36 protein-coding genes (1 of these 36 running past the window's edge) are annotated in these 57,671 nt (G+C 57.4%); 15 read left to right on the top strand and 21 right to left on the bottom strand.

Annotation, left to right across the window (positions count from 1 at the left end; translation table 11 throughout):
• Positions 1-799, bottom strand: partial view of a hypothetical protein gene (locus tag RBB63_RS19965; RefSeq protein ID WP_309386922.1) — the 5' portion only. It extends 62 nt beyond the left edge of the window; only the first 799 of its 861 coding nucleotides appear in the window; it begins with the start codon at positions 797-799; its stop codon lies beyond the left edge, outside the window.
• Between the two features lie 286 nt (positions 800-1,085).
• Between RBB63_RS19965 and RBB63_RS19960 the strand changes: the two genes are divergently transcribed.
• From RBB63_RS19960 to RBB63_RS19950, 3 genes are read left to right on the top strand one after another with little or no spacing between them, the layout of a single operon-like run.
• Positions 1,086-13,829, top strand: a complete 12,744-nt coding sequence (locus RBB63_RS19960) for an SdrD B-like domain-containing protein (protein WP_309386921.1) — start codon at positions 1,086-1,088, stop codon at positions 13,827-13,829.
• Positions 13,830-13,854: 25 nt separating this feature from the next.
• The gene (locus RBB63_RS19955; protein ID WP_309386920.1) at positions 13,855-15,648 is read left to right on the top strand and encodes an autotransporter outer membrane beta-barrel domain-containing protein; all 1,794 of its coding nucleotides are present in this window, start codon (positions 13,855-13,857) and stop codon (positions 15,646-15,648) included.
• 56 nt (positions 15,649-15,704) lie between these two features.
• Positions 15,705-16,352 carry a 3-keto-disaccharide hydrolase gene (locus RBB63_RS19950; protein ID WP_309386919.1) on the top strand — a complete coding sequence of 216 codons (648 nt, stop codon included), beginning with the start codon at positions 15,705-15,707 and terminating at the stop codon, positions 16,350-16,352.
• Positions 16,353-16,375: 23 nt separating this feature from the next.
• On the opposite strand, the gene RBB63_RS19945 is transcribed toward RBB63_RS19950, so the two are convergent.
• Positions 16,376-17,776 carry a hypothetical protein gene (locus RBB63_RS19945; RefSeq protein WP_309386917.1) on the bottom strand — a complete coding sequence of 467 codons (1,401 nt, stop codon included), beginning with the start codon at positions 17,774-17,776 and terminating at the stop codon, positions 16,376-16,378.
• Between the two features lie 93 nt (positions 17,777-17,869).
• On the opposite strand from RBB63_RS19945, the gene RBB63_RS19940 reads away from it, so the two are divergent.
• Positions 17,870-18,814, top strand: coding sequence for a LacI family DNA-binding transcriptional regulator (locus tag RBB63_RS19940; protein WP_309386916.1), 945 nt, complete (start codon positions 17,870-17,872; stop codon positions 18,812-18,814).
• Here RBB63_RS19940 and RBB63_RS19935 read toward each other — a convergent pair.
• Entirely contained in the window at positions 18,811-19,659 is an 849-nt protein-coding gene (locus RBB63_RS19935) for an NAD-dependent epimerase/dehydratase family protein (RefSeq protein ID WP_309386914.1), read from the bottom strand. The genes RBB63_RS19940 and RBB63_RS19935 overlap by 4 nt on opposite strands.
• A gap of 77 nt (positions 19,660-19,736) precedes the next feature.
• Here RBB63_RS19935 and RBB63_RS19930 point away from each other — a divergent pair, with 77 nt between their 5' ends.
• A complete protein-coding gene (locus tag RBB63_RS19930; RefSeq protein ID WP_309386911.1) occupies positions 19,737-20,432 on the top strand; it encodes a DUF4339 domain-containing protein in 696 nt (231 codons plus the stop codon).
• A 12-nt stretch (positions 20,433-20,444) separates the two neighbouring features.
• Here RBB63_RS19930 and RBB63_RS19925 read toward each other — a convergent pair whose 3' ends face one another.
• The 3 genes from RBB63_RS19925 to RBB63_RS19915 form a co-directional block, all read right to left on the bottom strand.
• Entirely contained in the window at positions 20,445-21,413 is a 969-nt protein-coding gene (locus tag RBB63_RS19925) for a sensor histidine kinase (RefSeq protein ID WP_309386910.1), read from the bottom strand.
• 188 nt (positions 21,414-21,601) lie between these two features.
• Complete coding sequence (locus RBB63_RS19920) at positions 21,602-24,133, bottom strand: VWA domain-containing protein (protein WP_309386909.1); 2,532 nt, start codon at positions 24,131-24,133, stop codon at positions 21,602-21,604.
• A 496-nt stretch (positions 24,134-24,629) separates the two neighbouring features.
• Positions 24,630-25,100, bottom strand: coding sequence for a superoxide dismutase [Ni] (locus tag RBB63_RS19915; protein ID WP_309386907.1), 471 nt, complete (start codon positions 25,098-25,100; stop codon positions 24,630-24,632).
• A 131-nt stretch (positions 25,101-25,231) separates the two neighbouring features.
• Here RBB63_RS19915 and RBB63_RS19910 point away from each other — a divergent pair, with 131 nt between their 5' ends.
• Complete coding sequence (locus RBB63_RS19910) at positions 25,232-25,456, top strand: hypothetical protein (protein WP_309386906.1); 225 nt, start codon at positions 25,232-25,234, stop codon at positions 25,454-25,456.
• A gap of 228 nt (positions 25,457-25,684) precedes the next feature.
• Here the strand turns inward: RBB63_RS19910 and RBB63_RS19905 are convergent, their stop codons facing one another.
• The 3 genes from RBB63_RS19905 to RBB63_RS19895 form a co-directional block, all read right to left on the bottom strand.
• A complete protein-coding gene (locus RBB63_RS19905) occupies positions 25,685-28,672 on the bottom strand; it encodes a tetratricopeptide repeat protein (RefSeq protein WP_309386904.1) in 2,988 nt (995 codons plus the stop codon).
• Positions 28,673-28,830: 158 nt separating this feature from the next.
• A complete protein-coding gene (gene eno, locus RBB63_RS19900; protein WP_309386903.1) occupies positions 28,831-30,141 on the bottom strand; it encodes a phosphopyruvate hydratase in 1,311 nt (436 codons plus the stop codon).
• Positions 30,142-30,267: 126 nt separating this feature from the next.
• On the bottom strand, positions 30,268-31,716 hold the full coding sequence (locus RBB63_RS19895) for a glycoside hydrolase family 125 protein (RefSeq protein ID WP_309386901.1): 1,449 nt from the start codon (positions 31,714-31,716) through the stop codon (positions 30,268-30,270).
• Between the two features lie 80 nt (positions 31,717-31,796).
• On the opposite strand from RBB63_RS19895, the gene RBB63_RS19890 reads away from it, so the two are divergent.
• The 3 genes from RBB63_RS19890 to RBB63_RS19880 are packed head-to-tail and all read left to right on the top strand — an operon-like array spanning position 31,797 to position 36,457.
• Positions 31,797-33,728: an LpxL/LpxP family acyltransferase gene (locus RBB63_RS19890; RefSeq protein WP_309386900.1), complete on the top strand. Its 1,932-nt coding sequence runs from the start codon at positions 31,797-31,799 to the stop codon at positions 33,726-33,728.
• Complete coding sequence (locus tag RBB63_RS19885) at positions 33,721-34,698, top strand: CPBP family intramembrane glutamic endopeptidase (RefSeq protein WP_309386898.1); 978 nt, start codon at positions 33,721-33,723, stop codon at positions 34,696-34,698. Before RBB63_RS19890 ends, RBB63_RS19885 begins: the two co-directional genes overlap by 8 nt.
• A 10-nt stretch (positions 34,699-34,708) precedes the next feature.
• On the top strand, positions 34,709-36,457 hold the full coding sequence (locus RBB63_RS19880) for an ABC transporter ATP-binding protein (RefSeq protein ID WP_309386897.1): 1,749 nt from the start codon (positions 34,709-34,711) through the stop codon (positions 36,455-36,457).
• A gap of 2 nt (positions 36,458-36,459) precedes the next feature.
• On the opposite strand, the gene RBB63_RS19875 is transcribed toward RBB63_RS19880, so the two are convergent.
• The 7 genes from RBB63_RS19875 to RBB63_RS19845 all read right to left on the bottom strand — a co-directional run bounded on the left by RBB63_RS19875 (position 36,460) and on the right by RBB63_RS19845 (position 44,783).
• Entirely contained in the window at positions 36,460-37,794 is a 1,335-nt protein-coding gene (locus RBB63_RS19875) for a c-type cytochrome domain-containing protein (protein WP_309386896.1), read from the bottom strand.
• A gap of 67 nt (positions 37,795-37,861) precedes the next feature.
• Complete coding sequence (locus RBB63_RS19870) at positions 37,862-39,157, bottom strand: DUF1501 domain-containing protein (RefSeq protein ID WP_309386894.1); 1,296 nt, start codon at positions 39,155-39,157, stop codon at positions 37,862-37,864.
• A 12-nt stretch (positions 39,158-39,169) separates the two neighbouring features.
• Entirely contained in the window at positions 39,170-41,230 is a 2,061-nt protein-coding gene (locus RBB63_RS19865) for a DUF1549 domain-containing protein (RefSeq protein ID WP_309386893.1), read from the bottom strand.
• A gap of 131 nt (positions 41,231-41,361) precedes the next feature.
• Positions 41,362-42,018 carry an ankyrin repeat domain-containing protein gene (locus tag RBB63_RS19860; RefSeq protein WP_309386891.1) on the bottom strand — a complete coding sequence of 219 codons (657 nt, stop codon included), beginning with the start codon at positions 42,016-42,018 and terminating at the stop codon, positions 41,362-41,364.
• A gap of 64 nt (positions 42,019-42,082) precedes the next feature.
• The gene (locus RBB63_RS19855; RefSeq protein ID WP_309386890.1) at positions 42,083-42,958 is read right to left on the bottom strand and encodes a rhomboid family intramembrane serine protease; all 876 of its coding nucleotides are present in this window, start codon (positions 42,956-42,958) and stop codon (positions 42,083-42,085) included.
• A gap of 62 nt (positions 42,959-43,020) precedes the next feature.
• The gene (locus tag RBB63_RS19850; protein ID WP_309386889.1) at positions 43,021-44,070 is read right to left on the bottom strand and encodes an A/G-specific adenine glycosylase; all 1,050 of its coding nucleotides are present in this window, start codon (positions 44,068-44,070) and stop codon (positions 43,021-43,023) included.
• Between the two features lie 17 nt (positions 44,071-44,087).
• Positions 44,088-44,783 carry an SDR family oxidoreductase gene (locus RBB63_RS19845; RefSeq protein WP_309386887.1) on the bottom strand — a complete coding sequence of 232 codons (696 nt, stop codon included), beginning with the start codon at positions 44,781-44,783 and terminating at the stop codon, positions 44,088-44,090.
• A gap of 92 nt (positions 44,784-44,875) precedes the next feature.
• Between RBB63_RS19845 and RBB63_RS19840 the strand changes: the two genes are divergently transcribed.
• Positions 44,876-45,655, top strand: a complete 780-nt coding sequence (locus RBB63_RS19840) for an MBL fold metallo-hydrolase (protein ID WP_309386885.1) — start codon at positions 44,876-44,878, stop codon at positions 45,653-45,655.
• Positions 45,656-45,853: 198 nt separating this feature from the next.
• Positions 45,854-48,424 carry a DEAD/DEAH box helicase gene (locus RBB63_RS19835; protein ID WP_309386884.1) on the top strand — a complete coding sequence of 857 codons (2,571 nt, stop codon included), beginning with the start codon at positions 45,854-45,856 and terminating at the stop codon, positions 48,422-48,424.
• Positions 48,425-48,565: 141 nt separating this feature from the next.
• Here RBB63_RS19835 and RBB63_RS19830 read toward each other — a convergent pair whose 3' ends face one another.
• Complete coding sequence (locus RBB63_RS19830; RefSeq protein ID WP_309386883.1) at positions 48,566-48,925, bottom strand: hypothetical protein; 360 nt, start codon at positions 48,923-48,925, stop codon at positions 48,566-48,568.
• 335 nt (positions 48,926-49,260) lie between these two features.
• Entirely contained in the window at positions 49,261-49,971 is a 711-nt protein-coding gene (locus RBB63_RS19825; RefSeq protein ID WP_309386882.1) for a TVP38/TMEM64 family protein, read from the bottom strand.
• Between the two features lie 145 nt (positions 49,972-50,116).
• Between RBB63_RS19825 and RBB63_RS19820 the strand changes: the two genes are divergently transcribed.
• Together RBB63_RS19820 and sthA are read left to right on the top strand one after the other, a co-directional pair.
• On the top strand, positions 50,117-50,311 hold the full coding sequence (locus RBB63_RS19820; protein ID WP_309386880.1) for a hypothetical protein: 195 nt from the start codon (positions 50,117-50,119) through the stop codon (positions 50,309-50,311).
• Between the two features lie 152 nt (positions 50,312-50,463).
• Entirely contained in the window at positions 50,464-51,879 is a 1,416-nt protein-coding gene (sthA, locus tag RBB63_RS19815; RefSeq protein ID WP_309386878.1) for a Si-specific NAD(P)(+) transhydrogenase, read from the top strand.
• Positions 51,880-51,887: 8 nt separating this feature from the next.
• On the opposite strand, the gene RBB63_RS19810 is transcribed toward sthA, so the two are convergent.
• The 3 genes from RBB63_RS19810 to RBB63_RS19800 form a co-directional block, all read right to left on the bottom strand.
• Positions 51,888-52,454, bottom strand: a complete 567-nt coding sequence (locus RBB63_RS19810; protein ID WP_309386876.1) for a rhodanese-like domain-containing protein — start codon at positions 52,452-52,454, stop codon at positions 51,888-51,890.
• Positions 52,455-52,552: 98 nt separating this feature from the next.
• Positions 52,553-53,209, bottom strand: a complete 657-nt coding sequence (locus RBB63_RS19805; protein WP_309386875.1) for a DNA-binding transcriptional response regulator — start codon at positions 53,207-53,209, stop codon at positions 52,553-52,555.
• Positions 53,210-53,372: 163 nt separating this feature from the next.
• Positions 53,373-54,665 carry a serine hydrolase domain-containing protein gene (locus tag RBB63_RS19800; protein ID WP_309386873.1) on the bottom strand — a complete coding sequence of 431 codons (1,293 nt, stop codon included), beginning with the start codon at positions 54,663-54,665 and terminating at the stop codon, positions 53,373-53,375.
• 237 nt (positions 54,666-54,902) lie between these two features.
• Between RBB63_RS19800 and RBB63_RS19795 the strand changes: the two genes are divergently transcribed.
• Both RBB63_RS19795 and RBB63_RS19790 read left to right on the top strand, forming a co-directional pair.
• Positions 54,903-56,090 (top strand): hypothetical protein, encoded by a 1,188-nt coding sequence (locus tag RBB63_RS19795; RefSeq protein WP_309386872.1) that lies wholly within the window; start codon positions 54,903-54,905, stop codon positions 56,088-56,090.
• A 73-nt stretch (positions 56,091-56,163) separates the two neighbouring features.
• Entirely contained in the window at positions 56,164-57,549 is a 1,386-nt protein-coding gene (locus RBB63_RS19790; protein WP_309386871.1) for a sigma-54 interaction domain-containing protein, read from the top strand.
• Positions 57,550-57,671: the final 122 nt, after the last annotated feature.

The raw sequence follows: 57,671 nt of genomic DNA, 5'->3' as shown, positions 1-57,671 counted from the left end.
GGTCACGGATTAGCAGTGAACCATCTGGCAGCGTCTCAATAACCGCCGCCGTGACATTTTCCGCAAAAGAGAGATCGGGGGATACCCAGCCGAGGATTTCAACATCGGCGTCCAGTGAAGGTTGAATCACGACGCCGAGGTATTTGCCCTGTTCAGCGGGGGGGAGGCCAGCTTCGCTTGGCGAATTGTGCGCCTGGGGGGCAAAAAGCGCGCCAGTCGTCGTTTTGACGGGGTCCTTGTCGAGGGCGTATTCGATGACATTGTCGACGCCGTTGCCGTTTGCGTCGCTGCTGCTGAGACCGGCGTTATCGCCATCAGCAAAAAACTTTTTTGCCCATAACTCGTAGCTGATGACCGGAATTGGCGTGGTGTCACCGACGGGGGACGTAATCATTTGGTAGTTTTCGCCGTTAATGTAGCCGACGATGGCGGTGGTCGCTGAACCGACGAGCCAGTTCACCTTACGCTCACGGTCGCCGTCGGTCGGCCATGTCCAATCAGCGTCCGTGATGAGGATCCACTCCATGTTTTCGCGACTGCGCCGGACACCCCAGATGTATCCCTGTTCACCTGTTGGGTCTGTGTTGGAAACCTTGTGGCGGGCATTGAAGACGCTGTACTGCGGGTTGTAGTTGACGGCATCAATGGTAGTCCAGTGCTCGGCCCACTCCGAAATATTTTCCGAACTAGGGGTGAAGTCCTCAAACGTTCCCAGGTAAAAAACGTAGCTGCCATCCAGTGGAGTCGTGAGATCACTCTCCAAGTTATTGGCGTAGACTGAGCCGCCCCAGTCTAACATGCGGGCCGGGGCTTTTGCAGAAAAGGTAAGGGATAATAGCCCTATTGATGTCAGAGCGATTACTTTTCTTTTTAGAAAAATATTTAGGAATAACAGCCTATTTTCTGCCTCTTTAATCAAAATATTCATTTACTATTAATGTTTGCTTATTTAAGACCGTTTATTTTGTCAATCCTTTCGACCCCTGTTGGTCGATTGAGCACTTCAAAGTAAATAGTCGGAATTACGTAACAAATATTTAGATAAAAGTCCTCAATAGTTATTCCCTTTGAAATCTACTACCAAAGTGATAGGAACTAAGATGCGCTGGCTTATCGGCGCTATCCTGCTCGGCTTTACCACAATCGTGTGTGCTGGGCCTGAGCCAGTTCAATATTTCTACCTGCCGCTGCCGGAAGCTTCGGTGCAGCGTACGCTGGTTGAGCTGCAACCCAACCGGACGGTGGGGCAGACGATCCGTAGCGTCACGTCACTGACCACGACGCGTGATAATACGATCATCTACTATGACCAGTGGGAGAACGGATACGACATCGACATCGCAAACCCGGTCAACATTTACAGCGCCTCCAATCCCGGGGGCACGCAAATCTGGGGGGACGGCGATCCCAGTAACGGCATTCCGCCAGGATTTGCCTCGGATATCATCGACGCAGATGCGGTTATTGCGCTGACCAACGACGTCACCACGCCGCGTAACACGTCTACGATCTTATTTGATGCGCGGGACAAATTGGCGTCCACCAAAGCCGTCGCCATGACGCGCGCGGAGTGGGCAACGAATCCCGGCACCGTTCTGGCGGGCGCGGTTGAAGTTTATTCAACGGCTTTTCTGGGGACCAGTTATGAATTTCCGATCGGGGAAGACTTGGCGGCCATTTCGGAGCAGATGTTCGAGTACGTGTCGGTCTTTGTCATGTCGACCGCCAGCGGCAACACCGTCCAGATCGACTTGGACGGCGACGGAATTACCGATGTCACCCGGACGCTGAACGAGGGCGAAAATTATTTTGTTAGCGGCGTGGAAACCGGTGGCAGCATTACCGCGACAGAAAATGTGCAGGTGCACTTGATTACGGGCAACCTGAGCAACAATGGCGGTAACCTGGAGGCGCGCTGGTATACGCTTCTGCCGCTGAACACCTGGAGTTCGGAGTATTACAACCCGGTTGGCAGCTCGGGCAGCAGCCAGCCCACGCAAGTGTATCTTTACAATCCCAATGACATCGCGATCGACATTGACTACGAAACCTTTGTCAGCTCGGGCACGATCAATGTCGCTTCGGGCGCGGTCGCCGAGTATACGATGCCCAGCAGCTCGGGCGCGGTCTTTACCTCCCGGGAAGGTGACCCGTTCTTTGGCGTCGCGAACGTCGCCGCGGGCGGTAATAATGGTGGTTCGTCAGGGTCGGACAACGACACTTGGGACTGGGGCTTCAGCCTCGTGCCCGAGGAAATTCTGACGCCACAAGTGGTCGTTGGTTGGGGACCAGGCGCGGATGACCGCGATGGCAATGGATCGCCAGACGCTCAAGGCAGCCCCGTTTGGGTGGCCGTTACGCAGAGCACGGTTGTCTATGTTGACTACGATGGCGACGCCTCGACGGGTCCGAATGTTGACCCCAACGGCAATCAGTACGACGTTGCGTTCAACCTCAACCGCCTGCAGCAGACCAAGGTTTACGACAACACTGACAACGACCAGACCGGCATGAAGCTGTACACGGTCGATGGCACCTTGATCACCGCCGCCTGGGGGCAGGATCCCAGCACGGCTGGCACAGGCAACCCCTACCTTGACTTGGGCACAACGGTGCCGCCGTTTCCGTTTCCGCAGTTAGTCAAAACGGCGCAGGAAGTTTCCGATGGCGATGGCATCTATGAGCCAGGCGACGTCGTCGAATACACCATCAGCGTGACGAACCTCGGCGCGGTGCCGCTGGCGGACCTGGAGCTTTCCGACGAATTGCCCAGTAATGTATCCTACGTCCCTGGCACCTTGGCCGTAGGCGGCGTTGCGCAAGCTGACGACGCCTCGGGCACCGCTTTTCCGCTGGATGGCGACGGGATCATTTTGCCGACGATAGGCGTGCGCGAGGAGTTGTTGGTCACGTTTGACGTCACGCTCGATCCTGCTGCCGCTGGCAGCCTAGTAAATACCGCTATTTTGGACATCGGTCCGGAAGTGTTGATTGCCGATACGCTGTCCTCTTCCAGTCAGATCAACGTCGTCAACAACCGTGTCGCGCCGGACATCGAGTTTACCGACAGCGGCTACAGCCCGGTTGCGATCTACAATGAAGGCGAAGATATTTACGTTCAACTGGTCGACTCCGACTTGAATGTCAGCGTGTTCAACGCCGACACCTTCACCGTCCTGGTGCGCAATGACGATAACGGCGATTTCGAGTTGCTTGACCTCGTTGAGACGGGCCCGAACACATCGATTTTCCGTGGCGGTCCGCTGACGACGACTTCTGGCGGCTCGGCGACGCCTCAGAGTGGCGTCTTAAAAATCAACGTGGGCGACACGCTCAGTGTTTCCGCGACGGACCCGGGTGATCCTGTGGGGCTGCCCAATACGGACACCGACACGGCGTTTGTGCCGGTGCCGACCAACGAAAAAATCCTCTACCTGAGCACGGACGGCGCGGACAACGATACGACTGGCTACTCGGATCGCATTAATCCATCTGACCCGGATAATCTGGATACGACGACGTCTTACACCGCAGCGCCCAGCAGCGTAAGCGAATTGATGGCCGTCAATACCTCTTCGGCAGTGACGACTGCCAATGCCAACACCTTAACTTTCTCGCACACGGTGGGCTCTGGTCCAGACCGGCTGCTCGTGGTTGGAGTCGCAGTCGGCGGCAACCAAACGACGGATAGCGTCGCCGTAACGCCCGTGCAGTCCGTGACTTTCAATGGCCAGTCGCTGCAGCTTTTGTCTGCGATTTCTGAACCTGGCGCCACCTCGGTGGCGCGGGCGGAATTGTGGTATCTGGTCAACCCGCCTGCTGTGACTGGCAACGTGGTGGTGACGCTCCAGAACAGCAACACACGTTCTTTTGTCGCCGGGGCCACAACTTTCTGGGGCGCCGATCAACTGACGCCATTTGGGACACCGGTCACGGATGCATCCGACGATGATAACAATCAGACGTCGTTTGACCTTGGTCTGACCGGAGTCGGGGCAGATGACATCGGCTACAGCGTCATTGGCTGGGATGAGCAGGATTCCTCCGAAGGCGAGTTCATTTCGGTCGGTGGAAGCCAGACGTTGCTTTGGACTGATGACGCCGATAATCCGAACGATGTCATTGCGGGCGCCGCCTCCATTATCGAGGGGGGGGGCACGTTAGATTTTGACTATTCAACGAGCGGTGTTTCGGGGGAATGGGCTGGCGTCGCCGTGGCTATTCGGCAAGCGAGAGTACTCAATTGGGATGCGACTTCGACTGGATTCGCAAACGATAACTTCTCCTCGATTACGGTTTCCCACACCACAGCGAATGAAGCGAACCGCTTGATCGTGGTTACGCTCTCCTGGCAAGATGATGATACGCCGAATCGCAATGTGGATGAGAATTCTGTCAGCATCAGTTACAACGGAGACACGGGCTTTACCCGCGCCGGAATTCAGTCTGGTGGTCCAAACAACGATGAAGACTGGGCGGCGATTTACTACATGGTGGCGCCCGATATCGGGACGCATGACTTGGTGGTGAGCGCCACCGGCGGCGAATCGGGAGACAGTATGGCGGTTGGCGTTACGACTTTCTATGGCGTTGACCAATTGCAGCCGCTTAGAACATCGCCCGCTACTTTTACCGGCGCAGATGGCCCAGATGGTTCAACGACTTCGACGCTGAATGTGACTTCCGCCGAAGAGGAAATTGTGCTGGACGTAATCACCATCGACGACGGCGACCAGCTTAATGACTCGGACAGCAGCCAAACGCAGCTCTACCTGAACAACAACCCTGCCAACGTAAGTAGCGGCGCGAGCATCAAGGCGGGTGCTTCTTCAGTCGCGATGACTTGGGGCTTCGAAGGTGATGAATATTGCCATGGCGCCATCTCCATACGTCCGGCCAGCACTTCCAGTGAGGCATTGGTTTTTACCCAGAATCCTGGTTTTGTGATGGATTTCGACATGCCGCAAGGCGGGGTGATCAGCGCGACGGCTTATCTGGATTCGCTAACGGGCACGATGCCAGTTACGGCGGACGTAATCGCAGAATTTAGTTATGGGTCGGAGCCACCCTTTGCTACGGTTGACAGTGCAACCTACAACAGTGTCGATGGCACGCTTACCTGGACTGCGGCTTTAGGCAGTGACGTGACGATTCCGACTGGCGAATCGATCATCATGACGATCACCAACGCTGAGGTGGGCACTTCGTTCCGCGTTGCTTACGACAGCAACACCTATCCGTCGTTCATCTCACTGCCGGCCGAGACGGTCATCGATGTGCAGAACGTGGAAGTTTACGATGCGCCTTATCCGAATGGAAACTTGGTGACCGAAGGCTACGTTGGGCAGAAGTTTTATATCCGCACCACGATCAGCGATCCATTTGGCACAGCGGACATCACCGATCCGAGCATCCAAATAACGGACCCCAACGCGTCCAATTTGCTTACGCCTGATCCCAGTTTGTTGGAGTCCGTCGGGACGCTGGTTGCCAGTGACGCGTCTTCGCTCACCTACGAATACGAGTGGCAGTCAACTGCGACCGACGGCGTTTATACGATCACCGTTTCTGCGGACGAAGGCACTGAAGGCACTGTTTCGGATACCTTGCAAACGACGTTGACCTTGGCAGGCGTTGATGGCGGCACGCCTTCCACGATTTACTTCACGACGGGCGACAACGGCCCGGAAACCACTTCCTATACTGGCAATGAACCCATTGGCGTGCGTCTCGTGGACTACGATGAAAATGAGGACCCGGGCGCTATCGACACCGTCCAAGTCACTATCACCACGAGCTCAGGTGATACGGACGTAGTCACGTTGGTCGAAACCGGCGTCAATACCGGCATTTTCACGGCGGTCTTCCCATCTGCAACGGACACAACGAACGGCGACGATGGCGACATCAATGCTGGCGAAGGCGCCGGTCTAACCGTTACCTACTTTGACGACGACGATCCGACCGATGGCTCTCAAGCCCAAGCCGCAGTTCCTTTCACCACGGCCAACACTGCGGGTGTCGTTATCGACAAGGTGCTTTTGGATCCGTCTGATGGAACCGCGATTGTCGGCGACCAAGTTATTTACAATATTACGGTGCTGAACGTTGGCAATGTTCCGCTGACTTCCATCGAGTTGTTGGATGCGTATGCGGACAGTGAACTGTCGTTCGTAACCGCATCCATCTTGCCCGACAGTTCCTCGCTTGGAGGCGGCACGCGCACGCTGACGTGGGATGACCTTGGCGGGTTGGCCGTTGGGGAAAGCATCACCATTTCGGTGACTTACACCACGACCGCTTCGGGAACGATTTCCAGCACCGCCACGGCGAATGCAGAGTCTGCTTTCAACGACCCAAGTGACTCGGACACCGAGGCGCTGACCGTGACCAACCCGGCGCTGACGATAACCAAGACGCTTATCGGCGGCGCGCAAACCGCGTATTATGGCAACCTCGTTGAATACTCGATCACGATTCAGAACACTGGCGACACCGCCATCGAATCCCTGCCTTTCACCGACAACTACAGCTCCTGCTTGCAGTTGCTGGCTTCAACACCAGTGGCGGACTCCAGCGGTGGCGGCGTGGCGCAGTGGAATGACCTCGTAGCTGGCGCAGCGACGTTTGGCGCGGGCGCATCGACCGAGATCACCATGACTTTCCTCGTTGTTGGCGAATGTGACCCGGCGCTTAATGTCGGCGAGTCCCGATTTGCCATCGACGTAAATGGCGACCCTGTGCCGCCAGCCGAAGACGAAAATGAAGACCTAACGACCGACGCCGCCAGCATCAGCGGGACCGTTTGGCAGGATGATGACGGCAGTGGCGTGCAAGATGGCGCGGAAGGCGGCTTGTCCGGCATCCGGGTTTACATCGATTTGGATGGAGACGGCGTTCGCGACAGCAATGAACCCTTTGACATCACGGACGCCAGCGGCGCCTACCGCATTGGTAATTTGGCTGCCGACACTTACCTGGTGCGCATCGACGAGAACTTCCTCGATGACGCTTTGTCCATCACCACACCGGGGCTGACTTACCACTCCCTGACCTTGGCGCCAGGCGAAGACGTCGATGCGGACTTCGGCGTTGAACTGACCACCGTGACGGGCATTATCTTTAACGATTTCGATGGCGACGGCAGCACCACTCCAGGCATCGGCGAAGACGGCATTGGCGGCGTCGATGTCATCATCACGGACTCTCTTGGAAACGTGCAGACGGTGCGCACGCTGGCGGATGGAACCTATACGGCGGAAGTCGCGCCCGGTCTTGTTTGGGTGAATGTGGATGAGTCTTCGCTGCCAGCAGGCTACACGCTAACCACCGACGGAGGCGTCGACAACGAGCCACAATCGCTGACGGCGGTTGCTGGCGTGAATACCTTTACCGGCATTGGCTATCAGCAGCCACAAGGCGTCGCGGGGCATCTCTTTATCGATCTTGATGGAGACGGAACGCAGGACGCGGGCGAGCCAGATTTATCCGGCGTAACCGTCTTCCACGACGCCAATAGCAACGGCGTGCTGGATGGCGGTGAGGCCAGCGGCGTCACCGCCAGCGTAGGCGATTATGTCATCGTGATTGGAGCGACTGGTTCGGTTTCGATCAAGGTGGATACGACGACGCTGCCGGCTGGCATGAACACGACGGCGACCACGGGCAATGATCCGCAAAGCGTCACAGTCAACGCCAGCGCCACCACGCCTGCTGCTGACGTTGGTTTTGAATATAGCGGTCTGGGCATCTTGAAGACGTCTAATGCGACGGGCGATGTTGAGCCCGGCGACACGATCACTTATAAGATTCTCGTCAGCAACAACACGGGCTCGACGCACACCGGCATCGACATCACCGACACGCTGCCAGCTGATGTCACCTACGTGGCCAACAGCCTGAGCGTTCTTTCGCCGCTGACCTACACGCAGTCTGTGTCCTTGAACATTACTGACGACTTCGAATCTCAGGATGAAACCGGTGGGTCTCCGCTGGCGACCAGCAACTCGCCTGGCTGGGTTGGCAACTGGTTTGAAATCGATGAAAGCAACGGCTTCGCACTCGCCAATGTCGCGATCACCAACGACGTTGGCGCCAACACGCCTTCGTGGTCACTGGTTGTGGAAAATCAAGACAACGGCGCTGGCCGCTTTCTCGATCTTTCTTTGGCCACATCCGCGACGATTGACTACACTTACCGGCGTGAATCGCTGAACGCGGGCGACGACGATGTCGACGTGCAAATCTCCAATGACGGTGGGTCCAACTGGACCACACTCGGCACGTATGGTAATGGAGGCAACGACGCCAACTACATTGATCAGGGATCACCGATTAACATTTCCAGTGGATTCTTCACTGATACCACCGTGCTGCGTTTCTATTCCGAAAGCGGAATTTTAGAGGCGGAAGATTACATTCACTTTGATGACATTGTCATCGCCGTGAACTACACTGAGTCGGTTGCGCAACCTGGCGCCCAAGGCAACTTCCCGATCGACGATGAAATCGGCAACGGCTTTACGCTCAATGACGGCCAGAGCATTACCATCACCTACAAGGTGAAGGTGGTGGCTGACCCGGTTGGCGCGGCGATCACGAACACCGCGAGCGTCAGCAGCAGCGAACAGCCCGTTGCGGTTGAGTCCTCGGTGACGAGCAACATTGATGACCCGGCGGAGGGCATCCTCAGCGGCTATGTTTTGGAAGACACCAATGGCGACGGCAACGGCAATATCGGCATTGAAAACGTGACCATCGAGCTGCTGGATTCCTCCGGTAACTCTATCGACAGCGATCCGGCATTGCCGGGCGTCCAGATCACGGTGACCACAACCGACAGCGACGGCGCTTATAGCTTTGAGAACGTGCCGCCCGGCAGTTATCAGGTGCGTCAGACTCAGCCGAGCGGCTACCTCAGCCTCGCCAGCGCGGATGATGGCGGAGATGTCAATATCCTCGGCGACGTTACCTTGATCGTGGTGACGGACGGCGTGACGACGGCGGGCAATACGTTTATCGAGCAAAAGCCTGCAACCATTTCCGGCTTCGTGCTGGAGGACTTCAATGCGGACGGCGTTGGCGATATCGGCATCGCGAACGTGGTGCTGGAGTTGCTGGACGCGAGCGGCGCAAGCATCGACAGCAATCCGTCGTCGCCGGGCGTCCAAGCGACCACTACGACGACTAATGGATCTGGCCAGTTCTTCTTCACGAATCTCACACCGGGCTCCACTTATCAAGTGCGCCAAGTGCAGCCTGCTGGTTACCAAAGCGTGGGCGACTCGGATGGCGGGCTGCCCAACCGCATTGGCGACATTACGCCGATCACGGTTACAATTGGCCTGAACCTGGGTTACTATTTCACTGAAGAATTGTTGCCGGGCAGCATCTCCGGCACGGTTTACGATGACACGGATGGCGACGGCATAGGCGATGTCGGCATCGAAGGTCTACGCGTCTTCATCGACCGCAACAGCAATGGCGTGTTCGATGGCGTGGACGTGGAAGCCACGACTGCTGTCGACGGCTCGTTCAGCTTTATCAACCTCCGCGCCGGTTACTACCTGATTGTTGCTGAAGATGCGTCTGGCTATGTGTCGGTCAGCGACTCAGATGGCGGCAACCCAAGCATTACGGCGATTTCGCTGGGCGCTGGAGTCAATGAAACCGACATCGACTTCATCGACGGCATTCCTGCCACCATCAGTGGCCAGGTGCGTGATGACGCCGATGGCGATGGAGACACCAGCGATGCAGATTCTGGTTTGGTCGGCGTCACGATCGAACTTTATGAGGACCTGAATCAGAACGGATTGGTTGACTTCAACGAGGACCTCATCGCTACGCAGGTTACCGATGGTTCCGGCAACTATTCCTTCGATGTGGCGGCAGGGGATTACGTGCTCTTGGAAGTGGATCCCGCCAATTACCTGAGCACCGCAGACACCGATGGCGCGAACGACAATCAGATCGGCTTGGCCGTGGCGCCGAACACGACTTACGCCAACAATGTCTTCCTCGACACGAATCAGGGACCGAATATTTCCGTGAGCAAAACGCTCAATTCGGTTCTGCCATTGACCTTGCCGTTGAGCTATGGGGATCTGGCGACCTACACCATTAGCATTACGAACAATGGGAATACCGATGTGGTCAGCATACCATTGGTGGATACGTATGACGCGAGCCTACTCGAGTATGTGTCTGCTTCCGTTGCTCCATCTTTCTTCATTCCCGGAACGATTACCTGGAGTGATCTGGGAGCGCTGGATACGGGCGATTCGACCAGTTTGACGGTTACCTTCCGTGTTATTGGCGAGTCCAATTCGATCACCAACACCGCAACGGTTGATGATGCAGAAGATGAGTTTGCCAACTTGCTGGATGCGACCGATGACGACACCCAGTTGAGCACGCAAACGTCCAGTATCACTGGCCGGGTCTGGGAAGACAGCGATGGCAATCAGTCTCAGAATGGCGGCGAAAGCGGCTTGGAGAATATCAGTGTTTACCTCGATTTGAACGAGAACGGCGTGCTCGATTTAAATGAGCCAACGACGGATACGGATGCCAGTGGAGACTACATTTTCACGAATTTGGATGCCGGTTCATATGATGTGCGCATCGACGAAAGTTCTTTGCAAGGGCCGCCGGCCTACAATGCGACCACCACTGTTCCGGTCGAAGTTACCTTGGGCGATAACACCGATCAAACGGGCGTCAACTTTGGTTACCAACAGCAGAGCGCAGCCATCTCAGTGGTGAAGACTTCGAACGCCAGCGGTACGGTTAATCCGGGCGATATCATAGACTATACGATTACCATCACGAACAACACAGGCTCAGTTCAGGAAAACGTAGCGGTGACAGATTTACTGCCCGGTGGAACTACGTTTGTGCCGGCGAGCTCGTCTTACACTTGGTCGGGTAACTCAGGATCACGTCAGTATCTGGACAATTTTACCGTCCAGTCTTACAGCAACAGCTTTGGTTCGACGAATTGGACCACATCCTGGATCGAAGGGGGCAGTGAAAGCGGCAACAGTCCGTCTACGGGTCAGATCCGCATCTATACTGCGGCCCTTGATATCTTGTATTGGACAGGGATCGGTAATTCAAACTACCACATCCGCCGCGCGGTGAACTTGGCGTCGATGACGTCAGCCACCATCAATATCAACCTGGAGCAGTACGGTTCAATTGACTCGGGGGACACCTTTACGATTCAGGTATCGGGTAACGGCGGTTCCAACTACACGCAGGTTCATCAGCAGGTAGGCGCATTGTCGACGAATCCGCAGCAGCTTGCGATTCCGATTCCGAGTAACCTGATCAACGCCAACACCGTGGTGCGCTTAATTGGCAATTCCTTTGGCAACAATGAATATATGGTGGTCAATGAAATCGAAATTACCGCGACTTCCGCCTTTTCGATTACCAATTCCGCTGGCGACCCAACCGCAGCAGGTCAGTTGATTACCGCAGCAAACAATATCGACATGAACCCGGGCGATACGTTGACGGTAACGTACTCAGTTCTGGTCAACGATTACCCGAATGTGTCCACGGTTAAGAATACGGCTTCTTATACCAGCGTTCAGCAGACCACTCCATTGACTTCGACGGTGTTCGATCCGATCAATGTCGGCTCGATAAGCGGCCATGTGTTAGCAGACACCGATGGCAACGGTATTGGCGACGGCGGTCTTTCTGGAATCGTGATTACACTACGCAACGCCGATGGCTCGACGATCGACACAAACCCGAACATTGGCGGCGTCCAGGAACCTGTGGCGACGACCAATGCTGCTGGCGAATTCACCTTCGAAAGCGTTCCGCTTGGCGATTACCGGGTAGTCCAACTCACACAGCCAACTGGCTATATCAGCATTGCCGATACCGATGGCGCGAATAACACCGTGAACAATATCATTGGTGATGAAAGTGCGCTGACGATTGCCAGCAATGGTGATTCCTTGACGGAGATACTCTTCGTCGAAGCGCAGTACGGTTCGATCTCTGGCGTAGTTTACGAAGACCTGAATCTGGATGGCGGATTCAATGGTGGTGAGCCGGGCTTGGCCAACGCGACCATCGACCTGATCCTGGATGCGAATGCAAACGGGGTCGTGGACGGTGCGGACATTCTTTATAGCTACCCAACGACCACTGACGGCAATGGCGATTACAGCTTTGCGACGGTTCCAGTGGGTAGATACATCATCCGTGAAACGGACCCTAGCGGCTACTATAGCACGGGGGATGATGATGGCGCCAATGACAACAAAATCATCAGCGGCATTGTGGTGACCAGTGGCGGCGCCATTTCCAGCGGCACTTCGTTCTACGACGCGAGCGCTACGGCGAACGACGATAATGACTGCGAATATGACTTCCTCGAACTCGCGCTCAATGGCGATACCAGCAATGGGGTCTTCAACAGCGGATTGCTAAGCCTGCAATTGATCGACGCCAGCACCGGTCGCTTCGATGTGGTCTTCACGCGCCCAGATAATTTACTCAACGTTAGCTACCAATTGCAGGGCTCGAACAACCTGATTGGCTCCTGGTTCACCATTGCCACGATACCGGCGAACTCCTCGGTTTCGGCGCCGTTTACCAGCAAGGACAATGGGGCCACGGAAACCGTTACCTACGGCAACATCCAGACGGCGCCCGGATTCAACTCGGCTGATTTCGGCTTGGTGCGTCTCGCGGTGACGACCGGCAGCACGACGCTTTATACGCAAGTTTATGGTTGGCAGGGAACTCAGATGGAGCTCGCTGAAGCCAATTCCTGGAGTAATCCTTTCACATTGGATGAAGTGTTCTGCGGCTCGGTGGATGTCGTGGCAGGCTCCATTCTCGACTTAAGCAGCGCTGCGAACGGAGCAGATTTGGGCGCCTTGGTCAACGGTGGCGGCTACTATGTGGAAGTCGCCAGTGGGCCGTTGGAAGGTCATCGTTTTGACATCGCTAGCGGTGATGTGGACGAAGTCACTCTTACGACTGATACAGACATTTATTCTCCTGCGGATGGCGACAGCTTCAATACGGCCAATGGCATGCCTGCGCTAACCGGAGCCGATATCAAGATCCGCCGTTACCGCACCTTTGGCGAACTCTTCGATAAGGACGTGACCTTTGAAGGTCAGGACAGCGGCGACCCGAATCTGGCGACGCACATCTACATCTTTAACAACCGCCTGAGCATCCCGCTCTACGAAGCCTTCATGCTCGCCTACTATGGGCCGCAGTGGGCGCCTCTGGGCGTCACCGAGGGATCATATTGGGTGCGTGAAGATCAGCTCTTCCCCTTCGAGGACCAAGGCGATTTATTGATCGACCCGGCGACCGGATTCTTGATCGTTTCGCGTCAGACTGCGTCCAAGATCTATTCATACGGCAAGGTGCGTAATCACGACGCCGCCGTCGTGCTCAATGATAATGGCGACGATCCAAGCATCCCTGGCTACAACCTGGTTGGCGCGATGTATCCGGTGACTCAGGTGCCGGTGGATAGCGCTGACTCTGGTCAAAACGGCCGTGGCATGACATCCAGTGTATTCCAGGCTGGCAACGATCCGGACAATGCGGCGGAGATCCTGCTGTGGGAAACCGATCCCGAAGTGGATGACCGCAACACGGTCTTCTTCCTCTTCGCTGGTGAAGACGCCTGGGTGAATTACGCGGAAATCGGTGGACCTCCCTTTACGAACCTGAACGACTCACCCAACGCGCTGCAATTCCGCAGCGACCGTGCAAGCTTAATCAAACTGCCGGAAGGCGACGAGACGGTGCTCATCGTACCTGTGCCTTCACCTTGATGACTGAACTGTTTTTCCTGCTGTTGTGAGAATTAAACATCTCAAATACTTTTTGCTAATTTTGCTGCCAGGCGTTCTGGCCGCCCAGATTACTATTAACTGGGGCACGGGCGTTGCGTTTGATCGTATTGTGCAGCAGGACGGCACTTCGGTTCCATCGCCAGCGAGTGGCTACACCTACGAGATTGGCACCTTCGGCAGCTTTGTGCCGACGGCGGATAATTATGATGAATGGGCTGCCAACTGGCATGTCTTTGACGGTGATCCATTCTTCTACACTGCGGGCGCGTCCAACGTCGGTTTATACATCGATAGTGCAGGCCTGGATTCCAGCCAGGAAACGACGTCCACCTACACCGGCGCAGATACCGGCTACACCTTTGCTGCCGGTCAGCAGGCTTATGTGTGGATTTACAACGAGAACGATCCAAACGCAATCGACACCAATACGCAGTGGGCGCTCTACACGCAGTTGATCGACGGTTCGAGCACGATTGACGCCGCTTGGCAAATGCCGGACGCCAGCAGCTCGACGACTACGCGCTCCTGGTATGTCTCTTCAGCGGATACCGCTGTTTGGGGTTCCGTGGATAGCGGGGCTGACACGGGCGGCGGCAACATCATCGAATCTCCAGGCTCATACCACGTGCAAACGGCGGGCTTCACCGCCGGCGTTTATTGGGACATCAATGGCTCCACCGCAGGCGCGACCAACTCGACCACCGCCACCGGCACTTGGAACAGCTCAAACACCAACTGGAGCAATGATCCAACGGGCAACATTACCACCGGCGCTTTCACCGATTACAAAGTCGCGACGTTTTCAGCCAACGATGGTGGGACAGGCGAAGCCAGCGGTAGTTTCACGATTACCAAAGCGGGCAGCGCGAATGTTTTCGGTTTGGACTTCGTGGATGGCACGGTGACGATTGGCCATGGTTCCGGCGGCGAAATCGTTTTTGACACCAATGGCAAGAGCATCGCCTTCGACGATGGCGCTGGTAACAACGGCCTGATCGACACGGCTTTCATCAATGTCCACAGCGGTCATACGGCCACCATTGAAACCGCAATTTCCAGTTCGCAGGATGTGAACTTGACCGGCGGCGGCACATTAGTGCTTTCTGGTTCGCAGACTGGTGAAATCGACGGCACACTCGCTCTGCAAAATGGAACGCTGCAAATGGAAGGCACAGGCACGAATCCACGACTTGGATTTAATAGCGGCGGCACAACCAACATCAGCCTTGAAGGCGGTTCGCTGATCGTATCCGAAGCATCGCCCGACACGAATGTTCAGTTTGGCAGCACGACCACTGTTAGCTTCACCAGTGGCAGCATCGTCCTCAACAACGTGAATGAAAATCTGGGGACGTTGAGCCTGACGCTGAGCACGGATTCCGAAATCAGCTTCACCGGCAACACCACGAGTTCGATTATCTCCTTCGCCGATAGTTCTGGTTTAGACTGGTCGTCGTCGGAGACATTGCTGGTCACCGATTGGGCGGGTAATCCATTGAACCTGGGGACAGGCGGAGGCGCTGGAACCGGCGGTGGCGGCACCGACCAGTTTTACATCGGCTCGGACGGCAGCGGCATTACTTCGGAACAATTGAGTAAGATCAAGTTCGTGAATCCCTACGGGCTGCCGGCTGGAGTTTACGATGCCTACATCCTCAGCACGGGCGAAATCGTGCCAGGCGTGATTCCCGAGCCATCCACCTATGCCTTTGGGGGAGCGCTTCTGTTATTGGGTTTGGGAGATTACTTACGGCGTCGAAAAAAGAAGCAGTCGCTTCACCCGGAAGCCGACGGCTAATCGGGTGCGTGCGATTTAACTTTAAAGCAGTGGCCGTGCCCGGCATATTCGTGAGCATGCGATTGAATGCTACTCGTTACTTTGCCTTTCTTTTGCTGGCCGGAGCCAGCGCGCTTCACGCCGATTCTCAAACGCTGCCAGCTACAGCGGTTGAGCAATTGGCATTTTTTGACGGCGAAAAAAAACTAAACAGCGCTGAGGCGTGGAGCATGGAAGGCGAAGAGCTCGTTTGCAGCGGCGCGCCGCGTGGCTACTTGGTCATCGCGGAAAATGTGAGCGACTTCACATTGTCGCTTGAGTGGAAGTGGGAGGGAGTTGAAGGCGGCAACAGTGGCATTCTGGTGCATGCGCTACCCGGTTCCAGCGGGTTCCGCACTTGGCCCAGCAGCATCGAGATCCAGCTTCAGCACGGAATGGCGGGAGACATCTATGCGATTGGTCAGTTGCCTGGCTTCAGTGGATCGGGCTCAGTTTTTGTCGCGCCGGGCGTTCCCGTCACCCGGCTCGATCGCAAAACAACCGTCGATAAGGAGGTCGGCGATTGGAACTCCATCAAGATTACTTCGCAGAGTGGTGAATTAACGGTGGTGGTTAATGGCGAGACGGTGAACCACATCACGCACGTTCACCCAAGCCAGGGCGCGATTGCGCTTCAGAGCGAAGATACGCCGATTCGCTTCCGCAACATTGTGTTGGACCAATAATTGCGCTGGCAGAACTGCATTGATCAGGTGTAGTGCAGTTGTGCAGTGGCAGTGCAGGCGCTTTTGGCTACGGTGCGGACCCAGTGGGCGCTGAACCCGTCGGGGAAAACCTGAGGTAGGTAACCGTTGGCCGGAACTTCGAGCGTTAAGTAAGTTTTCCACTGCCCGTTGCCTTGGAAATCCACTTGCACATCGAAGTTGACTGCTGTGTCGCAGTCGTGGCTCAGGTGGAGCACCTTCTTATCAAAGCCAGTCATGAGATATGGGTCCGATGGCTCGTCGGCCTCGACCTTGTTTTCCCACCAGGGGCCGCCCCAGCCCTTGGGTTTACCGAGGTTCCAGAGATCGTCGGTCTTGCCCATCCAGATGCCAGACTGCGGCTCGGCGCATTGCAGGTTGCCGCCGCCTTCATGGCTGGTGTTGTCAGCGCCGATGACGAGCATGCCTTTCCACGAGCAAAAATCGCCGTGCACCCACAGATGGGTCGATATTGGACGGATGCCCCAAATGCGGTTGCCGTAAGCCCAGGGAGACAGTTCATACCACATGCCGTGATGGTCCATGAGCAGGCGTTCGTGTTCGGTGGAGCGAATGCGCGGCCACTCAGTTTGCCATTTGTGGTCGAAGCAATGCGAAGCTTTGGGAAGGCGGTAGGTGGTCCATTGGCCGTCCTCTTTGGTGAAGACCTTGAGGATGGCGGAAGCGCGGTCCCAACCATTGGCAAAGATCGTGCCGCCGAAGTCGTTCAGACCGTTAACGCAAATGAACGGTTTGCGCTCAATGACTTTCCAGGCCGCGCCATCGTACTCGGCGAGATTCCCCTCGTTGCGCTTACCTTCAAAGTCGTCTCCATTGTAGTCATTGTTCGTGATGACCAACCGGCCGTGCGCGGTGTAGCAGTCCTTGAAATGGCAGGAGCCTTCACCGGGCGTGCCAAGCGCCTTGGTGAGATCGAAGATCTGTTTCGTCTCCAGCGTGTGCACGTTGAGCTCGAACAGCTCGCCTTCCATGCCGAGCATGTAAACGAGGTTGTCGGCATCCGTCAGGTGAGTGGCCGTGCCGCAAAGGCGCACATTGATCAGCGACTCGACCGTACGCACTTTGTGTACGGTGTCGATCACGTGGGGTCCGATGATCATCTGGCTGCTGGGCGAGTGCACGTAGCGGTTTGAGTATGTGCCGTCGACGGCCGCCGGGTGAATGCTCATTGAGAAGTCTCCCTCGACGACGCGGAGTCCCGTGCCCGTGCCGGTCTCGCGACGGTGGGAGACGTAGTTCAAAATATACAACTTGCCGAGCCAGGGCATCAGGCAGCCAATGCCTACTTCGCTCCGAGGCGGTCCAAAGTCAGCGATTTGCGCCAGTGAGGGAACGACGCCGGATACATTTGCGGGGATGGTCTGAGAGGGGGTGGTGTTTTCCATGTAAGCCAGTTTGCAGTGCAAAAGCAGATTGTAAATCGCGCCAAATTGTTCACAGTGTCAATTGTGTGCGCTGAACCCATTAAACGCCCGACCTTGAAAGACGTCGCGCTTGCTGCGGGCGTGAGTCACATCACTGCATCGCGGGTGGTTCGTGGCGTGAAGAACGTGAGTCGGGAGACCGCGGACCGTGTCAATGACGCCATTGAACGCTTGGGGTATCGTCCTGATCCCGCGCTATCCGCGTTGGCCAGCTACCGGACTCACGGTCAATCAAAAGGAGATGGCAGCGTGCTCGTCTTCCTGGACTGCGATGGCACGGCGTTTAGTCAGGATGTGTTAAGCGGCGTGCGCGAAGAAGCGCGACGGCATGGCTACCTGGTCGAGCGCGTCGAGTTGCCGACACCCGCCGCCAAGCAACGACAGTTGGACAGGCAGCTCATTCATCGAGGGGTTCGTGGGTTGCTGCTCGGTCCTTCGGATGCGGAGCGCAACTTTTCCGCTTGGCGCTGGCAGGAGTATGCTGCGGTGTCTTTGGGGGCGCTTTGCCATCAGCCGCTCATGCATGCCGTGGCCTCTGATTACTTTCACGCGACTTACTCTGCAACGCAAAGCTTGTTGCGATTGGGCGCCCACCGGATTGGCTTTGCGGTGAATGCTGGGTTGGAAGCGCGCACGGGCCATCGTTGGCTGGGAGGCTACACGGCGGCTTTAGCTGGACGGAATGCTTTTGTCTTTTCCGGCGTCTGCTCTGAGGCGCAAAAGTTTCGATCCTGGGTGAGGCGGCATCGGCTGGATGCGCTGGTGACAAACCATCAAGAATACTTTGCGCAGTGGCGTGGTGACCCAACGCAGTTCTATATGCTCAATGCGCTTGCCTCGATGGATGACGGGCAGCCGCATTTGGTTTCACGGCCCAAGACCATTGGTCGTGAGGGGGTGCGCCTGTTGCATCACTTGCTATTACGGCGGGAATACGGCGTGCCGCAAACACCGCAGATGGTTTCCCTGCGTGGTGAGTGGCGAACGGCAGGTGATTAAACTTCGTTCCGCCAACTGTATTGCGGAATGAAGCCAAGCACGTTGCGCGCCTTGGAAATGTCGTAGAGCGAATCGTTTGGCCCGGGAGTCGGGGTGTAAGGCACATCGGGATAGGCCGCCGCCATCAGCTCATCATTGGGCGCGTGCATGACGGTGTCCGCTGCTGCGATGGTGAAGAAATCCGCGCCCTGAAATTCGCAGGTCAGTGCGCATTCGACGGCTCGCCCTACGTCGCGTGCATCGATGTAACCCCACATGTTGACGGCGCGTATCTTCGGGTCATGCTGCCAGGACTGGAAGTTCACATAATTTTTCTGCTCCATGACATTGGACAGCCGCAGGCCAATAATCGGGATGCCAGACCAGCGATTGAACTGTCGCGCCATTTCTTCGCCGAGGATTTTGCTCAGCGCATAGGCGGACTCCGGGGAGGGCGGTTGCCCTTCGTCCAGCGGCGCTTTGTAAGGCTTTACGTTATCGAAGGGCAGGCCAAAGCAGGTTTCGCTGGATGCCCAGACGATGCGCTTAACTCCGTGTAAGCGCGCTGCCTGAAATATGTTGTAGGTCGAGGCGGTGTTGTTGTGAAAAATCTCGCTCGGTGGCGCAGAGAGCGGCGCGGGAATTGCGGCAAAATGAACCACTGAATCAACCTCCTCCAGCATGTCGACGACTTGGCCATAGTTGGTTAGGTCGGTTGGGACAAAGCGAGCTGGCAATGGGGAAGGTGGCGGGTTGCGGTCGAGGTTCAAGATGCGGTAACCGGCGTCATACAAATGTTGGACGACGGCGCGACCAGCTCGACCACTGCCGCCGGTGACGGCGATGAGTTTGCTTTTAGAGGGCATGCCAAGGATATTGAAGGGAGTGCAAAATCCGTTACTATGTAATTGCTTGTACTGTGATGGGAGCCTAACGGTTCTACATGCAATGGTTTTATTCAAACGACGGTAGCCAGTATGGCCCTATAAGTGAAGCTGAATTCAAGCAATTAGTGAGCGATGGCGTGGTGCGCCCTGATACCTTGGTTTGGAAAGAAGGGCTGAGTCATTGGCAACTGTGGTCTCAGTTGATGCCGAGGGCGTCTGCGCCCGTAGGCGCTCCAGTAATGCAGCCTCTGCCGATGAGCGGGGGCATTTGGCGTGATCGCAAATACGCCGTGGTGCGTATTGATGCGCCATATTTGCCGAATCGCTGCGTCTTGACGAATCAACCTGTCGAGGAGGAGGCGAAGCTCCGGCGCAAGCTCAGCTACACGCCGCCCTGGATATACATCACCATCTTGATCAGTCTTCTCGTGGTCATTATCCTTGCGGCTATTCTGGGCAAATCCATCAAGACGCAAATCGGTTTGACGCCCGAGCAAATCGAGCGACGTAAAAAACGGACTCTCAATTTCACCATCATGCTGTTTGTTAGCATCCCTTTGATGGCGGCGGGTTTTATCAATCAAGACCTCTTCATTCTGTTTCTGCCCGGCATCGTCATGTTGCTGTTGAGCCTGTGGAAGCTGGCCCGTGTGCGCTCCATTCTCTACATCAGTAAGATGGACAAGCAATTTGTCTGGTTGGGGGGATGCTGTCCTGCATTTCTGGAAAGCCTGCCCGAGTTTCGCCGTTAAGGGAGCTGGCGCTCAGTGAGCTTTAGGCAAAATCAAATTAAACGCTGCGCCTTCGCCGGGGGAGGAATCGACGTCGATTTTGATGTGTAAACGTTCCGCCAACTCAGCGGTCAACGCCAAGCCCAGGCCATAGTTGGAGTGGATCGTGGACTTGCGGCTGCGAACTTCGTCGTCCTGATAAAATGCGTCAAAGATGTGGGGTAGGACTTCAGGGCGAATGCCGGGCCCTTCGTCTATGACGGAGATCGTTGCGCCGCGCTCCTGGCTTTCTGGCACGAAGCGAATGATCACCGACTTGCCGCGCGGCGTGTAGCGAATGGCGTTGCCGATCAGGTTGTTGACCATGATGAGGAGCAGATCCACGTCGGTTTCGATGGCCAGGTTTTCCTTGCAGACCAGTAGCAGGTCCACGCCATCGTCCTGCGCCAGCGGAGTGTGCAGGTCGATGGACGTCGCTAGCAGATCACGCGGGTTGATGCCTTTTAGGTTGGGCTCCCAGGCGTCGGAACCGGCTTTTGCGAGATCCAGCATGCGACGGATTAGCTGGTTCATGCTGCGCGAGTTGCGCTCGCATAACCGTAGGGCTTGTTTGTATTTATCGCTGGTGCGCTCGCAGCGCAGCATGGACTGAGCAGTGGTCAGGATCGCGGCGATGGGCGTTTTGAGTTCATGGCTCAAATTGGCGGACAAACGGCTGTAGGCGCGGGCTTGATGAACGGCGCGATCTTTGGCGGTATGGGCTTCATCCAGATTCTTCCAGGCATTGGCCACAGCGCGGACAATGGCGGTGGCTGAGCGCCCAATGACGTCCTGTGTTTCTGGATTGTTTTGCTCCCAGACGCGCTCGCAAATAACTGCATCGTAGCCTTCGGTGGCCGATTCAGGCTCCGCGCGCCAATCGACCTGACAGCCCAGCTCCTCCAGGCCTTGGACTAAGGTCTTGGCAAAAAGTTGGTCTTCTTCGATCAGCAGTATGCGCATCGTTCTTTTATTAGCAGTAAGTAGTTCATTCCCTGCTATTTAACGGATGATCAAGGTTACGCTTTAATCAACTTGAATGCGATCAAAAGCTTCACTGCATATTTCGGGCTTAGCGACGTCCAAACGAGGCTTTTACACAATTTCAAAAAAAATTTATAATTCAGTGTATCTGTCGCAAATCCTGGCAGTTAGTCCTGGGTTCGCAGACCCAGAGCATTCAGCCTAGGCCAGAAGCCAAGGCGGCTTTGGGCTACCTCCAGCAAGAAAAACGGCAGCAGGAGCAGGATTACCCAAAGGCGCAGGCTTTGCTTGGCGTCGGTGTCGGGAGATTCCCAGGACTCCGCGAGATTAACGCGTTCGACGCCTCCAGTAGTGGCGCTGAGCTGGACCAAGTCATTCAGCGCCACGGGGTCGGTTTTCCATTCCAAATTATCCCCCGCGATGACGGGCCCAAAGGGTAGGGCGTGTTCGCCGATCTGCACCGCGCCGCGGTAAGATTTGCCGATGTCGAGCTTGAGCTTGGCCCGAAACAGACCCGGCTCAATGCGCTCCCATTCGGAGGTCAGGGCTTGGTTCAGGCCTTGTGCGGTGTAGAGCAGGGTGGGGAGGCCGTCTTCGGGCAGGTCGGCATGCTCGGCGTCATAGAAGAAATCGAGCGTCAGCTCATTGCCTTGCAAATGGGTGGCCAGGCCGAGCCCTTTGGGCAGGTCGTCGCCGATCAGCCAGCGCGTGAGCGTCTGCATGAAGTCGCCGTAGCCTGGCCAGTTGCGGGTGGCTTCGCTGAACTTGCCCGCCGCCGCAAAGGACACCGCCGCCGAGCGACCCGAGCCGCGATTCCAAAACGCCAGCAGCGGCGCCTGGTATTCGTCACGGGTGAGGGCGGCCGCGGTCGCGCCGTCCTTCAAATAGCTCAGGTTGTAGCCGTCGAAATGTGCGGGCCAATCAAGCGTGCTCGCGGCGATCTGTAACCAGCCAGCCGTGGGCTCCACGCCCGTAGGGTCTTCGATGAAGGCCGACCGTGCGACGGCCACCGTTTCCTGCGCGAACACAGCGGGCAGGTTGGCGGGATTATCATTGAAGAAAATGCGTCCATTGCCGCGCTTGGCGACGTCTTCGATGAACGCGGCGTCGGGATCGGCGGGCGTGCCGAGGCCGATTACGCTGACCGTGGCGCCCTCGGAAACCATTTCCGCGATCAGCGACTTGTATTGGCCGGGCTCCTCGGAGTCTGCGGCATCGGTGAAGAGGATGATGTGCTTTTGGCCGACCGGCGCCTTCTGCAGCTCGTCCCACGCGGCTTTGAGCCCGGTGTAAACGAAGATTCCCCCGCCCATGCTTTGGATGCTGCGGACCCGCTTTTCAATCGTGCCCAGGTTCGGGCCGACCATGGTCAACGGCACCACGACATGAGGTTCGCTGTCGACGGCAAACACGGTCAACATATCGCTCGGGCCCAGCAAACGGGCGGCCTCGGCGACGCCGGAGTTGGCGAGGTCCATCTTGGTCATGCCGCCGGGCACTGTGGCGCCCATGCTGCCGGAGCGGTCGACGACCACGGCCATGGCCACGGACAGCTTGCGATGCTCGTCCTTGAGCTCCATGCTCACCGGGAGAATTTCCTCCAGCGGCGACTCAAAATAACCGCCCGATCCGTAGCTGAACTTGCCGCCCAGCATGAGGAAGCTGCCACCCTGGCCGCGCACATAAAAGTCGATTGCCGCCAGCGCTTCGCTCGGAAATTCATAGGCGGGCACGTCGTTAAAGATGACTGCTTGCGCGCCGCTGAGGCGACCTTCGTGAAAGTTGCGCGGGTTGTCGATGACTTCCACTTCGAAGCCCAGACGTTGCAGCGTTTGCGCCACCGGGTCGTTGGGGTAACGCGTCACCAGCACAATGCGACGACCGCCGGCAATCTCGATCCAGCGCTCCATGGTGTTGTTGCCGGGGCGGGGGTCTTGCGCACTGCTGAGAATGGCTGAGTAGCGGTAGGCGCCCGGCGTGGGGATGCGGTCTTTGAGCCGCACGCGTGCGCGCCCATCTTCGGTCGTCGCAACGCCCTTGGCGACGGTTTGGCCGTCGCGCTCTATGCGGTATTCCGTGCTGCCGCCGACGGGGCCCGTAATGACGAGTTCGATGAGGAATGGCTCCGCAGTCTGGTTGCGGTTGGGCATTTCGAGTCGCTCCACCTGGAAGTCAGCGGTGGCGTCGTAGGCGGCGAGACGATGGTCAACGGGGACGCCGGCATCCTGCAAACTGCGCGCGACTTCGGCCAGCGGCTCGGTGCTGTAGCCATCGGTCAGCACGAGCACACGGGCGGCGCGGTCATTGGCCCGCCGGGCCTCGGCAATGCGTAGGGCGGTGGCGAGGTTGGTTTGGTCAAAGGAGTCTTCAAAACGGGCGATGTTGGACGTGCGCTCGGTCGCCCCACGCGCGAAGTCCACGAAGTGGAGCGTGTCGTCCGGCCCACGGCTATCGCGGATCAGCGCCTCCCACTCAGTCAAGCGCGGCCCGAGGACATCTTGCGCGGAGTCCGACTGATCAACGAGCACCCACAGATCGAGCCCGGGCTTGAGCAGCCTCCATTGCGGATCGGCGAGGAAAACGGTCGCCAACACGAGGCAAACCGCCCGCAGCGGCCGCCACAGCTTCAGCCCACGCGCATACCACCCCAGAAACGCAAGCACGGGCAGCAGGAAGAACCATTCGGGTTGTCGAAACATCAGATCAGGAAGCGGGCGGTTTTCAGATTATGAAATAGGCTATCACTTCCGGTTCCAATATTTTTTGTTACGCAGGGTTGAGGCATGTTCCTCTGTTCGTAGCCCAAACCTATCCTTGTGCTAAAAGCCTACTGCTCTTTTTGAAAAACAACCGGGTAGGCGTTCGCAAAACAAAGCCTCGGTTGTTTCCACAACAACCGGTGCTATGTTACTCCAACAACCGATGCTATGTTGGAGAGACAACCGAGTAGGCTTTTGGCAAACATAGCATAAGGCTTTTTCAAAACACAGCATAAGGCTTTTTGAAAACATCCGAGTAGGCTTTTTGAAAACAACCGGTAAGGGTTTTCAGAATTGGCTGAGTTGTGGGCCTTATGGAGAGAACCAGTCCTCTGGCGCTCTCCTCAGCCGAGTTCTTGAATGGGGGGCTCCCTTCCGACAAAAAAAGACGTCCCGTAGCAGGACGTCTTTCGCTCAAATTGGTTGTGGGGACGGCTCAGTGATGGTGGTCGTCGTGCTCGGGGTAGTAGGCGCGCAGGGCTTTGATGGACTTTTCGAGCGCTTCGGCGCTGGCGGCGTCGGAGTTTTGCTTGGCCTTCATCGCGGCAACCATCACGGCGTGGTGCGCCTTCAGGCGTTCGGTGTAGTCAGCCTGCGAGTCCTTGACGCGCTGGCAGAGGAAGTAGTTGCTGCTGATTTCGATGATGTTGTTGGCGTGGTCTTCCTTGTTCTCAACCCAGCGGACAAATTGATTGCCGGACTGCGGGTCGGTCTTGCCGGCGAGGTTATTGATCTCGGTCATGCACTTGGTGACGGTAGTAGCGTCGAGGAGCATCTGCTTGACCATCAGATCGTCGTCGTAAATGCCACAAGGGATCTGGCAATGCGCGGAAGCGGCATTTGTGGCGAACAGCAGGGCGAACAAGGCGATCAGGAAACGGACGGGTTGAGCGGTGGTGTTTTTCATGATAAGCGACTGTCAGGCAACCGCCGATGAAAGTCAAAGGACATCGCCAGCTTTATTGAATGCGAAGGGCCCCGTTGGCCCCGTGACTATTTCTGTTTCCAAGTCTACAGCGCTGACTGACTACCATCTGCATGCGTGACGCAGCTTTTAACCACGAAGAGCGCGAAGATCACGAAGGTGGATCAGGAAATCACCACGACGAATCGCAAAAGTTAGGAACGGTTGCCCTCAACCGTCCATTGCGGTGGTATGGCCAAGGTGGAGCCCGGTGTCCCGACCGGGCTATCGCGTTGCCTCTCAGCGGGATGAAACAGCCCGGTCGGGACACCGGGCTCCACCTTAGAGTCATGGATTAATGCTGGGAGGCTGCGTGGCGGACGGTTGAGGGCAACCGTCCCGATTTAGAAGTGATTACGTCCTGCTGTAGGGCTCGTGCTTGCGCGAGCCCTACATGACGACGTGGCTTATCGGGAGGCGCGGAGTCATTGCTTGGCGGCTACTCGGCAAGGTTGTCACAGCCCGTGCTCAGGCCGCTGCCGTCCGGCGATGAGTGGCAAGGGTGGGCGGATTATTCTTCCGGCCAGCTATTCCAGCCCGAGCAGGTGTTGGCAGATCGCCAGCGCTAGGCTAGAGGCTTCGACATCGGGGTGAGTCGGCGGCAATTTTGCTTTGCTAATGCGCCAGGCGTCTTGCAGCAGGGGGTAGGCCTCCTGAGCGCGGTCAATTCTCATCAGGAGCAAGCCTAAGTTATGGTAGTGGGTAGCCAAGTCGGGGCTATCGGGGGGCAAGGTTGCCTTGCTAATACCTAAAGCTTCGCGGTAGAGCCGCTCGGCCTCAGGCAGCTTGCCTCGCTGTTCCTGCATATAGGCCAGGTTATTCAAAATTGTGGCCTGATTTGGGTGTCGCTCTCCCCAAGCCGCTTTGCCGATGGTCACAGCTTGCTGAAGCCGTTCGACCGCCACTTCGTGCTTGCCCATTTTTGTTAGCAATGCGGCCAAATTACTATTTCGGATGGCCAGAGTTGGGTGGTTAACGGGCAACGTTGCCTCATCAATTGCCAAGGCCTGGCGGTAGTGATCTTCGGCTTCCGCGAAGCGTGCTGTCTCTTCAAGGTGGAGCGCCATATTGTTATGGGCGACGGCTACCTCGGAGTGCTCAGAACCGTAGTGTGTGATCGCGAGGTTCAAGTATTGCTCGGCGAGGCGTAACGCCTCGCGATGGCTCCCCTGTGCCCAATGATAGCTTGACAACTGATTGAGCAGGTAGCCCGTGGCGCTAGGTTTCAGCGGCTCCCCCGTCTCCCCAGCCTGAGCGACGTTCTGGCTGAGGGCCGCAGAAATGTGGACCGCCAGTGGGGTGATGATTTCCCAGGAGCGGGCGTCATCAGCTTGGAAGGGCATGGCCTGACTGAGCCAGCGGAGCGCAGTGGCGAGGTGTTTGCAGCGGACAGTGGCCTCCATCGTGGCGCGGGTCACGGCGGCAATTACCCGGTGCAGCCGCACGACGGACCGGTTGGCGGTCGCCTCCAGGAGGCCAAAATCAATCAGTCGCCCGAAGGCCCGCCGGGGGTTCTCGATGGCGGGTAATGTCTGCAGTCCAAGCTTTCTCACTGTCTCGGCGAGGTCTATTTGGTCCGTGGCCTGGTCAATATCCACATAGCCGGTGTGTTCGGCCAGGGTGAAGCGGTGCTGGTGGAGGTTTTCAATGGGAGCGATGATCGCGGCGAGCTTGGCCTCGAAGCCTGCGGGGTCCCGCTGAGCCTCGACGGCGTTGGCGGCGACGGTGATTAGGTGCGCGGGCAGGGGCTCAGGGGCCAGGAAGCTGAGGATGCGTAGCAGTTGGTGGGCCTCGGGCCCAGCGGCGGCGAGGGAGAGGGCGTAGGTCTTACCGATGGGGGCGCGGTAACGGTTGTCGGGGTCGGCGTGCGTGAAGAGCGTCGGCTCGGACTGCTCGCGCCAGCGCCGCAGATACTCGACGGGGGAGATCGCTTGGTCCTTGATGTAGGCGGCGGCCTGAGTCAGCGCCAGTGGCAGGTTTTCCAACTCGCTCTCCAGCTCGTGGAGGGCCTGGGGCGTGGACTCGTCCGCTGCGTGCGGTTGGCGGATGAGCCGCGCCAGTAGCTCGGCCCCTTTGCCAGCGGGGAGCACCCCCACGGGAAGCGGGTGGGCATGCGGGCCCCAGTCGCTCAGGCGCGAGGTGATGAGGCGGTTGCCCGTGGTGAGATTGGCAAACTCCTGGCGGACGGCGGCGCGGTCTTCCTGGGTATCGACGTTGTCCAGGATGAGCAGCCAGCCGGGGTGGGCGCGCAGCCAGCGGTGCACCAGCGAGTGGTTGTGCGGCACATTGCCCGGTGTGTAGCCTTCGAGGCCCAGGGCATGGCCCGCGGCCAGCTCGGCGAGGTTGGCTTGGAGGCGCTCCAGGACTTCTTCCGGCTTTTGCGGGGCTGCAGGCGTCTCGGCCCCGGTTTCAAACTCGGCCTCGGTGCGCCCGGCCACAATGAGGAGCAGCGCGGTGTAGTGCTGCTGGTAGCGCAGCGCATACTCGATGGCGAGCTGTGTCTTGCCGATGCCTCCCGCGCCAAAGAGCGTGTCCACCTTGCCCGTGAGGACGGTTGACTCCGAATGACCGTGCTGCGTGAGCTGCTCGTGGATGGCCTCAAGCTCAATTTCGCGGCCCACGAAGTCGTCGCCGAGCGTGGTGCGCGGCAGGTGGATGGGCTTGGGCGTGTGCTTGGGCGCTCTCTCTGTCTTGAGCGCTTCCTTTATCTCACCGAGCGATACGTCGGTCTTCTGTTGGAATGCTTCATCGCGCTGTCGGTCTTGTGCGGCGTCCGATTGGTGCGCCTCGCCCAGCTCGACGGCCCGCTTGGACTGCTCGGCGGCGCTTTCGGCGTCGGCAGCGATCGAGTCCAACTGCTGCTGAATCGCTGCCAGTGTGTTGGTGAGTTCGAGATGGAACGCAGCGAGCTGGTCGGCGAGGGCTATTTGGAGTAATTGTGCGAGTTCGCGTTGGGCGGCGGCGGGGTCTTGGTCGGCCAGCGCCTTTTCCAGTGACTCGATTTGGTCGGAGAGGCCTTGTTGGCCAAATTTGATGGCTTTGTAGAGCGGGATGAAGGCCGAGTGCTGGCTGGGCGCGATGAAATCGAGCACTTTGATGTCTGCGTCGCCCCGTTCGATGGACTCAAGCCAACTAGCGAGTTCCTTTTCCGTCTGGCTGTGCTCGGCGAGGGTCTTTAGATCGGCCAGCGCCGCCTGCCAGATTTGCTCGCGCTCGGTGGCGGAGGCCTTGTCGGCCTGCTTTTTCTTTATGGCTAGAGCGAAAGAGAGTAGACCGAACAAGCTGGTGACCAAGGGGAGGTTCGCACCAAGCAAGGCTGCACCGCCGACTCCGATAACCGTCGCAAGCGGCTTCATGGTCTCGCTGTCCTTAAGGTGAGCAAGCCACTGTTGGCGGTCGCCTGCAATTTCCTCTAAGTCGGGAATGAGTTCGAGGGCCTTTGTCGTCAGCTCGATTAGGGTAGCCGCAGATTCCATGTTTACGGGTGGTTCAGCTTTGCGGGAATCCTTGGACATGGGTTAATTTATCAATAGATGATGGAGCAAAGGGAAGTCCGAAGTTGGGTAAAGAAAAACCGGCGCCCAATTGGACGCCGGTTCGTAAAGTTTTGCTTCGCTTCCGTTGCTTGGAAACGCGGCAATGCCGCCTCTCCGATCCAACCGGAGGTTGGCTGCTAGAGCTTGCCGCCGTAGATGGCCAGTTCGCCCAGTTCTTCTTCGATGCGGAGGAGCTGGTTGTACTTGGCGATACGGTCGGAGCGGCTGAGGGAACCCGTCTTGATCTGACCGCAGTTCGTGGCGACAGCGATGTCGGCGATCGTGGTGTCTTCGGTTTCACCGGAGCGGTGCGAGAGCACGCTGGTGTAGCCGGCTTCCTTGGCCATTTCGACTGCGTCGAGGGTCTCGGTGAGCGAACCAATTTGGTTAACCTTAACGAGGATCGAGTTGGCGACGCCGAGGTCGATGCCCTTCTTGAGGAACTTGGTGTTGGTGACGAAGAGGTCGTCGCCGACGAGTTGGGTGGTGTCGCCGATTGCGTCGGTGAGCTTCTTCCAGGTGTCCCAGTCGTTTTCGTCGCAACCGTCTTCGATGGAGCGGATCGGGTACTTCTTGGCGAGGTCCTGATAGAAGGCAACCATCTCGTCGCCGGAGAGTTCTGCGCCGGAAGACTTCTTGAAGACATACTTCTTCTTCTTCTTGTCGTAGAATTCGGAGGAAGCGACGTCGAGGGCGAACACGATGTCCTTACCGAGCTTGTAGCCAGCGTTCTTGATGGCCTTGGCAATGGCGTCCATTGCAGCTTCGGTGGATTCGATGTTCGGAGCAAAGCCGCCTTCGTCACCGACAGCGGTGTTCATGCCCATGTCCTTCAGCACCTTCTTGAGGCTGTGGAAGGTTTCTGCGCCGTAGCGGAGAGCTTCGCGGAAAGTCGGAGCGCCGATCGGCATGATCATGAATTCCTGGAAGTCGATCGGAGCGTCGGAGTGAGCGCCGCCGTTCATGATGTTCATCATGGGAACGGGGAGAACCTTCGCGTTCGGGCCGCCGATGTACTTGTAAAGCGGCAGGCCGAGGGCTTCTGCTGCAGCCTTGGCGGTCGCGAGGGACACACCGAGGACGGCGTTGGCGCCGAGCTTGGACTTGGTGGCGGTGCCGTCGAGCTTGAACATGGCATTGTCGACGCCGACCTGGTCGCAGGCGTCCATGCCGATCAGCGCTTCAGCGATGTCGGTGTTGACGTTGCTTACGGCCTTGAGAACGCCCTTGCCGAGGTAGCGACCCTTGCGGTCGAAGCCCTTCGGGAAGTCCTTGGCGGCGAGTCCGCCGTCGCGCAGTTCGAGCGCTTCGTGCTCACCGGTGGAGGCGCCGCTGGGAACAGCAGCGCGGCCGATTACGCCGCTGTCGAGCTCGACATCGACTTCAACAGTCGGGTTGCCGCGCGAGTCAATAATTTCACGTGCGTGGATATCTACGATGGTAGTCATGGTAAGCATTGCTGATAGGGCGCCTGCACACAGAGTCAATGGCATTTCCCAATGAAACGATAAACGTTGCCGATTTGCTTAGCTCGTATAAGTGTGGCTAATTAAAAACCGGCTGGAGCCCCTGTGTTAATCAGCAAAAGTTTCGGCTAGCAAATTTGGGTGGTTTCGCTGTATTTGGAGAATTAATTCGCCGAATAGCGTGTTTGCCCAGGCAAACCACGTGCGTGTAAACTGCGCGGGGTCGTCGCGGTGGAAGGACTCGTGCATGAAGCCCGTGCCCGCGTGTGTGCGCACGAGGGTTTGCAGGCAGGCGCGGATCTCGGCCTCGTCGGTGGAGGTGAGGGCGCGCAGGATGACGCCCATCGGCCAGATGCTGTCCTTGCCGGTGTGCGGGCTGCCCTGGCCCTCGGCGGCCGCGCCGCGCAGATAGTAGGGGTTGGCGTCGCTCAGCAGGAAACGCCGGGTGTTCTGGTAAACGGGATCGCCCGTGAAGGCCGGGTCGAGGTAGGCGAGGGACATGAGCGAGGGCACGTTGGCGTCGTCCATGAAAATGCGGTTGCCGTAGCCGTCGACTTCGTAAGTGTAGATCGGGCCGAAGTCGAGGTGCTCGGTGACGGCCAGGCGCTGGATCGCGGCGTGGATCACGTCGGCCATGGCGGCGCATTCAGCGGCAAAGTCCGGGCAGCCGAGCGTATCATTATAAAGTGCGGACAGCTGACGCAGCGACAGCATCGCAAAGAGGTTAGCCGGCACGAGGTAGGGGAAAATCGTCGAGTCGTCGGACGGGCGGAAGGCCGAGCAAATGAGCCCACAAGGCTTGACCGGGTGTCCGGTCCCTTGGAAGGGCGGCGCGTCGATGGGGATATCCACCGTGCGCTCGAACCGGTAGGGCGTCTTACCGTCGAGGCGCTGCTCGGTGCGGAAGGTGGCGACGATGAGCCGCATGGCGCGGTCGAAATCGTCGGTGAAGATCGCAGGGTCGCCCGTCAGCCGAAAGACTTCATGCGCGAGCCGCACGACGTAGCACAGCGAGTCTATCTCCCACTTGCGCTCGTGGACTCCAGGCTTCGGCGCGGGTCGGTCGGCGTTGTGTTTGGAGACTTCCCCGAGGTCTTTATAGAAGGCGTTGGCGTAGGGATCGAGTAGCACGCATTTCACCTGCCGGTGGACGAGCCCGATGGCCAGGTCGCGCAGCGCGGCGTCTTCGGTAATGAGCGGCAGGTAGGGCCAGATCTGCGCGGTCGAATCGCGCAGCCAGAGCGCATCGATGTCACCCGTGATGATGAACGTATCAGGCCGGCCGTCGATGACCTCGAAGTCGACCGTGGTATCGAGGGTGTTGGGAAAGCAGTTGCTGAACAGCCACGCGAGCTCGGGGTCGGCAATCGCGTCGACCGCGCTCGCAATAACGCGTTCCACGGCGTCGCTGGCAAAGGTGCGTTCAGGGGCAGCGGGGCGCTGGCAGGGGAAAAGAGCGGGCATTGAATTTAGCGTGGCTGTCTTTATTGGTTGTGCAATCTCCTCTTCGGACAACTTATTGCGGAGCGAGATTAGCCATTTTCGGCGGGGACGCATTTAGCTGGATTCTGAATGTGTGCAAACGCAACGCTTGCCAAATTCGATGTGAATGCGTGTAGTTCCTCCTGCTAAAGTTCGTGGCTATCAAGATCATCCATATTCTTGGCTTTCTCCTGGCGCACAGTCCGGAGGCGATTTCGCGTGCGTTGACAGTCGTGCTGGGCGACCTGATTTACTGCCTGCCAACGAAGCGCCGCCGTAGTTTGTTGTCTAACTTGCACCATGCGTTCCCCGAGATGTCCGAGGCTGAGCGTCGTAAGATCGGCCGCACCAGTTGCCGTCGAACGGTGGAAATGGCGCTCTTCGTTTTGGTGTCGCCTCACTTTTCGAAGGAGCAGTTGATGGGCCGCTTCAGCATCGCTGCAAATTTCGAAGAGGAGATCCAGCAGAACGCGGAAAATCCAGAGCCAGCCATCGTCATCGTCCCGCATTTGTGCCTCATGGAGAGCCTCACGCTGTTGCCTGCCCTGGTCAGTGGCTCGTTTCCTGAAGTGGGGACCATCTACCGCCCGCTCAAGCAGGCGGCATTGGAGGACTGGGTGTTGCGTACGCGGCAGCGTTTTGGCGTGCGCCTGCTTTCGCGCAAGGAGGGCTTCGCCGAGGCCATTCAAATGCTGCGCGACCAGAAAGTGATCACGATTCTCTTTGACCAAAATGCCGGCAACATCGGTGTTTTGTCGACGTTTATGGGCCGCGTTTGCTCGACCACCGAACTCCCCGGCATGCTGGCGGCAAAGTTTAAAACACGCATTGGCGCGGCATGGACGGAGCGGACCGGATTCTGGCGCGGCGTCATCAAAATGGAGGAACTTGAGCGCCCCAGCGAATCCGTGGACTGCATTTTTATTTCTAATGCCTGGTTCGAGCAAAAGTTGCGGACCGAGCCCGGCTTCCGCACCGATTGGCTATGGTTGCACGACCGCTGGCGGACGCAAGATCAGTGGGATCGCCGTCTGCAGCTCAAGCATCGCCGCAATGCGTTGGAGGACGAAATGGCGTGGCGCGGTTGGGATACGATGCCCAAGCATACCCGCATCTGGATTCGCCTGCCGAACTGGCTGGGGGACGTGATCATGGCGATGCCGTTGCTGCGCGCGCTGCGTAGTGGCCGTCCAGATGCGGAGATCACGCTCTTGGCTCGCAAACAATTCAAGCCGCTGCTCGACGCGTTCCCTGTCGGCGACCGCCACATTATTTTGCCTGATAAGGGGGCTGCCGGAGAGGGCGCCTTTTTCAAAAAGCTTTCTTTAGAGTATCCAGATATGCAGATCCTGCTTACCAATTCGTTTCGTGGCGACCGTGAAGCCAAGCGCATTGGCGCGCCGCAGCGTTTTGGCATCCTGCGTCCGGGCAAACCGCGCCCGTTCCTCACGCACCATTGGGAATTGCCTGCGGACTTGGATGAAGCCTCCGTTCATCAGGTGGAACTGTGGCGCGAGTTTCTCAGCCATTTTGGGCTTAAGGAAAAGCCGGATTACACGCCCTTTAGCGCGGAAGAATTGGGCGGAGATTTCGTGACGCCGACTGGTGGTAAGCAGACGATTGGCCTGATTTGCGGGACTGAAAATGAGCCCGCTAAGCGTTGGCCGGTGGAGCATTGGCGGGCGCTGATTGAGCAATTTCCCAACGAACGCTTCACGCTGTTTGGCACGCCGAATGATCGCGCGATAACCGAGCAGGTGGCGAGCGGATTTCCGTCGGATCGCGTGATGAACCGTGCGGGTGAGACGAACCTGATCGAGTTTGCATCCGAGCTGCTCACATGCCGCGCGCTCGTCACCAATGACACTGGCGGCATGCACTTGGCCAATGCGTTGGGCGTGCCGGTCATCGTAGTTTTTGGGCCCACAAACCCGATCCGCACCGGCCCTTGTTTTGATGCGCCTAAGGCGCTGCTTCAGCCGCCGGGTTGCGCCCCGACTGGTGGGGGCGATATTCGCGCGGTTACGCCCGAAACCGTTGCTGATGCACTGAGTCAGCAATTAAAGGAGGCCGCAGCCAATGCTTGAGCGGGATCGGCAGTTCATGCTTTTTGGACTGTCGCCTGACCGCAGCAGCAGGCGCGGAGTATGGCTGTTTTTAGTTATTTGGTTTGGGGCGCTGCTCTTCGCCGGGCTTTTGGCTCCGTTGGTTTATGCGGCTTGTTCTGCGATGGCGCAGGGAAACCCCGATGGCGTTGCCGCGAGTCTGGTCGCGCGGGATTTTGATAAATTCGTCGACCGCTGTCGCTACCTGCCCATCATTATTCTGTTACCCTGGCTGATGGTCGTGGTTGGCTTGATCGGACGTTCGGCGGGCTTTCTTTCGGCCAATGATTTGAAAGGCCGCCCGGATAGTTTGCGTTGGCTGATGGGGTGCTTGATAATGGGCGCTGCACTGGCGGCGTTGATCATTTCGTTTCAACTGACGTTCACCTGGTATCATACAGGTAAGCTTGAAGGAACTGGCGACTGGTTAAAGGCCATTGGCGGCGCCGCAGTCAGTGCTGTTCTGATCGGCGTCGCAGAGGAAATTCTGTTTCGCAGCCTGATCTTTCGCATCTTCTATACCGGGTTTCGACCGAAGGTGGCGATATTGCTGTCGTCGATGATTTACGCCTACTTGCACTTTCGGGCGCCAGACTCGTTGCTGGCAGGGCCAAACGCAGACCCTGGCTTCTTGGCGGGGTTGCACATCGCTGGGCTCAATGCGGTGGGCATATTCCTAAATTTCGACTTCATCGAGTTCGCCAACTACACGTCGCTGGGCGCATTACTCTGTGTGCTTTACCTGAGGTCGCGCTCCCTGTGGGCGCCGATCGGGCTGCATGCGGGCATTGTTTTTGTGATGCTTATTTACCAGAAGGCTGTCTGGGTTCACCCTGATGAACTGCGCTGGCTGCTGGCTGGAGGCGGGTTGACGGATGGAATTTTGCCGTTGATCCTCACGCTTGCGTTGACCGTTGTCTTCGCGCTACGCTTGCCGGTTTCACGTCATTGAGAACCTTTGTATGCTCACAACTTTTCGTCGCTTTAAGCCTTATTTTCCGTTGCTCAAGCCAGTCATTGGTGAGCTGGTGCTGGCCATTATCTGTGGTTTAATCGCGGGCGCTTTGAGCGGCGCAGGCATCCCGGTGATGTTGGCTGAGGTCGTCCCCGTGGTTTTTAAAGGGCACGATCTGACGCAGATCGATCTATATTTTTACTGCCTGCTGCCTGCCGCAATCATGGGCGCGCGTGGCTTGACGACTTTTTTCAGCAACTACTACCTGGCCTTCTGTGGGCAGACGGTGCTCGAGAAATTACGCGTCCGCCTGTTCGCCAAACTGCAGCGCTTGCCGCTGAGTTTTTATCACAAGAATCCGCCTGGCGAACTGGTCTCGCGCGCGATGTCCGACACCTATCAAGTCCAGATGACGCTCATTACGGTGACGCAGGAAATCGTCCGCCAGCCAGCCACTTTGGTCGGGGCTGTCGGGGTGCTGCTTTTTCTTTCTTTGAAACATCATCAGGTCGCGTATCTGCTTATCTTTATCCTCGCGATACCGCTGTGCGTGATCCCCATTCGGCTCATTGGCAAGAAGCTGAAGAAGAAGGCGGCAACCCTGCAATACGAGCTGGCCGAGGCGACGAACCGCATTTGCGAAAACCTCGAAGCCACGCAGGAAATCCGCGCTTACAACCTGGAGGAACGCGAGACGGAAAATTTCAATGAGTCGGCTGGGCGTGTCTTGCATGGCTTCATGAAGCTGGCGAAATACAACACGATGATGTCGCCGATCATCGAGTTTATTGGCGCGTTGGGCATTGGCGTGGGCCTGTATTACACGTACGAAAGCCAGATCGGCGAAGGCGCTTTCACCGCGCTACTGGCGGCGCTCTACATGTGCTATGAGCCGATCAAACGGCTGGGCCGCTTGCACAACAGCATGCAAACCGGCATCGCGAGTCTGGAGCGCATCGAGCACATTCTGGAAGAAGACGAAGTGATCCACGATCCGGTGGAGCCGAAGGAGTTTCCGGAGAAAATTGAAGGCCGCGTGTCGTTCCATAATGTCTCGTTTGCCTATGGCGATGAAGCCGTGCTGCGCGACGTTAGCGTCGAGCTTGATCCGGGGAAAACCTATGCGCTCGTTGGGCCCAGCGGCGCCGGTAAGACGACGTTCGCCAACCTCGTGCTGCGGTATTACGACGTGGTCGAAGGCAAGGTGTGCGTTGAAGGCATCGACGTGCGTGATCTGCGTCAGCACGACTTGCGCGAGCGAATATCTGTCGTTGCGCAAAGCCCGGTGTTGTTCAATGACACGATCCTAGGCAACATCGCCGTCGGCGATCCCAAGGCTTCGCGCGAAATCATTGAAGACGCTGCACGCCAGGCTTATGCGCACGAATTTATCCTGAGCTTGCCCAATGGCTACGATACCGAGGTCGGTCCCAGCGGCAGTCGCCTGAGTGGGGGGCAGCGCCAGCGCATCGCCCTTGCGCGCGCGTTCCTGAAACAAGCGCCGATCTTGATATTAGATGAGGCAACCTCGGCGCTCGACGCGGAAAGCGAACGCTACATACAACTGGCGATGGAAAAGCTTTCGGAGCAGAAAACGGTCATTGTGATTGCGCACCGGTTTAGCTCGATTCAGCGCGCCGATGAGATTCTAGTCTTTGATAAAGGAAGAGTCGTCGACCGCGGCGCGCATCAGGAATTACTTTCGCGTGACGGGCTCTACCGTAAGCTTTACGAAGCACAGGGCGGCGAAGTCTAAGCCTACTTTTTATCCTCTTTTTTAGGGAATTCCTGCTTGGACTGCCCGGCGATTTCCACGCTGTCGTATTCAGCGCGTAACTCCTTGAGCTTTGCAGGTGAAAGGTCGAGCCCGTGGATGTAGAGCTCGGTTAACGCAGGCAGGTTCAATGCCTCCTTCACGCCAGCTTCGGTGATGCCGGTCGAGCTCAGGTTGAGGTAGCTGAGGTTTTTCAGTGGCGCGAGTTGAGCCAGATCCGCATCGGTCACGTTACTGTTTTCAAGGTGCAGGCGTTGCAAGTCGGGAAAGTCTTGGAGCTGCGCGTAAAACTCTGGCGGCCATTCCTGGCCGCCAGCATTGAGCCAGACCAGTTTGCTTCCAAGAGGCTTTAACTTTGCATGACAAAGTTTCCAGTCTGGCGAATCCATTTGGCTAAGGTTGACGAGCACATTGCCATCCCCCCAGGGCGTGAAATCCGCCGCTGCGCCAAGCTCGCGAATCGCATCCAGTTGCTTCACCGTTTTGGGGGTGAGCTTAGTCTCCTGCTGGTTTGCCTCGCCCGGGAATTGGCCACCTTTCTCAATCCATGCGCGCAACGTTTCAATTTGCTCCGGGGTGAGTGCAGGGCGTTTGCCGGGAGGCATCGCGCCTTCTGCGCCTTGGGGCAATTCGACGCGGACGATTAGTTCGCTCTCATCTGGTTTGCCTGCGACAATGCCAGGCTTGTGGCTGTCACCGCCTGCCCGGGCCAGCCGTGGCACATCGATCCGATAGCCGCCCTTGCGCTTGTTGATGCCGTGGCACTCGATGCAATGTTCTTCTAGGATGGCGTACGCTTCGGTGGTAAACGGGTTGGTGGGTTCGGTTTTACTTTGCGTTGAAGAGTTACTTTGCGATGCAGAGTCTCGCGATGTCTTCAGCATGGGAAAAGCTTCATCGAGCACGCCTTCGCCGTGGGTAATGACGGCGCCGCTATGCCCGGTGAGAATCAGACAAATAAAGGCGGCGGAGATAAAGACTGCGTAGAGCCCGGAGCACCAGGCGGCTTGACGCCATCGGTTGAGCCAGAAGCAGAGCGTGGCCAGAGAAAGCGCGCCCAAATAGTAGTAGCCGAAGTTGCGGTGGTCGGCAATGGCGTCCCAGTTGTAATCCGTTTGTCCCAGTGCATAGCCCAACCGCACGGTGAGGATGCTCGTCAGGAGGCACAGGGGCAGCAGTATGCCCAGCGCCGTTTCGTAAGTTTCCTGATGCTTCTCACGGCTTAGGCCCACTTCGAGCGCAAGGATGCCGACAAACAGCCCGATGGGCACATGCAATAGCACCAAGTGAAGCGCGCCATAAGTGTTCCAGTCGATCATGCCAGAGAACAGCAAAGCGTTGCCCAGATGAAAACGCCAGTCTGTTTACAGCGTCGCAGGCGCATCGTTAAAACAGCATTCGCAGCGGCTCGCCCTTGTCCGCCAAAGTAAACGGACGTCCGTTGGGCGACATGACCACCTGCTCGACGGGCAGGCCGAGCGAATAGGCAATCGTAGCATTGAAGTCCGGAATGGTGACAGCCTTTTCCGCGACTTCGCCGCCTCGTTCATCGGTTGCTCCAAAGATTTGTCCGCCTTGCACGCCGCCGCCCGCCAACAGGCAAGAGAAGGCAGCAGGGTGGTGGTCGCGGCCCTGGTTGCGATTAATTTCCGGGCTACGGCCAAATTCGGTGGCGACGACGACCAGCGTTTCGTCAAGCAACCCGCGCCAATACAAATCGTCGATCAACGCCGAGAGCACTTGGTCAATTTCGTAGGCGAGCACTTCGACCTGGTTGTGGTTATCGTTATGGGTGTCCCAACCACCGCGGTTGACTTCCACATAGCGCACGCCGTTTTCCACGAGACGCCGGGCCAGGAGGCAGCCTTTGCCAAACTGGGAGTTGCCATAGCGTTCGCGGACATGCTCAGGCTCTTTGCGCAGGTTAAAGGCGTCGAGGTCTTCGCTGGTCATCAGTTTGATGGCCTCGTCATACATGTCGCCGTAGGAGGCAACCTGTTTGCTGCTGTACTTTTGGTGGAAACTGAGGTCCATCAGTTCGGCCAGTTCGAGTCGCTCCTGCAGTTCGGCGTCGTCCACGCGGTTGTGTTGTTGAATATGGCTCAAGCCCTTGTCGGGGTTGCCGATGAAGAGCGGCGCATAGCGTTTTTCGAAAAAACCTTCACGGCCGGGCATTTGCGCACTGCCGCCGATCCGCACATTGCCGGGTAGGGTAGTGTTTGTTTTGCCGGACATGCTCATCAGCCAAGCCCCGAGCCCGGGGTGCTGAATCGTTCCACGCGGCGCATAGCTGGTGCGCATGAAATACGTGCCTGACTCGTGGGCGCCCTGCGTCGACGTCATCGAACGAATCAAGGCCAGGTGATTCATACGCTGGGCCAAGCCGGGGAGCCATTCGCCGACCTGGATGCCGTCGACATTGGTCGGGATGACGCCTACGGGGCCATACTGGGAGTCGGACTGTGGCTTGGGGTCAAAGGTGTCCAGGTGGCTCATACCGCCAGCCAGGTAAATATAAATGACGTTGCGCGCATGGGGGCGGCTGCCGGTCGGCGCGGTGAGATTGCCCCACAGCGGCAGACTGCCCGTGGACGCCAGCCCGACGCCGAGCAAAGCGCGAGCAGTGTAGTTCAGGAACTTGCGGCGGGAGAGTTCATCGAGTTTCTTGAGGTCGTCGTCCATGTCGTTCCTGCGTTATTGAATGAAGATGAATTCCTGCGTGTTGATCATGGCCCAAGCCATGCGCTCCCGCGCTTTTTTCGGGTCAGTCTCCCACTGGGTGTCGAGGTAGGCTTTTTCACGTTCGTTCGGGTAGCGGGTAAGGAAGCCCAGGGTCAGGATTTCGGCGGCCTCGGCCGAGTCCTCGACTTTGCGGACGCGTTGAATCGGGTCGGCGTGATCCGTCAACGCGACGTTGGTTTGGCCGGAGTTTAAGAGAAGCAGCGCCTGGTTAACCGTGGAGCTGTCGTCGGCATTGTCGACGAGGTCGCGGTCGGACTGACCAAAGACGCGCAACCAGTGGTCGACATTTTCCGGGCTGTTTAAATCGGCAGCGCGGTGGAGGTTCTTCTCCCACCATTGAAGCTTTTTGCCTTTCTCTTTTTGATCAGAATCTGAGGCGGGTTCGCTGTCCATCATGGCGCCCATCATCGACATGGAGGCGTCAACGTTGGAATAAGAGCGCCACTTCTTCTCGGCCTCCTTGTGGGCGGCTTGCAGCGTTTTGTATTCCTCGGTGTCGCGCATGTCGGGATCATTGCGGATCTTGTAAAACGCGGTGCGGGCGTCGGAGCGTTCCCGCCAGGCTTTTTCTGCGCTGGAGAGGTAGTCCGCCAATTGATCTGGCGTAAAGGTGGCGAGCAGTTGCACGGGCCCGGGCGGCTCGGGAATTTCGTCGGTGTAATCGGCTGGCTTGTTGTCGACTTCGGGTTTGAGCAGGACGACGTAGGAATCCCACAACTGCTCAGCGGTCAGCCGCCGCAGGACCGGGCCGGTGTAGTGGTAGTCTTCGGGCTTCTCGGGGTCGAACACCACGGCCTCGCGTTGAAAGAAATCCGTCTTGAGGATGGTGGCGTAAAATGCGCGGAGGTCGTAGTCATTTTCGCGCATGATCCCAGTCAGCGCTTCCGCCAAGCCGGGGACCTGTGATTGGGAATCTTCGCGAATGTCATCAATGGGCTCGATGGCGCCGCGGCCCATGGCGGCTTTCCACAAGCGGTTGGCGATGACGAGCGTAAAGCGGGGATTGTCCGGCGAGGTGATCCACTCCGCATAATAATTAGCGCGCTCGGCGCCTTTCATGTCTTGTGTCGCCGGGGTTTCGCCAAAGATGGTGTGTGGCTTCACGACGCTCTTGGCCTCGACGTCGTCGTATTGGTAATCGTGGGGATACTTGAGCTTGCGTTCCTGATGACTGGTTTGCCACTGCATCGGGCGGAAGAGGTCTCGACCCGCCGGATTGAGAAGCTTGTTGGCGTTCATCCGCTTTTGATCTTTTTCGGATAGCTCTTCAAAATTGCGCTCTTGCAGTAACTCCAGCACAGGCTGGAGCTCGTCCATATTGCCGTAGCCCATCCGCGTGTCTACGGCGTAGCGGAAGGCGGCCATTTCATAAAAATCGCGGCGAGTCCAGACGTCGGTGGGGTGGTCATGGCATTGGGCGCACTGCATTTGCGTGCCGAGGAAGACTTGCATCGTCAGTGCCATGTTATCGAGCGGCATGCCTATGTCCCGCAGGTAATAGGAGCTGGCCGGGTTATCCCACGGCGCGCCTTCGGCCACGAGGATTTCGCGCACCCACTCGTCGTAGGGCTTGTTGGCGCGAAGTTGGTTTTTGAGCCAGGGGACGAAGTATTTGCCGCCGCTTTCGTTGCCTTCACGCCCCGTGGTGCGGATCCGCAGGGCGTCGGCCCAGAGGTTGAACTGATGGCTCACAAAGCCTTCCGAGGCAATGAGCTCGTCGACGAGTTTGCGCCGTTTTTCGGGGTTTTGATCGCTAAGCCAAGCCGTCGTTTCTTCGTAAGTCGGGATGCGCCCGACAATGGTCAGGTAGGCTCGCCGCAGGTAAATTTCATCGGTGACAATTGGCTGCCCCTGCACCTGCTGCTCTTGCCAATAGTTGGCCAGGATATCGTCGATTTTAGCGCTGGCGGCAGGCTTTGCAGCTTGAACGCACAATGCTGAAAATGCCCAGCTCACCGCAAGTAATCGATTGATCTGGAGGCCAACACTGCCCCATCGGCGTAAATATTTCATGGCGGAATGTGCGCGGTAAGTGGGTTAACAAACAAGGGCAGCGAAACAGAGGTAGCGCTAAATTAGGCCGCGATTAACCAAATCGCAAGTAGAAGTTTCGAGACTCAGGTCGATGAAATCCGCTTATGAGGTCATTGCTTGGGCGCGGTAGCTAGAAATTGGGAGAGTAGCGCGCTGAAACGTGGTTGTTGAAACTCCTTGGCGATGCTGGCGGGGCTTTGCCCATCGGAAGTGGTTACATTGGGATTCGCGCCAGCTTCCAGTAGCGCTTTGCCAGCGGAGATCGCGCCCGTTTGAGCAGCGTCGAACAATGGCGTGAACCCAACTGCGTCCTGAGCGTTTACGTCGGCGCCGTGGGTAACGAGCAGCTTGACGATCAGTGGTTTATTCTGGCTGGCGGCGAGGTGAAGCGCTGTGCGGCCATCGTCGTTGCGATGATTGACGTCTGCCCCTGCGTCGAGGACCGCTGAGATGGAGTCCGCATTGCCGTAGAGCATTGCACAGAACAGAGCTCCCTGCTGGCTTTGGGGGCCTAGACCGTCGAAACTTGGCGTGGCGTTTTCCAATAGCTCCGGTTTATCGTGCAGGATCTCCTTGATCAGTTCCTGATCGCCCATTTGTAGCGCCATGATGAAGGGCATGGAGGCTTCCAACTCTTCGTAGTACTCATCAAATTCGTCGTAATCGTAGGGGCCATAGCCTGATTGGTCAGCGTTGCGGACGATGGCGACCAACAGGAAAATGACAGCGACGACGGACAGGATTTTTGCCCAGAGAGGCCAAGCCATCCAAAAGAATTCGCTGCGTTGCGGTTCACGGTTCCAGTCTCGATCATGAATGCCCATAATGTCGTTACGGATTGCGACGGTTTTGTAGTTTGGCGGCGTGTTGGTTGAGCAGTGCGCGATCTTCAGGCGTCAGGCTATCCATGCCCTCGACGGATACGCGATCCAGCAGCTCATTGATGTAGCGTTCGCGGCCACGACTCGTTTTGAGCCTTTCCTCCAAGGGGAGTTGTTTCTTTGGTTTGGGACTTGATTGGGGCTTGGACTTGCGCTGGGGAAAAGGATTCAGACTGACGTGCTGCAGGTCCAGCGATTCCTTCAGATACACTCCCGTCAGCACGACGGTAAAAATGAACAGCCCGGCAAAAAGCCAAACGCGCTGCCAAATCAGCTCGGGGTAAAAGAGAGCGACTGACAGCATGCCCGTGAGTGCGCCGCCCAAGTGTGCGTCATGCCCGATGTTGCCGCTTTTGTTGCGCATGCCATAGATGCTCACGCCAATAAAAATAAAGGCGAAAAGGTAGTCCGGTATTCCGATTGGGATAAACAGCAATGAGATGGACGAATAGGGCAGCAGGAAAAGGCTCGCGAAAATGATGCCGCTCACTCCGCCTGAGGCTCCAGCCGCAGTGTAGAACGGGTCATTCCGGTGCATTAACAATGATAGCGCCGAGCCGCCTAATATGCTGAGCAGGTAAAGCACCGCAAAGGCAGCCGCGCTGTAGCGCACCTCCAGATAGGCTGCAAACGCGTAGAGCGAATACATATTGAACAGCAGGTGCGGGACATCCACATGGATGAACGCGCTCGAAACCATGCGGTAATACTCCCGACCGCCCAGAATGCGCGCGGGGGAGAATAAAAAGTGTTGGAACTGAGTGGGGCTTTTCCAGGCAACCGCCGAAATAACCACCGTCAGTATGATTATACCCAAAAGAAACATTGCGTAGCGAAAATTACTGTGCCGTCCGAGAATCGTGCGTCAATGTAAAGCGGTCGCGAAGTTCAGCTGGCGTGCTTCTTGAGCAATTCTGCGAGCCATTTGCGGTGAGGACCGGTGAGCGTGATGTCATCTAACTCGTCCAGCGGCTGCCAGAACAAGGTTGCTTCGGAGCCGACGAGCTTTTCCAGAGTGGTTGACCAATCTACGTGCAAAAAACGTTCTTCGATGCGTTCGTTGGCGATGCCGCGTCGGCGGGTCATGAGCAGCTCGGCGGGGTAGGAAACGCCGATCATGTCGGCTGGCGGCAGTTCGCACATGCCGGCTAGGCGGCGTGCGTTACTGGGAATCTGGTGCAGCAGCAGGCACTCGTCGTGGACCAGGAATACCCGATCGATGCGGCGCTGGATGACCTGCTTTTTGGCAATGCGCGGTAGTTGTGCGGGGTCGGCTTCACGATAGCTGGAGCAGAATTTGCGCACTGGGCAAAGCAGGCATTGCGGGTTGGCTTTCGTGCAGAGCGTGGCGCCCAGCTCCATCATCGCCTGATTGTGGTCGCCGGCATGGGTAGCGTGGGCGATGAGTAAATCCGCCAGCGTAGTGAAGGATTTCACGGCGCGACCGCCGTCGGGAAATTCGCGTTGGTCATTGGTCAAGCGCGCAAGAATGCGGACCACGTTGCCGTCGACGACGGCGCTTTTTTCGCCAAAGGTGATGCTGGCGATCGCCGCCGCCGTGTAGGGGCCGACGCCCGGGTAGGCGCGCCATTGCTCTGCGGTTTGGGGCTTGGGATCGGCGGCGACCCACTGTTGGGCGAGTTTGTGCAGGTTGCGTGCGCGTGAGTAATAGCCGAGGCCTTCCCAGAGTTTGACGACGGTGGCTTCGCTTGCCTGGGCCAGCGCCTCGAAATCCGGCAACCGCTCCATCCACCGGGCAAAGTAGGGCAGGGCGGTCGCAATCTGCGTTTGCTGGCACATGAGCTCAGACACCACGGTGCGGTAGAGCGAGGATTGCTCACGCCAGGGCAGCGGGCGGTAGTTTTCGCGATACCAAGCGAGCAGTGAGGCGTCAAAAGCCTCGGCCTCATTGGGCAATGTTGGCGGCGATGCAGGCATGCGGTGTAGTGGAAATTCTAGTAACCCTCCATGCGGAGAGATTGGCCGTTGTGCTCGGGGCCGAGGTTGAGCAGGAATGGCGCCGCGACTTTCACCCAGCGTTCGGGAGACGCCTCCAATTGCGAACGTTCGCCGTAGTGACCGCGCAGTAAATCGGTGTCGATCACGCCTGGTTGGACGGGAACGCAGGCCATCGTGTCTGGCATCTCCAGAGCTAGGGCGCGCATGATGCCTTCCAAGGCGTGCTTGGTGGCGCAGTAGGGCGCGACTTTGGGGTAGCCGCGATGTCCGGCGCCCGAGCTGAAGGCCGTGATCACGCCCGAGCCACGCGCTTTCATGGCCGGGACAAAGGCGCGCAGGGTGTGGACGACGCCCATAACGTTGAGACTCAGCATTTCCTCCCAGTGTTCGACCGGGATTTCTGCGAAGTCTCCATGGCGATTGATCATGCCGGCGTTGGCGATCAGCAAATCCGGCGCGCCATGGCGAGCGATCAAGTCATCCGCCCAGGCTTCGACTGGCTGGGCTTGGGTCACGTCGACCACGGAGAAATCTTCCGCTGGGCCGTGCACGTCCTGCATTTCAGCAATGAGCGCGGCATTGGTCCCGCATCCCGCGAGCTTGTGCCCCTCTGCTCGATAGGCGTCCATCAGCGCGCGCCCCAGGCCGCGGGTGCAGCCGGTAATGACGATAAAGCGCGAATCCTCTCCCATGCTTCGAAGGTTAGTCGCGCGGTGAAGGCTGAGTCAATCTTGGCGAAATTTGCTTTGCGAAAATTGCCGTCATCGGGCTTAAATCCCTGGCGATGGAGGTGATTTTTTTAGGAACGGGCACATCGCAGGGGGTGCCCATGATTGCTCATGACAGCGAGGGGTGCGATTTAACGAATCCCAAAAACTGGCGTACCCGCAGCAGCATCCACGTTGTAATGGACGGCTATCATGTGCAGGTCGACGCTGCGCCAGAGTTTCGCCTGCAATGCATTCGCAATCAGATCGAGTGGATCGACACGTTCATTTTAACGCATCCGCATGCCGATCACGTGCAGGGGATGGACGATTTGCGCCGCTTTTGCGATTTGCTGGGCGGCGTGGCGCTGCCCGTTTACAGCACGACGATTGGCCTGGCGCGCATCAAACAGATTTACCCATACGCCATTGGCGAGACGCCCGCCAGCAAGGGCTACGCCGCGTTCCGTCTGGACGAGATGCCTTCCGTGCTCGAAACGCCAGGTGGCACGGTCTCCAGCACACTGTTGCCGCATGGCGGTTTGCAGTCGCTGGGGCTGGTGTTCGAGGAGAAATCATCGGGCAAGAAGTTCGCCTATTACAACGACTGCCGGGAAGTCCCCCCCGCAGCGCGTGAGCTGGCCGCTGGGGCGGATTTGGTGGTGCTCGACGGCCTGCGCCCCAAGGAGCACCCTACCCACATGAGCACGCCGCAGGCGATGCAAGTCGCGGTGGAAATGGGAGCGCCGCAGTCCTACCTGACGCATTTCACATTCCACATCGACCACGAGACCTGGGCCGCTAAAATGCCCGAAAGAGTCGACCTGGCCTACGACGGGCTGCGGGTGACCTTGTAAATGGGCGTGCGCCTATCCTGCCTATTGGCAGATACTTAGCAAAGCGCCAAAAGGCGAAAAGAAGACCTGATTTCCCTTGCCGCGCGGAAAATGGGCCTATACGCTCACCGGTTATCTATACTTATTTTGCTCCCTGATTGGTCACATTGTTCGTATACCCTGCTGGATTTTGTGCCCATCGGTCCTCGCTACGCTTAGATGAATCATCGCATTTCACAGCGCGTTTATTCAGACGCAGCGCTCGACAATTGGTTGTCGCGCTTGCTGGATGCGTGGGAGCAGCAATTTGATTCAGAGGCCATTGAGGAAGGCCGCCGCCTCTATCGTCGGGGCAGTATCCGCCAGGTCGAGCTCAGCGCTGATGACGCGATTGTCCACCTGCGCCTGGAGCAGGGGGAGGATGTCTACGTCGTGCTGGATTGGGAAAACGACAAACTGCAGACTCGCTCGTCCATCGAAGATAAATTTCAACGCGCAATCCTTGCAGTGGCTGCGCTTTACGAAATCGAGGAGTTGGTCGCCGAGGAAGCTGGCGCGCTCCCCCCGGAGTTGAAACCGAGCAAAAAGGACGCCGAGCCAGACGATGCGGAAGCGCCCGCAGACCCAAAAACCGTCTCCGAAAAGCCGGAGAAAAAAGCCAAGGCTCAGCCGACTGCACCCAAGCCGACTCGTCGGCTGGTGCTCAAGTTTTCGGCTATCGACAGCGGGCTCGCCATGCTCGCCGTGTGGCGCGAAAAGAATTGCCCGGACATCCGCGCTCTGGGGCCGCAAGCGCCCAGCGCGGACATGGCGACGGCTGAAGAGCGGGAGGATTTAATCCGCCTGGCCAGCGGCGCGCGCCGTGATGGTTTCCGCTACCAGTCGGGTTCCGCGCGCTACGAGCTTCAGCAGCTCGACCGCTTGCCCGGCTTTGTGCGCAGCGATCTGCCGAAATGGAAGCAGCATTTCTCCGTGGAAATCGACCCCGATGTCGAATTCCTCGCCGAAGGCGTGCGCGAGGTCGATGTCGCCGTGGAAATCGATGAAACGCTCGCGGGCGGCGACCTCGATATCAACTGGAAGCTCACGCTCGGCTCTTCCCGGTTGACGGATAAGGAACGCCGCCGTCTGCTGCGCAAGATCGACGAGGGGCTGGTTCTCTTACCGGGCCGCGGCCTGGTCCGCCTCAACCGCGAGCAGGCCAAGGCAATTGCCGAAACCGGCGATAGCATGGCTGTTATTTCGGGCCGCGCGCCGCGTTACCTGCTGTTTTCGTTTTTCGCGCAGGAGGCTGTGAAGCTGGATCTTTCGCCTGAGCTCGAAGCCTGGCGCAACCAACTTTTCCACCCGGACCCAGGCGTCAATGGCGCGCCGGAATTTCTCCGCACCTACCAGCAACACGGCGTGCATTGGCTGCAGCACTTGTTTGGCTGCGGTTGCCACGGGCTTCTGGCCGACGAGATGGGTCTTGGCAAAACGCTCCAGGTGCTCAGCCTGCTCAGCATTCGCCCGGTCGCCGACAAACCAAGCCTCATTGTTTGCCCGGCTAGCGTGGTGCCCGTCTGGCAGCAAGAGGTGCAACGCTTTTTCCCGCACATGCGGACAGAGGCGCTTGGCAAAGGGCAAAGCTTTCAAAGCCACACTGAGACGGACATTCTCTGGCTGGCCAGCTACACGCAACTGCGTCGCCACCGTTCGCAATTGGACGAAATGGAGTTCGGCTACGTGGTGCTCGATGAGGCGCAGTTCATTAAAAACCCGGACGCCAAATCGACTCAGGCCTGCCTCGCGCTTAAGGCTGACCACCGTCTGGCGCTGACGGGCACGCCGCTGGAAAACCGCTTCCTCGACGTGTGGACCATTTTCCGCTTCCTGATGCCCGGCCTGCTGGGGATGCGCCGCCGCTTCGAAGACTCGATCAACGACGAGGGGCCCGTGGCCATGGAGCGGATTCGCACACAGCTCGCGCCGTTCATCCTCCGCCGCACGAAAAAGGAAGTCGCCAAGGAATTGCCGGACAAGGTCGAGTTCGATCTCGTTTGCCCGCTAACCGACCTTCAGCGCTCCGAATACCTGCGCATTTCCACTGAGGGCGTCAGCCGCTTTGGCGATAATTTACCCGCAGGCATGCGTGAAAACGCCATGGGCTTGCTGACCTTGCTCACGCGTTTGCGGCAGACCTGCTGCGACCCGGGTCTGTTGCCGTGGATGTCCAGCGATGCGAGCCAGAGCGGTAAGCTGAACATGCTGCGCGACCGCCTGCGCGAGATCGTCGCCAGCGGGCACAAAGCCGTGGTCTTCAGTCAGTTTGTGTCGCTGCTGGACCGTGCCCGAGACGTGCTCAAAGAAGAATTTCCAGATGTCCCGATTTACGAACTGAGCGGCAAAACGCTCGACCGCCAAAAGCCCGTTTCTGAGTTCCAGAAGCAGAAAGGGGCGGGGATCTTTTTGGTCAGCCTGCGTGCAGGGGGCTCCGGGATTACGCTGCATGCGGCGGATTACGTGTTCCTGCTCGACCCGTGGTGGAACCCCGCCGTGGAGGCCCAGGCAATCGACCGCGTCCACCGCATCGGCCAAAAGCGCGTGGTGTTCGTCTACCGCATGATCACCTCAGGCACTGTCGAGCAGCGCATCCAGCGGCTCAAGGCGGAGAAGCGTGAGTTGTTCGAGCAAGCCGTGGGCGGCGCTTCGACCGGCGACGATTTCACCAGCTACTTCCGGTCGTTGTCCGACCTCACCGAGCTGTTGGACGAGGGTTCGCCTGCCCGCCCAGAGCTGGCCCCGGCTTAGGCTGTCCGCTCGGAGCAGTTCCCGGCAAGCATCCGCTAAGAGCTGGCGTCCTGCCAAGCACGGTGAGGCAGCGCTCCGGCTAAAGCCGGGACTCCAACCCACTCCGATCGATGAAATAGACCTCGCAGAAAATGCTCTAAATCACATCAATATCTTTGCCTCCTGGATCACGATGACAGAATGGTTGTTGATCAAGGCGCTGACGGACTCGGGACTGCTCTCGAGGTTGTAGCGCATGGGCTCGTTTTCTCCGGTCAGCTCAATGACCCAAATACGCGCCGGGTTGGACAGGGCGTGCAGTCCGCCCGCCTTGGCGATGGCCTCTTCCAGCGTCGGTTGGTGGTCAAAGATCAGTAGGCTCGGACTGTGGAGGATATCAGTTTTCGCGCCGTAGACATTGATGTGAAACGTCTTGGCGGCGGATGCGGGCTTAAATGCGTAGGCAAACCCTGTTAGGAGGACCAGCAGCGCTGGTATGGCGATCAATAGCTTTTTCATCATTCTCATCCCTCATGGTGACGAAATTCACTTAAATGGATTCGCTTCCAGCACATTGTCAAATGCGCCCTCCGGTTCGGGTGAGGCGGCTGTGTTTTCCGGAGCGTCAGGCAGGTCTTTGGTCAAGCTTGAGCGCATCCCCGTAGCACAGGGGGGACGCCTGCGTTGTTTCAGTCAGATTGAGTCGGGGCACAGGCGGGACGCCTATGCTACTTTAACCGCGCACCCACTCGTAACTTTTCCCATCTTACTCACCTTAAGTACTTTACACCACTCTCCCCCGCTCGGCCTCGGCGGAGAAGGTGGCTTGGAAAACTGGAGCTACGCGCAATACCCGCTTAATCTTTTTCCGTTTGCTTGCTGAGCATCTCAGCTTCCGCCTGTTGCAGGATTTTCCTCGCCCGGTGGCCAATGTAGCCCGCAATCGCAATCGCGGCGGCGAGTCCGGCGTAGACCGCAAGGTCTTTCAGGTTGAAATGGTGCTTGGGGTGAGACGCCGTTTGCGCGAAGTGAATCGCGGCATAGCCCAGATACATCGAGGCGAATGAGACCGGGATAATGCCAGTGGTTGCGAGGACAAATTGCCGGAAGCGCATCTTACTGACGCCCATCAGGTAGCTGATTGGCGAGGCGGGGACGGGCGCCATGCGGATCAGGAACAGCAGGTGTGCGCCTTGTGATTCAATGGCGTGGTTGATGGCCTGCATTTTGGGCTTATTGTGCATCCAGCGCTCCACCTTGCGCCGCAGCAGGTGGCGGGAAAGCATGAAAATGAGGCTCTGGCTGAGCATGGTGGCGATTACCAGGTACAGCGCCCCCCACCACAGACCGAAAATCATGCCAGCGGCAATGAACAAGACGTCCATTGGAAAACAAAAAAGCGTGAGTAGGACGACCAGGAGGATGTAAAACACCGGCGCCCAGACGCCCTGGGCCTCGATCCAGCGCTCGGCCTCCGGCAGATGCGGGGCAATCTTATCCAGCAGCAGGATAATCGCGAGCAGGACCGCAATAGCCGTCAATATCCGCACCATCGAAGTGCGTGTCATCTGTTTTTCTGAGGAATTTTCCTGCATGCTTGATCCGTTATATCCCTAGAGGGCGCCAATCTGTAAAAAAAGAAGAAACTTTTGCCTCCACATAAAGTCGTAATTGAAATCACACGTTTTCATCCCTATACCTGCTTCTTTAATCATGGGACTCATCTTCGAAGTCAAGCAACGCAAGGACGGTGAATTCACCGCGACTTGTCATTTTGAAAATATCTACACCACTGGTGTGGACCTGAAAGACCTGCACACTAATATCAACTCGGCGGTTGATGAACGTTTTCTGGGTCGTGAACGGCCAGGCGCCCGCGATATTCATTTGCTGGTTTCTCAAGAGTAATCATCGCTGATCGGACTCCACGGATTTTTCGATAGGGCAGCCGGTGGTTGCCCTGTTTTGTTGTGGTGAGGCTAGTCAGACTGAAAAAAATCTTAATCTGACGCACGTTGCGCTTTCCTTGTCCGCGGGTTGTGCTATACGGTTTGGGAGCCATGAAGCACTATGATTTGATTGTGATCGGTTCGGGCCCCGCTGGGGAGAAAGCTGCGGTGAAAGCCGCCTACCACGGCAAGAGCGTTGCGGTGGTCGAAAAGGAGTCCATGCTGGGAGGGGCCGGCACGAATACCGGCACTTTGCCTTCCAAGACCCTGAAGGAGACTGCTTTATATTACTCCGGCCGCAATGAAACCGGCCTATGGGGCGTCGATAAGGAGCTCAAGCACGCCGCCAACGCGGAGGATTTCTTTTTCCGCAAAAATGAAGTGCAGGACTCGCAGGAGCTTGGCATTGAGAAAAACTTCCTCCTCCACAACATCGAGGTCTATAAGGGCAAAGGCACGGTTGTGACGCCCAATCGCGTGCAGGTCGTCGGTGTGGACGACGCGTTGATCGAAGCCGACTTTATCCTGATCGCCACGGGCTCCTATCCGTTTCACCCTCCTGGCATCCCCTTTGACGGGAAGTATGTCCACGACTCGGACACGATCCTGAACATCAAAGGCATCCCCAAGTCCATGGTCATTGTCGGCGCCGGTGTGATCGGTTGCGAATATGCGACGATTTTTGGCATCATGGGGGTTAAGGTGAAGCTGGTAAACAGCCATCCGGACATCCTGACCTTCCTGGATCCGGAGATTCGCGGCCTGCTGATCGAGAGCATGAAGTCGGACAACATCGAGTTCATTTTCAATCAACGCATCGACGAAGTGACGATTCTGCCCGAAGAGCACGAGTTTAATGTCCACGCCAAGTTGTCGGATGGCGATCCGATTCAGGCGGACATGTTCCTCTACGCCGCCGGTCGCTCCGGTCAATCTGCTGGTCTCGGCTTGGAAGACGTCGGCGTGGAGATTGGCCAGCGCGGCAACATCGTGGTCGACAAGGAATACCGCAGCGTCGTGCCCAGCATCTTTGCCGTTGGCGACGTGATTGGTTTCCCGGCGCTCGCGAGCACTGGCATGGACCAGGGGCGCATCGCGGTGTCGCACATGTTTGGTTTTGGCGACCAGGTGACGCTCACAGAGCACTTCCCCTATGGCATTTACACGATACCAGAAGTCAGCGTTTACGGCTTAACTGAGGAAGAGGCCAAGACCAAGGGCATCGACACAATTGTTGGCCATGCGCGCTATGTAGACATGCCGCGCGGCAAGATCATGGGCGTGAAGCGAGGCTTGCTGAAGCTGGTCATCGAAAAGGAAAGCCAGGTCATTCTGGGCGTGCACATTTTTGGTAAGATCGCCACGGAGCTCATTCACTACGGTATGGCGCTGGTGGATAACAAGGCGACGATCGAAGTGGTCATCAACCGTGTCTACAACATGCCAACCCTGCATGAACTCTACAAATACGCAGGTTACAATGCATTGATCGAGGGGCACTACCTGGAGGCTCCAGCCGGTCATTAGGCTGGGATTTACTTTGCCTCCAACACTTCCTGCCCCGCAAAGGGCAGGGCGGTGTTGTGCACATCCAGCAGCGGACCCAACTCGTAAATGTTTGCGTAACCATACGCCCGTAGGGAGGCCTGCGTATGCAGGTTAAGCGAGGCGCGGACGGACTTGGTCGGCAGTGAAGACGGGCTGTTCAGGAAGTTGTTGTTGCAGTAAATGAGGATCTTCGTGTCTTTGCTGGGAAGGACGGTTTGGAGCGTGTCTGCGGTAAACTCAGTGAGTGGCAAATTGACGGCCCCTTGCACGTGGCGCAGTTGATACATTGCAGCGCTCCGGGCGTCCAGCAGCACGTATTCGCCGGATTGCATCGCGGTGAGGAACTGCGCTTCGGTCAATCGCTTACCCTCGCGGTCTTCCTGGGATTCGTTGACGAGCTGCACGAATCCGGGCGAATCGATGAACTGGTTGGGGATGGGATTGGCGGGAGCGCCGCTCAGGAGTGGATTCTTGAGAAACGCAGTCTGGGCCAAGCCAGAAACGGTAAGCAGATAGATTGCTGCGGCAGCGGGTGGAATGAATTGTAGGTTCATGCCGCCAGGTTAGCAGTTTTCCCCACCGGAGTTGTCAGGGATTTGTCAGCTTTTGGTAAGGCTATCCTACACGCCGTTCCAATGTAGTCTTCGCTCTCTCAGTCTTTGCGCGAAAGCTTGCTGAAAATGACTGAAGTGAGGCCTTTTCGCTTGGGTGGTGGTGAGGAGTCAATGCCCGCTGCGGCAAGCAGCCCTGCGGTCTGGGAACGCTTGGGCGGCGGGCTGGGGGGGGGCGGTTCTGGCTCTTGGTAGACTGGTTTTGCGGGGGGGGGCGTCTCTGCTTTGGGCGCGGTTTTGGGCTCAAGCATCGGCGGAGTCGGCTTTTTCTTAGCCGATGGCGGAGAGGGCGGGCGCAAGGGGGGAGTGTCCGACTTCTTCTTAAAGGGTGGCTTGGTGGTGATCATGTAGTGCTCGCGCAACTTTTTGATGACCTGACGATACAGCAGTGGCTTGGTGAAATAGGGAATTTGGGCCAACCTCAGCGTTTCCTCATCTGCCGGCGTCAAGCAACCCGATACCACCGCCAGTTTGATGCGTGGGTAGAGCTGCTTGACTTCCATCATGAAGTCGATTCCCCGACCATCCGGCAGGCGGTGGTCGGCCATGATCAGGTGGATGGACTGCCAGTTCTCCTCTACGATTGCGCGGGCCTCGGCCAAGTCGAAGGCTGGGTACACAGCATGGCCCAGATTGCGCAATTGCTCGACGCCGATTGCGCTTAACTCGACTTCGTCTTCGAGGAAAAGAATGTTCATTTTTGTCTAGCAGCCAGTATTTCTACTGGAATTCCCAGTGCATGGTGAGTGGTTGAACGCTGGGAAATGAAGTGGTTACCTAATCGGCCCAGAGGCTACCGTAGCAGCAATCTGCAAGCCAGTTCAAAATAAGAAGCGTCACTTTTTACAAATTATTAAGGGCTTATTGTGCTGTGGCTTCGCTGGCGATGGCGGGTGTTTTGGCTGATTGTCTGGAGTCTTTGAGGACTTCGGCCATGCCCAGGGAGACGGCTTGGAGCAGCCGCTCCGCATCCTCGTCGCCGGCATTGGTGAAGACAATGAAGCCAGTCCGATAGGCTGGAAAAATGCCGATTGCTGCAGATTGGTCCCCATACTGGCTTTGGGCCATAATGATCTCAGTTTCAAGGTGGTAGCGCCGGGTCCAGCCCAAGCCACGGTGGTCAGAATTTTGCACTTGGGCCGGTTGCCAGCGCTCACGCACGCTAATCGGTGAGGCGATGCGCTCTCCGTTGGGCGCAACTCCTTGACTGAGTTCAGTTTGGAGCCAGCGAGCTGCGTCGTGCAGTGAAATCTTCAGGCCGTTGAAAGGAGCGAGTGGGTTGCGTTCCGGTTCCTCGGCATAGGCTGGGTTGTAGCTGAAATCGGCGGGTGTGTGTCCCGAGGCGTAGTTGCCGCTCTCTTTGGCTTTTTTGGGCGAAAAAGTGGCGCGCTCCAGGCCCAGTGGCAGGAACAGCTTTTCAGTCACGACGTCGATGTAGTTGCTGTAAAGTCCGCGCTTCTGGTTGCCGATTGCCATCGCCACGAGGTATCCGCCGACCGTTGCGCTGGTCTTACTGCGGCGAAAATGCTCATCTGGCTGCGACATGACCGGGGCCTGGCCGAGCAAGGCAAAAACATCCTCGGGTTGGGCCCATTGCGGGTCCAAGATTTTATCGCTGTATGACGGGGCGCCCGCAGTCATCGCGAGCAAGTCCCGGATGCGGCATTTCTGCTGCGCCTGCGGTTCAGTCATCCGAAAGAGCGGGCTGACTGTGACTGCTCGCCGGTCAAAAATGGGGTTATCCGGCCGGTCGGTGGTCGCGGCAAGCAGGCTGGTAAACGCCAGCGTCGCTTCGCCGAGATTGAACAGCGTGTCGCCGTTGATTTCGGCTTCTTCGCGCACGTTGCGCTTGCCGGCGCAGACTTCGTAAATCAAGCCATCGGATTGGACGATCCCGATGGCGGCGCCCGGCAATTGGTAGTCGCTGATGAGTTCCAGCCAGTATCTGGCAATGTTGTCCAGGGCGAGAGGCGAGATCGTGGGCTGCTCGGCATTGGCTGGCAGGATGCGGACGGGGGCCCGGTCTTCCTGGTCGATCAAGTGCTTCAACGGGTATTCATCATGAGTCCAGATTGGCTCCTTTGCCACGGCGCTGGCCAGCGCCATCATAGTGATGACGTAGCAGGCGAGTCGGTGGAAAAGAATGGTTCTCATGCGGAAGTTGAGCGATATAACCACGATCACTCAAAAAAGCAAGTGGGGTGTCGGAGCTTCGGTTGGTTGTATGAGACAGCGAAACTGCGGGTTTGGCCGAGATTTTTGAAGTATTTATGATTAATTCAGTCGATTCTGGCACAGAACAGGTTTGCATCCAACCAAATCCGGGATTGTGCTACGGTTGTTACGTCAATTTTACTCTTAAACTTTAACCTGCAATTTTCTGATAAATCGATGCTGATCCGAACCCCTTTGTTCGTATTTTTGGCGTTGTTTGCGCTGACCTCCTCCGTTCGCTTAGCTGCTCAATTGATCGCCTATGAAGGTTTTGAGTACCCGGTGATGAAACAGTCCCCCGCCTTGTGGCCGGTGACCAATAAAGCTCCCGATGGCGCGCCTCTCAAATACTTAGCGGAATTTGACACGCACGCTTCGCGATCCCCTTACGCCTACAATATCCAGATTGTCAAAGGCAGCATCCCCAGCCAGGGGTCTGCGTTTCCCTTTAAAACCAAAGGCAACGCCCTGAGCTGGGCGCGTGAATGGCTGGACGCCTATGGCACCATCGAAACGAATTTCCAGTTTGATACCGCCAATGACCGCCCGCCGATTTACGTGAGCTTTCTGGTGCGCGCCAACAAGAGCAAAACGCCGGTGCGCCAGCTTTCCTTTGCCTTTAGTAATGGCAGTAGCCACCGCCTGCAGTTTGGGGTGGACGATACGTCATCCTCGGGCAAACCACGTTTTTTCGCCTGCGCCGCGAGCCCACAACCCACTCGCGAATACAGCTCCAAGGAATTCAATGAAGACACGACCTACTTCGTCGTTGGCAAAATCACCACGAACACCAATCGTCCAGACCGCGTGCAGGTTGAAGTGTTTGCCCCCGGAGACTCGGTTCCCGATTCGGACAGGAGCATTAGCTGGGATGTCGATGTCTCTGAATGGACTGATTTTCTCGTAACCGATTGTGCATTCTCGCTCTATGGGGGCGACACCGGCAACGTGTTGTTTGACGAACTGCGCATTGGCTCAAGCTGGGAGGCGGTTGCTGTGGCGCCCGTAACTGAGGCGCCTGCGACAGCTGACGCCGACCAGGGCGGCGCCAGTGGGGTGGATGTTGCCGCCGGAGACGCCGAGGCGTCGGCTGATGAAAAAGCGGAGTCTTCGCCGATCGTATTAGTCATGATCGGTCTGGGAATTGTGGCTTTCTTCATTGGTGGAATTGGCTTCTACCTCTTTGTGCTCAAGCCCAGTAAAGAAAAGGGGCCGGCCAAACCGAAGTCGGCGCCTAAGCCCGTTGCGAAACCGTCCTCGGCCAATGCAGACGAAGCAAAACCTGCGGCGGAGAAACCGGCGGAAGCAGGCGGCAAGCGCACCAAGCCGCGGCATCCGAAAAAGCCGCCGCCCCCGCCCAAATAATTTGGCCTTTGCTTTCCGACCATTGCTTGCCAGTCTGAAAGCTTAGGCGATTCAAGCTCTCTCGCAGCGCGACATGCGGTTATCCGTTTTATCATCCGACGAAATTCCCGTCAGCTTGTTGCAGCATTTGCAGGCTCTAGGCTATCATTTGCAGTTGGAGCCGTTTGAGCGCATTCGCGCCTTGGATAATTCATCGCTTGACCTGGTGCACATCGTTTCCTGTGAGGAATTTAGCAACGACGACTGGCCGGAAAATCGCGTGAAGCTTGCCCGGGCAAGTCGCTTTTACTTAGTCTATGGGGAGGGCTTAAACACGCGGCAGATTGTTGACGCCGTGCGTGATGGCGCTCATGACGTGGTCGACCTCCTGGAATCACGCGAGCGCTGGAAGCAGGCCTTGGAGTCAGCCTCGCAGGCCCAGGAACTCTGGTGGCAGCTATATGGCGCGCAGGGAGAGGTTGTGGACCGCAAAATGTTGGGCCGTTCGCCATCCATGCAGGGCTTGCGCGACTCGATTCAACGGATTGGTCCAACCGACGCCACGGTCTTGATCATGGGGGAGTCGGGCACTGGTAAGGAGCTGGTGGCGGAGTCGATACACGAGGCTTCGGGCCGCTCGCCGTTCGTTACGGTGAACTGTGCGGCGATCCCGGCAGAGCTGATGGAGAGTGAATTGTTTGGCGCTGAAAAGGGCGCTTTCACGGGAGCTGTTCGCAATAAGCCTGGCTTGGTTGAAGAAGCGGCGGGTGGCACCTTGTTCCTCGATGAAATCGGCGAGCTTGGCCTCACGCTGCAGCCGAAGTTGCTGCGTTTTCTGGAAACCCGTCGGGCGCGTCGAGTCGGCAGTACGAAGGAATATGTTTCCGAAGTGCGCGTTGTTTCGGCGACCAACCGCGATTTACGGGCCGAGTCGCAGAAGGGCGAGTTCCGGCTCGACCTCTATTACCGCCTCTCAGAAGTCGTGCTGAATCCAGCGCCGCTGCGGAATCGCCCGGAGGACATTCCGGATTTATCACGTTTGTTTTTGGAAAATGCGGCAGTGCGCCTAGGCAAGAATTTCGAATCCCTTGAGCCGGAGTTAATCTTCCGCATGCAGGGCTACGATTGGCCGGGCAACGTCCGTGAGCTACGGCAAACCATCGAGCGCATGGCGATCTACTACGATGGCCCCGTCATGCGCAGCACTTGGTGGAACAAGCCGACGCCACCCGAGCAAAAAGCGGCTTCGCAGACGCAAACGCCCTTTGTCAACGTGAGCCGCGAGCGAAAGAATTCGGCGGACCCATTTCGCGAGTCATCGCATAATCCATTTCCGCGCCGTGCGCTCAATAAGCGGGAGAAATTCGAATACGCTAAGCGCTTGCTCGAAGAGAGTGGGGGGGACCTGTCCTGGACTGCGTCCCAGTTGGGCATTCATCCCACCACGCTCTACCGCTGGCGCAAGGAAGGCAAAGTCTAATTAAAGCGGCAAATGCTCTAGAGCGCTTTTCATCTAGATTGGCCGGTCAGGTGGGTTAGAGATTGGATGCAGCGCAAGGCGGCTTTGATTGAGCGGGCTGGAAGCCCGTGATTGAAATGCCA

The sequence above is a fragment of the Cerasicoccus frondis genome, assembly GCA_031296915.1.
Lineage (GTDB): Bacteria > Verrucomicrobiota > Verrucomicrobiia > Opitutales > Cerasicoccaceae > Cerasicoccus > Cerasicoccus frondis.
Note: the sequence above shows the minus strand (reverse complement) of the source record. Positions and strands in the feature narration are given on the sequence as shown.

Bases quoted from the DNA above. Each gene is read 5' to 3' on its own strand.
- RBB63_RS19950 (WP_309386919.1), top strand. From the start codon at position 15,705: ATGCGATTGAATGCTACTCGTTACTTTGCCTTTCTTTTGCTGGCCGGA.
- RBB63_RS19945 (WP_309386917.1), bottom strand. From the start codon at position 17,776: ATGGAAAACACCACCCCCTCTCAGACCATCCCCGCAAATGTATCCGGC.
- RBB63_RS19935 (WP_309386914.1), bottom strand. From the start codon at position 19,659: ATGCCCTCTAAAAGCAAACTCATCGCCGTCACCGGCGGCAGTGGTCGA.
- RBB63_RS19930 (WP_309386911.1), top strand. From the start codon at position 19,737: ATGCAATGGTTTTATTCAAACGACGGTAGCCAGTATGGCCCTATAAGT.
- RBB63_RS19925 (WP_309386910.1), bottom strand. From the start codon at position 21,413: ATGCGCATACTGCTGATCGAAGAAGACCAACTTTTTGCCAAGACCTTA.
- RBB63_RS19920 (WP_309386909.1), bottom strand. From the start codon at position 24,133: ATGTTTCGACAACCCGAATGGTTCTTCCTGCTGCCCGTGCTTGCGTTT.
- RBB63_RS19915 (WP_309386907.1), bottom strand. From the start codon at position 25,100: ATGAAAAACACCACCGCTCAACCCGTCCGTTTCCTGATCGCCTTGTTC.
- RBB63_RS19910 (WP_309386906.1), top strand. From the start codon at position 25,232: ATGCGTGACGCAGCTTTTAACCACGAAGAGCGCGAAGATCACGAAGGT.
- RBB63_RS19905 (WP_309386904.1), bottom strand. From the start codon at position 28,672: ATGTCCAAGGATTCCCGCAAAGCTGAACCACCCGTAAACATGGAATCT.
- eno (WP_309386903.1), bottom strand. From the start codon at position 30,141: ATGACTACCATCGTAGATATCCACGCACGTGAAATTATTGACTCGCGC.
- RBB63_RS19895 (WP_309386901.1), bottom strand. From the start codon at position 31,716: ATGCGTCCCCGCCGAAAATGGCTAATCTCGCTCCGCAATAAGTTGTCC.
- RBB63_RS19885 (WP_309386898.1), top strand. From the start codon at position 33,721: ATGCTTGAGCGGGATCGGCAGTTCATGCTTTTTGGACTGTCGCCTGAC.
- RBB63_RS19880 (WP_309386897.1), top strand. From the start codon at position 34,709: ATGCTCACAACTTTTCGTCGCTTTAAGCCTTATTTTCCGTTGCTCAAG.
- RBB63_RS19875 (WP_309386896.1), bottom strand. From the start codon at position 37,794: ATGATCGACTGGAACACTTATGGCGCGCTTCACTTGGTGCTATTGCAT.
- RBB63_RS19870 (WP_309386894.1), bottom strand. From the start codon at position 39,157: ATGGACGACGACCTCAAGAAACTCGATGAACTCTCCCGCCGCAAGTTC.
- RBB63_RS19865 (WP_309386893.1), bottom strand. From the start codon at position 41,230: ATGAAATATTTACGCCGATGGGGCAGTGTTGGCCTCCAGATCAATCGA.
- RBB63_RS19860 (WP_309386891.1), bottom strand. From the start codon at position 42,018: ATGGCTTGGCCTCTCTGGGCAAAAATCCTGTCCGTCGTCGCTGTCATT.
- RBB63_RS19855 (WP_309386890.1), bottom strand. From the start codon at position 42,958: ATGTTTCTTTTGGGTATAATCATACTGACGGTGGTTATTTCGGCGGTT.
- RBB63_RS19850 (WP_309386889.1), bottom strand. From the start codon at position 44,070: ATGCCTGCATCGCCGCCAACATTGCCCAATGAGGCCGAGGCTTTTGAC.
- RBB63_RS19845 (WP_309386887.1), bottom strand. From the start codon at position 44,783: ATGGGAGAGGATTCGCGCTTTATCGTCATTACCGGCTGCACCCGCGGC.
- RBB63_RS19840 (WP_309386885.1), top strand. From the start codon at position 44,876: ATGGAGGTGATTTTTTTAGGAACGGGCACATCGCAGGGGGTGCCCATG.
- RBB63_RS19835 (WP_309386884.1), top strand. From the start codon at position 45,854: ATGAATCATCGCATTTCACAGCGCGTTTATTCAGACGCAGCGCTCGAC.
- RBB63_RS19830 (WP_309386883.1), bottom strand. From the start codon at position 48,925: ATGATGAAAAAGCTATTGATCGCCATACCAGCGCTGCTGGTCCTCCTA.
- RBB63_RS19825 (WP_309386882.1), bottom strand. From the start codon at position 49,971: ATGACACGCACTTCGATGGTGCGGATATTGACGGCTATTGCGGTCCTG.
- RBB63_RS19820 (WP_309386880.1), top strand. From the start codon at position 50,117: ATGGGACTCATCTTCGAAGTCAAGCAACGCAAGGACGGTGAATTCACC.
- sthA (WP_309386878.1), top strand. From the start codon at position 50,464: ATGAAGCACTATGATTTGATTGTGATCGGTTCGGGCCCCGCTGGGGAG.
- RBB63_RS19810 (WP_309386876.1), bottom strand. From the start codon at position 52,454: ATGAACCTACAATTCATTCCACCCGCTGCCGCAGCAATCTATCTGCTT.
- RBB63_RS19805 (WP_309386875.1), bottom strand. From the start codon at position 53,209: ATGAACATTCTTTTCCTCGAAGACGAAGTCGAGTTAAGCGCAATCGGC.
- RBB63_RS19800 (WP_309386873.1), bottom strand. From the start codon at position 54,665: ATGAGAACCATTCTTTTCCACCGACTCGCCTGCTACGTCATCACTATG.
- RBB63_RS19795 (WP_309386872.1), top strand. From the start codon at position 54,903: ATGCTGATCCGAACCCCTTTGTTCGTATTTTTGGCGTTGTTTGCGCTG.
- RBB63_RS19790 (WP_309386871.1), top strand. From the start codon at position 56,164: ATGCGGTTATCCGTTTTATCATCCGACGAAATTCCCGTCAGCTTGTTG.